This is a genomic window from Flavobacterium sp. CBA20B-1 (genome assembly GCF_028473145.1).
Classification (GTDB): domain Bacteria; phylum Bacteroidota; class Bacteroidia; order Flavobacteriales; family Flavobacteriaceae; genus Flavobacterium.
This window is the reverse complement of the sequence record NZ_CP092370.1, coordinates 2,706,954-2,764,624: the sequence shown is the minus strand read 5'-3', so window position 1 is coordinate 2,764,624 and position 57,671 is coordinate 2,706,954. Positions and strand designations below refer to the sequence as shown.

Here is a 57,671-nt window from a genome sequence, read left to right as displayed (position 1 = left end):
GCTTTTGCGGCATCGGAAGGCGCGCCAATTCCGGCATCAACAACAACGGGCACCTGACTTTGCTCAATGATAATTTCCAGAAAATCAATTGTTTTTAGCCCTTTATTGGTTCCGATAGGTGCGCCAAGCGGCATCACGACTGCTGTTCCGGCATCTTCTAATCGCTTGCACAACACAGGATCGGCATGGATGTAAGGCATCACCACAAAACCTAATTTCGCCAATTCTTCCGTGGCTTTTAAAGTTTCAATCGGATCGGGCAAAAGGTAGCGCGGATCGGGATGAATTTCCAGTTTTAGCCAGTTGGTTTCCAGGGCTTCTCTTGCCAATTGCGCTGCCAAAACTGCCTCTTTAGCGTTTCTCGCTCCGGATGTATTGGGTAATAGATTGATGTTAGGCATTTGTAACATTGAGAGCAAATCGTCTTTTGCTGCTATCACATCTACACGTTTTAATGCCATGGTTACGAGTTCGGATTGTGATACACAAACAGCATCACGCATTTGTTGTAGGTTTCCAAATTTTCCTGTTCCCAAAAATAATCGGGAGTTAAAAGCTTTATCGGCTATCGTTAAATTTTTCATGCTAATTTTTCTTTGATTTTTTGAATGTTTAACGGCTCTTGTGTAATCATTCCCGAAACGGCAATGCCATAAATTCCAGTTGCTTTTACAGCTTCTAGATCTTGTAACTCAATTCCGCCAATGGCATAAATAGGAGGAACTTTAGTTTGATGCTCTTTTAGATACTGGATTATTTTTCCATAACCACTCAGCCCTAAAATTGGACTTAGATTTTCTTTGGTTGTTGTAAACCGGAATGGTCCTAACCCAATATAATCGCAACCTTCTTCTATTCTTTTAAGCACATCTGAAATTGTATTAGCTGTACCACCAATGATTTTTGAATCACCTAAAATGTTTTTTGCTTTTTCAATGCTATCATCATTCAAACCTAAGTGAACACCATCTGCATCGAGCTCTTTGGCTATCTGAATATGGTCGTTGATGACACACACAGCATTATATTTTCTGCAAGAAACTAATGCATTTTTACACAATAAAAATAATTCATCTGGCATGGAATTTTTCCAACGTATCTGTATCCAATCGGCTCCGTTTTCCAATGCTTTTTGAATATTTTTTTGTTGTTCCTGCAGAGTATTTCCCTGCGAAATATATTGTAGTTTACTGTACATAATTGTGGTATCCCAGCAAAGTAGGATGGCTGTTTAAATATTGTTCAACATAGTTTTTTCCTGATCTGCAAGCGTCTTCCAATGGTTCGCCTAAAGCCACCCACGCTGCAATTGCGGATGACAACACACAACCCGAACCGTGTTTGTTATACTTTTTTTCCCGGGTTGGGTGGATGTGTATTTCGTTCCCATTCTCATATAAAATATCTACACCTTTTAAATCATTTCGATGACCGCCTTTTACTAAAATGGTAGTTTTATTGAATTGAATTTGTTCTTTCAACAACAGATATTCATCGTAATTCGGTGTGGTTAAATCAATCTGGTTCAAAACTTCTGAAAGTTTTCCAATATCATTTTTATTAAAAATTGAAAAACCACTCGAACTCTTTATGACTGGGTCCAAAATGATAAAAGTCTTGCTGCTACTGGATTTAATTGTATTAATGATTTCCTTCAAATAATTCATATTAGGCACAATTCCGATTTTTACTGCTTTGAATTCATAGCGTTTTACCAATGTTTTTATGCTTTCTATAATTATTTCTAACGGTTGCCATTCCAATTTAAATATTGCATCTTCGGTTTGAAGGGTATTGGCTGTAATAATCGCCATGCCCTGGACTTGAAGTTGTTCAAAAGTCTTAACGTCAGCTATTACACCTGCTCCTCCACTGGGGTCAAACCCAGCTATACTTAATACGAATGGACGATTTCTCTGCATGATAAAAATGATTTTAAAGGGTTTTCACTTTGCCAGATGCTTCCTAATAATGCGATTCCGTCTGCACCTTTTTGAAATATTTTTGAAGCATTATTTTGATTTATTCCGCCCAATCCAATTAATTTGACATCATGGTTTTTTCGAAACTGAAATTCGTTCAAAACTTTTTTTTCTAATCCATATCTCTGTTTAGAAATACTTAGAAATACAGGCGAGCAAAAGGCATAATCCCATTGACTACCCAAGGAGTTGAACTCCTCAATGGAATGAGTTGAAGTTGAAAGTTTATAATCATCCGAAAAATTCAAGTGCTTTTTCTCTAACCGATTTTTCGTATTAAAATGCAATCTTTTGATACCATAGCTTTTTGCCAAATGGTGATGACTGTGCAATACTAATTGATCACGAAAATTAGGGTCAATTGAAAGTATAAATTGTTCTAAAAGCTCTTCATCCATTCCGAATTTACGAATGTGAATCAAGTCCAAACCGTTTTCCAATAATTGATTTATCCAATTCGCTTCATTTTCAAAATCGAATTCAGATGTCAATACGATAATCATAAATAAATTTCCTTGCCCTGTTCTATGAATTCTTTTGATTTTTCCAACATGCCGTTTTCCGCTGCATCCCTGATTTCCTGTGTGATTTTCATCGAACAAAATTTAGGGCCACACATGGAGCAGAAATGTGCTATTTTCGCACCATCCGCAGGTAAAGTTTCGTCATGAAACTCTCTTGCAGTATCAGGATCCAAAGACAAGTTGAATTGGTCTTCCCAACGGAATTCAAAACGAGCTTTACTCAACGCATTATCCCTGTATTGCGCTCCTGGATGACCTTTTGCCAAATCTGCTGCATGCGCCGCCAATTTATAAGTAATCACGCCATCTTTCACATCTTTTTTATTGGGTAAGCCCAAATGTTCTTTCGGTGTAACATAGCACAACATTGCGCAGCCGTACCAACCAATCATCGCTGCGCCAATCGCCGAAGTAATATGGTCGTAACCTGGTGCAATATCTGTTGTTAAAGGCCCTAAGGTATAAAAAGGTGCTTCATCACAAACTTCCAATTGCTTGTCCATATTTTCCTTAATCATATGCATGGGAACGTGACCAGGACCTTCAATCATAACTTGTACATCATGTTTCCAAGCAATTTTTGTCAACTCCCCCAAGGTTTCCAATTCGGCGAACTGTGCTGCATCATTGGCATCGGCAATTGAACCAGGGCGTAATCCATCTCCAAGTGAAAACGATACGTCGTATTTTTTCATAATCTCACAAATTTCTTCAAAGTGTGTGTACAAGAAATTCTCTTTGTGATGAAACAAACACCATTTTGCCATTATAGAACCGCCCCGGGAAACAATACCTGTTACACGATCGACTGTCAAATGAATGTAGCGCAATAACACGCCGGCATGGATGGTAAAATAGGAAACACCTTGTTCTGCTTGCTCTATCAAAGTATCTCGAAAAATCTCCCAAGTTAAGTCTTCAGGAACACCTTTTACTTTTTCCAAAGCTTGGTAAATAGGAACGGTGCCAATTGGAACGGGTGAGTTTCTTATAATCCATTCCCGAGTTTCATGAATGTTTTTTCCGGTTGATAAATCCATAATCGTATCGGCACCCCAACGACAGGCCCACACCGCTTTTTCCACTTCTTCTTCTATACTTGAAGTAACGGCACTGTTACCAATATTGGCATTGATTTTTACTAAAAAGTTTCGCCCAATAATCATTGGTTCGCATTCCGGATGGTTGATGTTGCTTGGAATGATGGCTCTTCCGGCGGCGACTTCATCTCGCACAAATTCAGGAGTTATTTTTCCTTTTGGCGTATTTGCACCAAAGCTATCGCCTCTGTGTTGTTGCTGCATTGCGTTGGTTGCGCTGCCAAGTTGATCTATTTTCTGATTCTCCCGAATGGCAATGTATTCCATTTCGGGGGTGATGATTCCTTTTTTTGCATAGTGAAGTTGACTTACGGTCATATCTTTCTTCGCCACCATTGGTTTATGGCTATAATCAAAACGCAATTCATCTAGTTTTCTATCGGCAAGTCTTGCTTTTCCATATTCAGAACTGATACTGTCCAAAATAGCTACATCGCCACGGTCAATAATCCATTGCTCTCTAATTCTTGGTAAACCTTTTTGCACATCAATGGTAGCATTTACATCGGTATATGGACCAGAAGTGTCGTAAACCGTAATGGGTGGATTGATTTCTAAGCCACCGTTGCTGAGCTTGGTCGGACTTTGATCAATTTGACGCATCGCGACTTTAATGGGAAATAATTTTCCGTCGATATACACTTTTTTAGAATTAGGAAGCGGAGATTTCGAAATTTTTTGTTCGATCATGATTATTTGTATTTTTGAAATATTTACCCGCCTTGTGTTGCGGTAATGATGAGGATGAAATCGTTTTCTTTTATAGGAGTACTCTGCCAATTGGCAATAGGGATTACCAGGTTGTTAACCGCCACAGCAATGCCTTTGGATTTACCGGGTGCTTCCAAATGCATCAATGCTTCCAGTGAGGAAAGCGGTTGTTCGAATGATTTTTTTTTGTGATTGATAACAAGTTCCATTCCCATTTAAATTTAGTTTATAAAAAAACTTTAGGAATGGCCACAATTTGCGAAACGCAATATGAAGACATCTTACTTTTCCCTACGCTAGTATAATCTAGATCAGGTTCAAAGGGTAAAATCTCAGTTCGCTACAGCGAACACCCCTAAAGCTCGTTGACAAAGGTAATAAATTCAATTAGAAAAATCGCTAAGCTTTTGTTTTTATGATTGGTTTACTTTCTCAAAGAGGTAAAAAATCGGGTTTAAAACCGGCTACTCACCATCTGCAAAAGCTTCTTTGGAAGCCAAACCTAAAATTTTAAACATTTCTTTGTATTCATTAAATTCTGGGTTAGGATTGGTAAGTAATTTGTCGCCTGCAAAGAAAAATCCTACTCCCCAAAAAAACAAAGCCTGTCTTTTTATACTCATTTTTAACAAGATTAAAAATACAGGTTTTATATTCCCGGCGGACGTCTTTTTCTTTTTTTCTTCTTCTTGTAATGAGGGAGTTGTTCTTCCTCATTTTCGTATATCAATGGTTCAGGAGAAAGTAAAATATTCAAAACACTTGTAACAGAAACACCTATTGTGTCAATAAATTGGCCTAATTCTACATTATTATTCTGGTGGAGGTCTTTTGCTGTATCAAGTATATTTAGCTTGTCTGTATCATTTATTCGACTTTCAAGTTGATCCAACAAATAAATAGCTCTTTTTTGCTCTGGATTCCCATAATGGTGTAGTAAACGTAAACAGATACAATCATGAGTTTTATTTTAGTGTAAAAATAAAGACTCACAAACTTGGTTTGAATAACTGATTTATAAGTGATGAAAAAGAGTTAGAATTGGTAAGGAATTAATTGAAAGATGAAGGTAGCTAGAAATTTCTCAACAAATTCAAATTTATACCATACGGATATCAATTCTTCATTCCCTTTCTTTCTCTCACTTTGTAATTATGCAATATAAATTATTAAAGAATGGTACATCGCATCTATTTATTATCATTACTCATCGTTGGGATAAGCATGCAGTCTTGCTCTCAAAAGAAGTATCTCAATTATATGGATTCCAAAAAAGAATATATTTCACATCTGCAATCACTGTCAGATACTGAATTCAAAAAACAAGCACAGGCAGATGCTCAGTTTCTATCAACGGTTATCGATTCTATGTCTGGATTTTCTTTTTACTACGCCATTGGATTCGGCTTTGGCAATGAAAATAATTCAGATCAGGTAGATGCGGCGCAAGCTTTCTTTTTACCCTCGAAAGACAATATCACCAAAGATTTTAATAATCCAAACCGACAATTGTATTTTGAGCAAACTTTCGCTTTACCTTCATCTATATACGGAATTTCGGCAGGGTACAAAACAGAAGGATTTGACCTTATTACAGCAGACGAGTTGAAATATGATATTCAGAAAGTATTTGTAAATGAACAGGAAATTGCCCCCAATCAATTAAAAATGAGGCAAGCCGATAGTTTGTTGGTAAAGGCAACTTATAAATATCCGCTTCGTTTCGATTCATTGGCGATTCCGGCTAATGAAAACGAAATCACTTATGGCAATTACACATTGAACATCAAAGAAAGTCAGAATAATCGAATGGTATTTACTGTCCCCTTAGAGCTTTCGAATCGGGTGCTAGATTATAAAGGCGTTACAGCAAACGGAACCCTCATAAAAAGCAACAGCTTTTCCAAATTTCCCATTACTGAAATTGATGCTGAACTCTTAAACACGCTAAAAAATCTACGACAAAGTTTAGCTTCTGGTGATAAATCAAACATACTTAATACACTCAAAGACCTGCCCGATGAAACGATACAACACATTCATCAATTAGAGTCATTGTATCAGGAGTACCTGGAACACGAACAAATGACTTTTGAAGATGATTTTGAAGAAATAGAGCGTATAAGAAACCTGGCAGAAAAGTATGTAGCGGTTTTGGGCGTGAACAATATGCAATACGAAATTTCGTTTCCGAACACGATTAAGCATATCCAATTCTATGTTGCTCAAGATTATGATTCTATCAGCAGGAATTTTACGGTACGGAATCTTTTGACGGATCGCCCCCAATACAATGTTTTTTTGGATAAGGATAAAAAGAAATACGGCATTGTTGATGATAAGCAAAATATCATTATTCCGGCTACATACAATCAGTTACGTCATCGCTCGGATCTGTTTTTTATGGAACGCAAGGAAAGTGAGTTCTACACGTACTTACTCGACCCGAAGAAAAAAGAATTTCAAGCCTTACCAAAAGGAATGGTATTTAATTCAGAACTGAAAGAAAATGGTACTACTTACTATTTATTTGTGGATAGTAATCGAAATATGGGGGTACTCGACAAAAATATGGATGAGGTCTTGCCTTTTGAATTTGATGACGGCATGCTTTGCGGAAACACTTTTGTGATGTCCAGAAACTATCGTGGGCGGCAATATAAAGAATTCTATACGATGGAAGGAAAGCAGATCGAACTTCCGGAAAAAGTAAAATCGGTGGCTTGTAATAAAGGAGCAATTATCATTACCAATAGATTAGGGAGTTTTGGAGCACTGAACAAAGAAGGTAAACTTACTATACCGATGAAATACCAAACTCCTTATAACCCTTGGGCTTCTGACCGATTAATGAAGTATCAGGAAAAAATAGATGAAGAACAATCTCACTTTTCTGGTGAAACGATGAAAACCGGCCTCATTGATGTACAAACAGGAAAAACAATCGTTCCTGCACAGCAAGGTTTTATAGAAATAGGTTATTTCAATGATGGGCTTGCTGCTGCTGCCATTCGTGATAACGGTGTAACACGTATGGGTTACATCGACGAGCAAGGTGGGTTCGTCATCTCTCCAAATTTCGATTACGGTACCGATTTTTATAACGGTAAAGCCTGCGTACGTACAGAAGACAATAAGATTCACCTCATCAATACAAAAGGTCAGATTATTAAAACATTTCCGAATAGAACATTGGAAGAAGGATATACAGAACCTCGTAATTATGGTTCGCAAAGCGTATATGATGATAAAATTTACTATGAAATCAATGCTCAATACTATGATGAAGACGGAGAACCACTATCTCAGTCATTGATTGAAAAAATACAAAATAACAGTTAATTGACAAATACAAAAAAGATGAGATTTAAAATACATTTATTAATAGCATTCATCCTAATTTTGATGTTGGAAGCCTGCGGACAAAGCAAGATTCAATACGGAAAAGACCCTTTGCCGGTGGATGATTTTCAGTTTGATGCGATCGATTTGGACGTTTACTTTCAAGATGAAAGCATTTTCAAAATAGCGGGAGATAGTGAATATAATCTATCCAGCGAAGAAACTGTACTCAAAAACGACAGCATTATGCCGGGTTACATTACCTATTATACCCGAATGCGGTCTCAAGCCAAACCTTTAGCAAAATACGCTGGAGTGGAATTTGATAACTTGGGGTTGGTTACCGACTGGGAAGACGAACACTTATTGATGGTTTGTGGTACATCTACCCATAAAACAGCAGAGGAGGTGATGACAATTATCCAACAATTAAAAAAAGAATACGGAGCTGAACCTGAATTGCAAAAAAACAGTTTTATGGGGCAAAGTCAATTGATTTTGGTATACCCAAAGCCTGATAAGGAAGTACAGTTTTGCATCAAATTGCCAGATGTTGATTTTATCGATTGGTCAAAACAAGATATTTCCGAATGTGGTAATGAGTACGACGTTTACGAGTATCCTAAAAAAGGATGCATTTTGTTAACTCCGGAAATTGAAAACAAAATCCAACAAAAATTGAAAAAAGAAAACAATGACTGCTCACTCTTTATCACACAGGTAGATTTAGCTAAAGTGTTGAAACAAAAAAATGGTAGCTCAGGCTTTCTTGTCGATTACTGGAAAGGATACTAAAGATAAAATGAAAAAGAATATTTATCATATCACTGAGAATGACTCTCCAAAAACACATTATAAGACTACTGTTTTTAACTATGTTTTTTATGACAGCCTGTTATTCCTCAAGGGATAATTTACCAATTCAATTTGGAAAAATTGTGGTGAAACAGTAGGCTTTACGGCAGATCATATTCCTGTCGCAGTTGTAGATTCTGTTATACTTTATTATAACGAAAGAAGACTTTACATGAAAAATATTTCTAATCAGTAAACCTATCGTTTTTATGAAAGATGAAATATACAATTACCAAGCCTACAGCTACATATATAAATCTGTGATAGGATTTTTTATATTGGCGCTCTATTTTTGAAAAAAAATTATTTGCTATGTTATTTTTTTATGGTTTACGAAACAAAGTTACTAAAGTGATTCCACTACAATCTTCGCATATCCAATGTCAGCATTGTCATACTGCAAATATAAACATGAACATTGTAGGCAGGTATGCGTATTTTTTTTGGATACCAATGTTTAGTGTCGGGAAAACGGGAGCTGCACATTGCCAGCATTGTCAACAAGTTTTAAATAAACACCAGTTTACCTCTCAGCTTCACCAAGCTTATGATCAATTGAAAATGAATGCCAAAAATCCGATATGGTTTAACATCGGTGGGATTATCATCGCCATATTACTCATCATTCCTTGGCTTATATCTTTTATTAATATGGCTTTTAAATAAAAAACTATGCTTCGTTACTTCTATAAAAACATCAATGAATATTGTTCCAGACCATTGCAGAATTTTAATATTTATACGATTCTTGGTGTTCTAGTTATAGGACTGGTGATTTGTAGTTATTTATTTTCCGATAAAAAAATTGAAGATGCAGAATGGTTTGCCATTATTATTGTACCTCTTATCATATTGTTTTTTTACGGAAAGATGGTACATATCAAAGAAAAAGATTCCTTATTATCAGTTTCTATATTAGGTTTTTTTAAGCAACATGTTAAGAGTGATGAGTTTATCAGGTTTGTTATTGTCGATCGGAAAAGTTTACTTTTTATTCAATCAGGTTATAACTTAAAGGTAATTTTCAACCGGAATGGAAGAAGCCAGGAATTAACATTGTTTCGCGATGTAAATAAGAAAAAAATAGATCAGTTAATCAAAGAGATAGAGACGCTGTGGCTAAAAAGATAAGTATTGGTGTACTATGTGATCAAAGATAAATTCAAACTCAAAAAAGTATATCGATTGGTTTTACCTGTGATATCATCTGTGTTGTAGAAACAGTGGAAATTAAGCATTAAATTCAGCTACCACTAAACCCTTGATCATATCGATATCATTACTTTAAATATGGAGATGATGAAAAAATATTTATTTGTATTTAGCGCCCTGCTTTTCTTGCTATTGTTTTCTTGTACCACTTGGAAGCACCTCCCTAACCAATATGATTTTGCGAAGCAACACCACATCAAAGGAAAACCGAAAGAAATCGTTTGGTATCAATACCAGCAAAGTGGGGAATTACTCAGCAAATCCACTTATACATTCAATAAAAAAGGATTATTAGTGCAGAAAAATACGGAAGTTCACAATCCTAAAGAAAAAGTTCGGTACAGCCATTCTTCGTGGATATATGACGATAATGGTTTTTTGATTATGAAGTTGCGGGATTTAAAACGTACAGATTATGTAAACGACCGTCGAGGCCGGGTGAAAAAGTCGAAGTTTTATAGTCATCCCGATAGTGCAGTTCAAATTTCAACATACAAATATTTGCCACGTAAACGCAAAATGTTACGAAAAGGCTATGATTATGAAGGTAAACTATATTACAAAGGTGTTACTGTGTATGACAAACAGAATAATATTGTATACTCTAGCTATAATTTACCCGAATATAAAAGTTTGGAAGAAGTTTGGTATCGATTGGATGAATATGGCAATACCGTGGAATCCAAACTAAAATCAACCAGCCTATCAGATACTTTATACACTTTTATGAAGTATGATGCATACCAGCATAAGGTTTGGGAGCGTTATGTGGATGAGAAAAAACACATCAGCATTCAAACTTACACCTATCATGTGGATAGTTTTGGTAACTGGATTGAACGAACAAAAGAAGAAAACGGCTACCATCGAAAAGAAAAAAGAGAAATTACATATTATATGAATTAAGATTGATATAAGAAAAAACTAGAATCATAGCATTCTCTAAATGAATTTAAGTTTCGTAAATAATTTAATAAATTTGAAGAAATAACGACTTATGATTAAAACAATCATTATAGAAAACGAACCTGCCATTCTCAAAGAAATTGAATGGTTGGTAAACAAGGAAGACGACTTAGAATTGGTCGGAAACGCCGGAACCGTTTTTGGTGCGATGGAACTAATCCGGAAAGAACAGCCTGATCTTGCGCTGATGGACATTCAATTGACTGATGGTACCGTTTTCGATGTGTTGAAAAGCTTAACAGATATCAACTTTCAAATTATTTTCATCACAGCTTATAATCACTTTGCCATCAAAGCGATTAAGTTTGGTGCTATGGATTATTTGCTAAAACCCTTGGATGAAAACGAACTTCAATCGGCACTGGAGAAAGTACGGGATAAGCAATTTGACCAATTAAAACAGCAACAACAACTTTCTATCGCACAGCAGAAAATTGAAAAAGAAGAATTGGGGTTGGATGACCAAATTGTACTTCACACCATAGAATATCTGCAAGTACTGCAATTGAACGAAATCATTTATTTGAAAAGTGAAGGAAGTTATACTAATTTTCTTTTGACAAATAACCGTAAAATAATGGTTTCCAAACCCTTAAAGTATTATCAGGATTTGTTGCCTGAAAAATGGTTTTTACGTCCGCATCAATCCTATTTAGTCAATACTACTTGTATTGACCGCTATATAAAAACTGGATATATTATTTTGAAAGACACAACGCAAATCCCTGTTTCGGTTCGTAAGAAAGAAGCCGTCGTGCAGCATTTAACCCAAGGGCAATAATGATTAAGATAAGAGTATGCTGGCAGTCAAAGAGTATCTGCTCTTTTTTAGGAATCATCCTTTTTCTTTTATTAGGGTGTTCTGAAAAAAACGACTCTACATCAGCATTTGATATTCCTACAACAACAAAAAAAATTGTTTCACTAGAGCAATACGCCAAACAATTATCTAATGATGAACAGTTTGACTTCTGGAACAAACAACTCCAAAATAAAACGTATACACAGATTCCCGAGGTCAAAGCCCGCATTTATTACCGCATTGCAGGAACTTTTTACAACAGAGGAAACTTAGATTCACTCAAGTATTTTATGCGTCAAGCTTGGGACGCTTTAGAGGTGCCTGATTCTACCAGCGAAATAACCGTTCTTCTCAATTATGGTGAAGGGAATATTGCAACTATTGAAGGAAATATTCATCAGGAAAATTATTATTTCAATCTAGCATCGCAACAGATTGTATCTGATTCTTTGATAGAATTGAGCCCGTTACAACGTGCCAGTATTTTTTTAGCTACTGCACAATCCGATGCTCGCCTCAACCAATATGAACAGGCAATGATGTGGAATCGAAAGGCTATTAAAGCCCTAAAAATACCTAATCCACCTGTACAATTGCAATATCGGGCATATCGTCAGCTGGCGACCAATCTAAGATTAACTTCGAATGCAAATCTCGATTCGGTGTATTATTACATTCAAATTATCGATACGCTTTGGAGAAACCATCAAAACACTATCAATCCTCGGTTTTTGTACGATGAAAAAGCACACTACTTTCAAGCGTTAGAAAAGCATGATTCAGCAGTGGTATATTATCAACGTATTTTAGATTTAGATAAAATTGTATTAGAAGAAGCTCCTCAACATCCGCCGAGTCACAGTAATATTTTTAAGGACTATATTAATCTGTCGCAAAATTACCTGCAACTTCAGCAACCCGAAAACGGTAAAAATTATTTAGAAAAAGCAAAAACTTTTATTAAGCAAGACAGTGCTTATTTGAGTGGAGCAGATTATTTGCTTTATCAAGAGGCTTTGGTTAATTATTTTTTTCAAACCCAACAGTTTGATAAAGCTTTCCAAGAATATAATTTGTTTTTGGAAAAAAACAAGGTCTTTTACGAGAATAAATATGCACAATCTATCGCTGAGATGTCTACCATTTATCAATTACAAGCTAATGAAAAACATATATCTGGACTAAATCAACAAGTATTGGTAACCGAAAACAAGCTGGCACAAAACCGATTATGGTTGATCATTGCCGGTTTGCTGACACTTTTGACTATTGCTGTTATGGTAATTTTTTACTTCAACCGAAAACAACAAAAACTAAAAGAAGAAAAAGAAAAAATACAGTTGCAAAAGAAAGCCATGGAATTAAAACAGCAATTGCTTCGCACGCAAATGGAGCCTCATTTTATCTTCAACACATTGGCTTCCTTGCAAAGCTATATCCGTATCGAAGACAAAGAAAAGGCATTGAAATTTTTGAATCAGTTTAGTCGTTTGCTCCGAAATAGTTTAGAGCTATCACGTGAAAACTGGGTTTTGTTGGGAGACGAAGTTCAAACACTGGAATATTATCTTGGGTTGCAACAGATGCGTTATGAAGACAGTTTTGATTATGAGATAAAAAGATTAAACCCACAGGAAATGGAAAACATTTTGATTCCGCCAATGATTATCCAACCTTTTGTAGAAAACGCCATTTTGCATGGTGTAACAAATAACAAAGAAAGAGGTAATATCAAAATTGACTTAACTGTTAAAGAGAGTGCTTTATGGGTCAATATCATCGATAATGGACCTGGAATAAAAATACTGAAACAAAAACCAGATGGTAAGAAAAAATCACTTTCCACCACTATCAGTAGAGAACGATTGGAAATCCTTGCAAAAGAAAAAGGCGTGAATGTACAGGTAAATATTCTGGATCTTCATGAAATTGATAAATCTCTCACAGGTACTAAAGTTGAATTGATTATTCCAGTGGAAATGGATTATTGAACTTACGGATATTAACTTATTCATTACGAATATAAATCTTAACTGAAAGAGAATATTATTGATTTGTTTATTTGCCCATGAAATCATCAGTGTCTTTAATGAACAACCAAAGCACTATTAAACAATATTATATGAAAAAAGTTTTTTTACTTACGGGTCTTTTTTTTTCTATAATCGCCTTTGCACAAGATAATAAAGAGTTGCAAAAAATGGCTGACGCTGACCAGCAACAGCGTATGGGACAAAATATTGATTGGAAAGAATTAAATAAACAAGATAGTTTAAGACGTGTAAAAGCTCACGATATCATTGATGCCGGCAAAGTTAAGACAGCGAAGGATTATTATAATGTAGGAATTATTTTTCAGCATGGAAACGACATGGTTGCCAGCGGAATAGCAGTAGAAAGTTTTAAGAAAGCTATCGAAATGGATAGTACTTTGAACAGATGGTGGTATGCAGCAGCAGTTGATAGAGATTTGATGAGAAAAGGAGAGCCACAGATCTATGGCACACAGATTATTAACGACAGTTCTACCAACGGAAAATGGAAGCGTTACACATTGAATCCGGATGCAGTTACAGATGAAGAAAGAAAATATTACGGTGTGGAAACACTTGCCGAGCAAGAGGAGAAAGAACGTCTGATGAATCTGACACCTATTATCCAATACTATATGGAGTCAAAATCTGTTGAAAAGACTATTGCTTTAATTAGAAGTGAGTTCGAAAAAGGCACACAAGCCACCTATAACGTAAGTGAACAGATGATCAATGGTTTAGGGTATATGCTACTCAATCAAAATATGGATACAGATGCCCTCGATATCTTCCAATTAAATACAGAATTGTACCCCGATGCTTTTAATACTTACGACAGTTATGGAGAGGTTCTGCTAAAATTGGGCAAAAAAGAAAAAGCCATCAATGCGTACAAAAAATCATTGGAGCTCAATCCACAAAATGATAATGCTGTAAATGTTTTAAAGAAAATTTCGGGAAAGTAGATTTTATATGAATATTAAATAGGACTTTTTGTGTAAGAAAGTTTTGTAGAACTATATATAACTAATCTTGTTGATTAAAAATGAAATGGTGATGAAACATTTACTTTTACCCTTTTTTGTACTTTATGGGACAATCTCATTTTGCCAAACAGACTACTATTCAACCAACGGCAAAAACAGACTCTCAAAGACAGAATTAGATAACTTGCTTTTGCAGCAACAAGAAAAATTAGGTGATAAACTAAAAGGTATGGCCTTGGTAGCGAATACAATAAAAACCGAAATTAAACAGGATTCTGTTATTCACTATGTGACTTTTGGAGCTAAAGGTCTTCAATCAAATTTTAATCGTTTCTCTAATTATATTGATAAACCATTCCCTGACTTTCTACTCAAGGACTTAAAAGGTGAAGAAATCACTTTAGATGACCTGAAAGGAAAGCCTACGATTGTGAATTTTTGGTTTACCAGTTGCGCACCGTGTATTGCTGAAATGCCTGTATTAAATAAAATTAAAAACGAATATAGTACTGACTTTAATTTTATTGCACTAACATATGAGACAAAAGAAAAGGTCAATAGTTTTTTAGAAAAACACAAATTTAATTTTAACCATATTGCTGAAGCAAAGAGTTTTATAGAGGAAATGGAGGTAAATGTCTATCCTCTAAATTTTTTCTTGGATAAAAATGGAATTGTGAAAGAAGTACGATACGGTATTCCTAAAATTAAAGATGAAGCAGATGGTAAAATAAAAATGGGAGACGGAAAAAAATTCATTGAGATCTTGGAAGGGCTAAAATAAAAAACCGTTTCAAGGTCTTTTTTAAGGAATTCCGATAGTTAACAATAGCTTCTAACATTCGGGTTTATAAGTAATATACACGGTACAAAACTTTTAGGATTTAATGAAAGGCGAAGGTTTTAAGTATTAAAAATATAGATGAAGAGACGTTTTATTTTATTCATTTGTAGCATAGCTGGGGGGCTTTTAATGATGGCTTGTTATCCAGAACGAGGTTCAAAACCCCAAGTTCAACCTTTACAAGGGCTAGTCGAAGATAAGTTGATTCAGTTTATGGTTTATGGTGAACTACCTCCATCTGACTATCTCGATGAAAATGATAAGCTATTGACCCGTTCTTTGGGTTTTGAATTGATACGTGTGGCAGATTGCGAAGTCAGTGATTCGTTAGTAAAATTTGTAGACCAGCATAATGCAACCATGCGTGAGCAAATGTCAAAAAAATATGGCACATATTGGATTGATTCTATCGAAATGAAAACTAGTAAACGTTTTCACTTGCCTTGACAAAACCAACTTTAAATAAAAGACAAATTTCGGATTTTTAGCATTATTTCGATAAATCCCAAAATTGAATGCCTCCTAGAAGATCAACAGTGACTAATTGATTTTTGCGTTTATTAATATGTACCCCGCTTATTGTTCCTTTATGTTTACTATTGGTTTCAATTAATTTTCCTGTTAATTTATCCCATTTGCGTATAGATTTATCTAATCCGTAGGTATAAGCAAATTTATTAGCCATGGCTCCTGAAATAACCTCTAAACTTAATGGAACATAGACAATGCTATCTTTCTCAGGAATATGAATGGGCCAGTCTGGATGTTTTTTTTTATAAAAAACACTATCTGTTTCATAATTATACAAGAAAAAATCTTTTTCTCCGCTACCTATCATCAGCATATTCTTATCATGGTCAACATCAACGATTTTACCTCTAACTTTTTGTAGCTCTATATTGTTTGTTGCATAATTCCAAACTATAATTTTGCCTTTCCCTTCAAAATAAATATCCCCATTATCTGCAATATACTTTGGGCGCATTTGATTTAACTCTGGTGGTGTTTCTATTTTTCTAAAATTGTTTTTTGTTTCCCAAATATAATTTTTTCCTTTAAAATCAAATGTGGCGAGTAGGGTGTTTTTATCATTAAAACAAAGTTGATAAGCCCATGATTCTTGAATTGGCAATTTATTAATAATAGTTCCATTAAGTATGTTGATGACAATAATCCCTGAATTCAGAGTTGCTGCGTAAAGCTCTTTTTCTGAATCATTATATATCAAGTTATATATTTCATCATCTATAGACGCAATTTGTTTTTTATTTTCACTTCCATTTGTTAGTTGATATATTTTTCCATTAAAAGTAGATACCAGAACTGTATCCAGGCTTGCATTGTAAACTACATCCGTGTAGGCTACAGGGTTTATACCTGTGAGCCTGTGTTCTTTGATTTTAACCTCTTGTTTACAACTGATAAAAAATAGAGCAACTAAAGACAGTAAAGTGATTTTATAAAAATTCATGTTACATTATTTTTTTTCGATTAAATTTTGTTTTTCTCCATTATCTAAAATATCCATCCACGTTCCGTCATCAGAAGTTCCTAAATTTATTTGATTTCCATTTTTCCCCCACATTTTTAACACAGAAGCACCTTGAGGCTCTGCCATAAACAAGACACGTTGAGAAACTTTTGAATCCAATGTTAGAAAAATGTTTCCATACGAATCATCTGTCACATAACCTCCTCTTTCTTGTCCTTCATGATCATATAGCATCACACCTGAAACCGCAGAATTATCCCCTCTGTAGAATCTATAGCCAAAAGATTGTGCTGGAGGCAGATTTGTTCCTATAATTATTCGTTCAACACCTGTTGAATCCGTAACAACTAATCCTCGAACTTTTAAAACTTCATTTGATAAATCTATTTCTAGATTATTGTTTTTTATAATATAAATGACAAGACCGGCTGTAATAAGTAAATTTAAAAGTAATAAGTATTTTAAGATACTGTTCTTCATTGTTTTGTTTTTTTTAATTTTATGAATATCCATATTGCTAACGTGAACAATACAAGTGATGTAAAAAGAGGAATCAACCAAAGAGTATTAGAATCAGTGAATAAAGCAATAAATAACGCTCCCACAGAAATTAAAATTGCAGATAATGCATACCCATTTTCATTATAAAACCAAGCGTATGGGAACAAGTGTGCACCAGTGATTATTGAATATGTCATGATAAAATCATTAGGATATTTGATGAATACAAATATCAAAATTGAAAAATAAATGATTTGTGCAAAGTTTAACCATAACCCTAAAGGCTGCAAAGGATTATCTTTGATTTTCCAATTTGTTTTTAAAATCTTAGACAAACCGAAAGCTATTGGGAGCATAAGCGCTGCAATTATAAAAGTAAAAACACTTTTGTTATGCAAAGTAAAATCTTGTAACCAGATTATAAAAATTGCTAACCAGAGAAGACCTCCAGAAAGAATAAAATCAATTCCTTTTTTTGCTTGTGTTTGAATTTCAATTTTTAGTTTTTCTAAGCTACGCTTTTCCATAATATTATTAAACTTGTTTTTTAGGGATTTATTCTTAAAAGGTTTGTAGTAGTATCTGTAATGGAAAAAATGGGTGTATTTTTTCTATGCTGCTAAGATAGCTAAATGAGTTGAATTTTCTACAGAAAACGCCTAATATCGTAGTATTTATATTACTCACCCAACGTAGTTTGATTTTTTTAATTTTACAACAATTTTTCTGTGGGGAATGAATTCACAAAGTAATTTTTATTTCTAATTTGGAATAATTACGTATAACATCAAACCAGAAACGTATGTGGATTTTTGATTGACGAATATGGATTGGTGATCGCTTGAAAGTAGAAGTAAGACTACCTTTAAAGTCTAAATTAGTAAGACATGAATGAAAATCTGATTCTTTATAGTTTATATTTTATATTTTTTTTCACAGGGATAATAATATGTATTTGGCCGTTTTTCAAAAAATCAAAACAATTTATGTGGGGAAAGATTCTGAGGGGGAGCATTGTCTTGTGCCATATTCTTTTTTTGTCATTTTTAATTCTTGCTAAAAACCAACCTCAGAAAGACCCACAAGATATGAGCGTTGCGTTACTCTGGATTTATGGTTTCTTTGTGCATATACTTTTGTTTTTGATAGCTGTGGCTGTGAGGTTGGTGGAGCGCTTTGTAGAAAAAAAATAGAAGAAAATGACTTAAACCATTATGGGCTAGGCTATATAAAAATAATTTGTGAATGATAAATACTTGTGAAGATTTGCGTAAGCAATTTTAAAGTTTATTCAATAAATCCTCCATATTCGTTGTTTTTACGTTTTGCTGTTTTCCGATTTTTACGGCTAATTCCGCTATTTCACGTGCTTTTTGCCTATCACCAGATTTTACGCACAAATAGGCATACGTGTCTAAATACGCATAGTCTGTGTCTTTTTGAGTCACTTCGCCCATCCAGTCTATGCATCGACGTATCACTTCTTGATCATCGCACTTCTCATACACTTCCCAGCAAAATTGATTGATGGCACCATTATTGAGTTTCCCTTTTTCTTTCAGGTTTTCGTAATAATTGTACACTTCATCCCATTTGTTCTGTGCTTTCAGAAACTTAACTTCAAAATTGGGAATGATGTCATCCGTCCATTCTTTGGTCAAGGTCTGATAAGCATAAGTTTTTGCATCTTCGAATTCACTTTGGCTTTTTGCTGAAATAGCTTTATTTAATTTTCCGGCGGAAAGAAAATAAAATAGGATTTCAGTGTCCAGCTTTCCATAAAGTTCAAAATAGTCATCTTTATAGTTTAGAGCCAGATTCGCCACTGCATCTGGAACATCACTGGCAAAATACAATAATGTAGAAAAAAACTCTTCGGAAATAGGGTTTTCTACAGCATTCCAATAACTATTGAAAGATTTTGTATCGACTACTTTTATATTATCTCGGTTGATGTAATCAACGTAAAATTTTGGATAATTAGGCATGTCTATCTGGTTAGAATAGCCTTTGATGATTTTATTCTCTGAGTCTAATAATATTGACTCCTCTGCAAAATTTATAACACTTGCGCTCAGATTGTGAAAATTTTCTCCAGGAAATCCATATTTACGATTGACGACGTATCCTTCTTGGTTAAGTACTACGGCTGTAGGATAGCTTGAAACGTGATGTTTTTTAGAAAGATGATACACCTTGTCATCTTCGGCATTATACCGAAGCAAAACAAAATCTTCTGATAGGATGCTTTGAATCGAGTCATTTTGAAAAATCAATTTGTCTAACTTTTTACAAGGAGAACACCAGGTCGTGTAAAAGTCAATAAAAATCATCTTATCTTCGTTCTTAGCTACTTTTAGTGCTTTTGTATAATCTTGTTCTATTATTTGTAGATGTTGTGCTTTAGCAAAGCAAACCATAAGTAATGCTGTGATTGTTAAAAGTATTCTCATAATATTTTTTACTTTAAAGACGAGTGTCATAGGATATTGTTACTTTTTTTAAAAGTATAGATCATAAAATTCGTTGATTTCTGAAAGCTTGATCAATTCTTTATCTTTAATTTCTGACCAAAACTCTTTAAATTCTTCTTCGCCACTGTCTTCTATGTTACTTTTCATATTCAACAATTCTTTTTTCTTTTTAGTAAGGAAATTGATGCTTATTTCACTATTGATTATCGGACCAGAACGATCGGTATGGTCGTAACCTATCAACACAAAATCGTTATTTTGATATCGAAAAGTATAATACCAAGAACCATATCGACCATGATTATAGTTTATAAATAGTTTGTTGTGATCTATGGAGACATCCAGTTCCGGAGGATAGTAAGCTCCACCATCTTCATTTTCGGATTCAAAACATCTTTTATTAAGAATCATCTGTTTAAACCCGTTTTCTGTCTGAAATAAAATAACTATTCCACGACGATTTCTATCCACCATTTCACCGAAACGGTTTTTCGTTACACTCCCTTCCTGAGTGTCTTTGATAATTAATACTATATCTTCTAAACCATCCTGATTTAAATCTCCAGAAATATTATCGTACAACACAAATCTTGACGGAATGAAGTCTTTAAAATCTATTGATTTTTGTGCCCAAACAGGGTTCAATGAAAGAAAATATAAAAATATAGCTATGTGCTTCATGGCGTTAAAGATTGATTTTGTTTAATTTACAGTCAAAAAACACGACTTCTTTTTCATTTGCACCGTTCATCTTCGGTTGGAGTTTTTCTAAAACTCTCCATTCCAACTCATCTATGCTTTCCAATACTTTTTTTCGTTGTAATTCGTCCACAAATCCCCAACTGATAGGACGGGGTTCAAAATGCCTTCGATAACCTTTTACCACCATCCCAAACAGAGATACACAGGGTACTCTTTCGTCTACTTGCAATTGATGGAATGGTAATTTCTTAATCGTCAACTTTTGACATCCCCAAACCATTTTTTTACTGTCATTACTACGCATATCTGCTAAAGCCAGTATCGTCAACGGACGTATTTTTATGAGTATTGCCGGAATCAATAAGCAGTTTTGGTAAATTATGCGTTTTCTCAATTTTTCTCTTCTTAAAGACTGGACAAGCATTCCTAGAACAAAGGTAGTAATCAAAAAAATACTTCCCAAAATCCAGTGCCGGAAGCTAAATAACATAAAGGTTGCTACTGCACTCGCCGAAGCTAAAACAATGGCTACATAGAAAAACGGGGTTAGTTTGGCAGGATATTCGTCATATCGATTGATGTGATCGGAATCCGGTTCTATGTTCATGGAACGACTCACACTCGTCAGGTTTATCATTTTTTCCTTTTGGCCGATTTTTTTATCTTGATTCATCTATTTCTTATGGTTTGTGGTAAGTTAAATCCATTTTGAATTGAATTTCGAATTCTACTTGACTAAAATACAGGAATTATTCTACCTGAAATCACTCTGTTTTAAAGATGTGTACATCAAATAAAAATTCGTTTATATAACATTAGCATTTGTTCTTATCATGATAGTAGATCAAATAGAAGATCACTATTTACGCATTTGAAACAAAGCTAAGCTTAAATAAATTATAGTTTACCTAGAAATAAATGAATAGGTACATTTGATAACTGAAATAATTGGTTATGAAACACTTTATACTCATAATAGTAGGTGTTTTTTGTAGTTGAAAAGCTCATACCAACTTTGATTAATAGAAATAAAGATGAAAAATCAACTGAAAATATACTATTTTCCGCAATGGAGATGGATGTTATTAGGAACAGGTTTTGTATGTTTCGCTTTCACACCACTTTTAGTCAATTTGATCGTTTATCAGTCTTTGGTCAACGCTTTTATGGAAATTGTTAATGATTTTAGAAGAACACCTATCCATACACTTTTATACACCGCTGTATTTTGGCTTTTGGGTTGGATAGGAGTGGTAATTATTCTTAAATCTTCTGATCGGATTATTTTAAAACTCAACGAAAACGATATGGAGTTTGTTGCACTTTCAAAACAATATAGAAAATATGCATTAGTTCAAACTTTTGTCAATAAAAATTTTAAACAAATCAAGTATCAAGAGATTGAAAACGTTCAGTTTATAGAATCCTATTGGTGGGGTAATAAATTAATTTTAAAGACCAAGAGCGAGAAAATTTCCGTCCCGCATGCACAACTTTTTACTGTTCAGGAAGGAATAGAAATCGTTAAGTTTATTAATCGAAAAATTGGAAAAGAATGACGAAAAACCTTCTTTATAATCTATCATTAAACCTTACACTTGTAAGGTGAGTTTCTAAACCTACACCATAGGGGCGCACTGTACATATTCTGATTCATTGTAATTTTCAGATGTTATTTATACAAGTTTTTTTAAGTTAAGACATGAGTTGATAATATCGATTTTAAATCAAGATGAGTGTTTTTTACCTTTTTTCTTCTTGTAATGAGGGAGTTGTTCTTCCTCATTTTCGTATATCAATGGCCCAGGAAAAAGTAAAGTACTCAAAACACTTGTAACAGAACCACCTATTGGGTCAATGAATTGGCCTAATTCTACATTATTATTCTGGTGGATGTCTTTTGCTGTATCAAGTATATTTAGCTTGTCTGTATCATTTATTCGACTTTCAAGCTGATCCAACAAATAGACAGTTCTTTTTTGCTCTGGATTCCCATTTTTCATTGTGAATGCATAGTTCATGGAATCTTTTAACAAGCGGTCATAATTGAACATTTGATCAAAAAGTAATTCGCCTGATTCCTTTAAGGCTACACGGTCAAACTGTCCAAGTTTGGCAGAATGTTGTTTATTACGACCTCGTGAATTATTCATCGGACTGAGCTTGATTTTATTTGTAATATCCTTTCGACTGACAATAATTTGTATGTGCATTTGTGCTCCGGTTTTGGGTTGCCCTGCTTTGGCAATTCCTTGTTTTACTTCTTCATCGGTATGATGATAATAACGATTGTGTTCAAGTTTTCCATACCACAATAAATCGTTGCTACTTTCAATTCTAGTTCGCTTAAAGTTTTGAGCATAGACATCCATTACGCCAATTGCATACCTTTTTAATTGTTCTTCTGCTTCTTTCTCTCCAAACTTTTCTTTGAGATAAATAATTTCTTTTTGACTGGGGTTAATATTTATCAGAAAGAACTTTGCATCGCTCCTACTTAGTTTAGCTATGTTGTTGTCGATTTTTACACGTACTTCCTGAGGAGTGATATTTTTGTTCAAGCTATTGAACCATAGCTCATACCCTCTGCCTTCTTTGAGTGCGATACGGTTTTCTTTTTCCAGATAATTGACCAATTGCCCTGAACCTCCTTTATTGTTGCCCGTTTCAGAATCCGTTATATTGATGTACATAATTTCACAGGTTTTTGAGAGATTCCTTTACATGAGCGATGAGTTCTTCTTTCTTAGTTCCAGAGGTTGTCCAGCCCATTTCCTCTCGTTGATTTATATAATAGTCCAGTAATTGAATAAATTGTTCTTTCAAAATTTCTTTCTCTTTTTGCTTTGAAATAAGATGTTTCAACCCGTTTATAGTTTGCTCACTTCTTTTGGTAAGTACGGCTGTTTGTTCACTTTCGGCTAAAAGATGCCTACCTATTCCTTCTAAAAGTTCTTTTTGTTTTAAAGAAGCTGTCTTCAAAGCACCGGAATCCGTAAACAATGGCAGAAGAAAGTCTTTTTCCTGTTGGCGGATGAAAGATAAAATACGGTTAATACCTGAAGAAAGTTCTCGTTTCAGGATTTCATCGTCGGGGTCAGTCGGGTCTTTTTTACTACGGTAAAAATAATCCACCATCAGGCAAAAAAGTTCCTTTTTGCTACGTCTAAAACTTTTAGCCAGCTTCTCTATCTTTTCGTCCGTTTCTTTGGGATAACGGATGCTGTTGGTATCTCTCTGCTTCATCATCATTTTCTAAATCTACATTTATTAACTACCGATATACCTTGAAGTATACCATTTTCCTTGTAAAATATGGGCTGGAAGCCTTAAAATATACCTCTGGTATATTAAAACCCTCTGCAACGCCAGTAAAGAGGCAAGCGAGTAGGGCTCTGCCCAACTCCCGCTTGCTTTTTTCAAAACATTTGTATATTCCTTAAATACTCTCATTGCTGTTGTATTTTATTTCAAAAAAATTATGGGGTAATCTACTTTTTATAGTGGTGTGCTTTGAACAGAGAGCTAAAATCCGTTTCTGGAACAGATCAGGAGTTGCCAAGAACAGTTTCAAACGGATCTTTATTCTACATGTAAACACTTTGTTTTTATTACGTTAATATTTCTTTGCAAAGTAAAGGAATATTCAACATTTTTAACTTGGACAAATAGTGCCCCTGAACGCCAAATGAAGTCATATGTGAATAGAAGGGCTGGAAAGACCCAAAACGAGAAAATGAGAAATAGAAAAACGAAAGTATTGGTACAAATCCGCATATATGAATAGATATTTACAGATATAAATAAGTGCATAAACCTGCGTGTACGTTTGTATGTAAATATGCTTTTATCTAAAGGCGTATCTATGTATGGGCGTGTGTACGTATATATAGGCACTCGAAACAAAGAAGTTCCTCCCTCTTAAAACTATTTTCCAAAAGAAAAAACAGAAAAAAAGAAAGCCAATCTTACCAAGGCGGACAAAGAAAAGACCAAAAGGAAACGGAATAAGTCCGAAGGGTGGCAGGATAAATACATAGCTTTACCAAGCTATGTATTTATCCTGTCATTATGCCGTAAGCTTTTGGTGGGCGGTGTGGTGGGTGTCCGCCTTACCTTTGCGACCTTTTTGTTGTTTTTTAGACAATTTCTTTCAGTAACTCAAACTTGGAAAGGGTGCAAAAAATATAGGTTGGGAGAAGCAGGGTTTTTTTCACTATTTCTCACTTCAAATCAAAACTCTTTAATCGCCAAGGGAGCAGAAAGGGAAGATTAAAGTGTTTTGAAGGTTATAATGATATTAATATTATAACCATCGGTTTAAAATTTATTATATGCTTGATAGAAACATATTCAAATCTATAAACAATGTTGCTATAAACTTGCCATATAGCTTTTAACAACTCAATTCATAATGTGTGTTTCTTCCTCCCTAATTTGCTTTAATAAAACTCCTTTATTCACTAAATCCGTTATATCTCTCAAAACTGTATCTTGTGATGATAGGTTATTTTTGCCTATTTAGAAGTTGACAGATTGCCTTCAAAGTTATCCATTAACTTATTGAGCATTTTTTGCTGACGTTCACTCATTTTGACTTAATAATTCCTAATTCTATTAAAATATCTTTTTTCATCTTGCTTAATGGTCTTCTATCAAATTTTGCTTCTTGAAAATGAACTCCAAAAGCCAACCGATAAACTTCATCTCTATCCAGTGTAACTCCTCCCAAAATCTTGTTTTCTAACATCTCAATATAATCCTCCGAATAAGCATTCTTTATCTTTCGCAAATCTTCAATTTCGTCCTCGTGGGCTTTGAATATATTTTCTAACTCAAATGCTTTTACAGATCTTTCTGAAAAATCATTTTTCTCATCTGTAATGATCTTAAAGGAAAATTTATCATAGTCTTTATGGTCATAACTAAAAGTGTATTTAAACTCTTTATCAGGGTTTTTATAATAAGGATGGAAATGAGTTGAAAGTTCAAAAGGAGTAGAACCTTTTACTCAGCTATTACATACTGAACAACTCGGAATTAAATTGTAAAACGATAATGCCAATAAAGGATATTTACTTTTAGGAAACCAATGGTCAAATGTAGGTCTTGTAACTTTCTTTCCTGAATCACTAATTACAGTTTTTGTATAAATACGATTGCAATAAACACAGGTTGGTATATCTAATTTTTCAGCTAAATGGTAGGCATTATAATGTCTGTATGTTGTTTTATCATCTGTTTTTATCCAGCTATCATAGTTAATCAACGTTTTTAAAGATTTCTTCAATCCTTTTTTCGTAAACTTATCTTTTATTGTATCCAGTTCGTCAGGAGTACCAATTAATACTATACGTAGGTTGTCCTCGTCATTTAAGAATTTTGAAATTGTGCTTTTTATACCAGTAACTTTATTTATTTTGTTCGTAATAGGAGCCGGAGCAGACTCGGAAAAAGCATTTCCATTCAGTTTTTTCATAATGATGTAACGCATAAAAAGATAATGATTGTCTCTTGCTTCTATGATATTGGGAAGGTTGGTGTCAATGTACTGCATAATTATTTCTTCTTGTTTCTTAACAATTCAATTTCTCTATCAATAACCTGATTATAGTATTCATTATCTGGAACTAAATCTGTTATCATTTCAGCAAGTTTAATTTTAACTACCTTTTCATCAATAAGACTGACTACCTTTTTATAATACTCCAGCTTCTCTGTAAACTCTGGAGTGGATTTTCTGATTTCTGATACCTTCTTATTCTCATTTATCCAATCTATTACTTCTTTTATTTTTGACCTTGAAAAATCTCCAATCAAACCGTTCTCAACAAAAAAAGAATGAGCTAATAAGTCTGTAATATTTGCACCGAATGTTTTTTGAATTTTATTTTGGTCTGTATCTGAAATTACAGAACAATACTTGCCATCTTTTTGAAGAAAGACTACATTATTAATTGGTAAATCAGATAAAGTAAGTGGGTCGTGAGTTGTAATTATTATTTGTAATTTAGGTTTTACTTCAAGTGATTCAAAGAAATAAGGAAGTGTTTTTAAAATTGCATTAACATATCTCTTTTTCCAAATAGGATGAAATCCTAAATCGGCTTCATCTAACAACAAAATATAGTTTTCTTTATCAGGTAAAGATTTACTTTCTTCTATCAGGTTATCCTGAATAAAACTATACAGCTTTGAAAAGAAATTAAGCAAAGCATTTTCTCCTGAACTCATATTTCTGTCAGTTGGTCTGAAAGATATAAAACCATCAGTATAATCTCCTTTATCTATCAATCCTTGACTAGTTGGGTAATAATGAAGAAGATTAAACACAATTTTTTTGTGCAACTGCATAATCTCTTTTACCTCATCTAAATTTAGTCTGATACTTTGTTTATTGATGTCATCGGGATTAGTTTCTTTCTCAAATAATGAATCTAATTTTTCAAAAAACGGTATGATTTCATTATAATCAAAAATTTCCTTTTTAAAATTTCCTTTTTCGATATAGCTCTCTTTTATAAAATAGAAAAGTAAAACCTTTGCAGAAAAATCTTTAAACCTATTCATATCATAAGGATTCTCAATTTTCCCTTCTTGTAACCAAGTATTCTCTTTCTCCATCTGCTCAATCACAATAGATATAAATGCTTTTATAACGAATCGTTCTAACAAATATCTGTTTACTTCTGCTTGATTTACAACGTTATGATTTTCATCAAATTTCCCAATTGAATGCCAATTTCTACTTTCATTTTCTGCTTTTTCTAAAATAAGTTTGATGATAGGTCTTAATGGATTTGGAGTATTATGAAAATCTAAAATTTCTACATCTCTGAAATGTAGTATTCCTGTTTCATATTGTGGTAGGTCAAAAACTTCTCTAAAAATAGAATTTTCCTTAAAAATAGAAGAACTTAAAAATTCTATTTGCCTCATTGAGTTTTTGAAAACTAATTCTTCGTGTAAATCAAATCTCCATCCATTTTCATTAGTTCCTTTCTTATCTCTATCTTCTAAATCTTGCTTAATAAATTGGTCAAGAGAAATATCATATCTATCAACTTCATCAAAATTGTTGTTATACTTCAAATCGAAATGTGGAGAATAATAAATGCTTTGATAATCTTGTGTTTGAATTTTTTCTAATTCTTTATAACTTTCTGGAGATTGGTCGCCATCATCAGTAATCATAAATACTTTGTAATTTGAAAACAGAACTTTCGTTTCTCCACCAATCTCTACCAATATAACTGAAATACTATGTGGCATTGAATATATATGCTCTACAAATGTCTTTCTAACTACATCTAAAACAGAAGATTTTCCCACACCGTTTTGACCGACAACAGCACTTAACAACTCAACTTCACATTCACTATCCGAAATATTAAAGAAATCGGGAATGTATTTTTCGTTGAGTTTTCGTTTCACTATTAAATCTTTTCCTATTGGTAGGAAAGAATACAAATACTTACCTCCAAAATTTAGTGTTTGGGGTTCATTTATTAAATATTCGTGTTCTTTTAAGTAGACGCTTACTATCATAGTTTATTTCTTTTTTACTAAATCAACAAGGGATAAAAATTGTTCAAGTAACTTTATTCTTATTTCTATGTCTAATTTAGAAAAACAATCATAAAAGTTATTTGATAAATACATCTCTTTTTTTAGTAATTGATACGAATCATATTGTTGTATTTCTTTTTCTGAAAGATGATTGTTTTTAATAGCACCAGTACTAATATTCAAACCTTTAAAATCCTCATTATTATATAAACCTCCACTCTCAGCATCTATTACCTGTATATTCCCCTCTAAAAAGGAGTCCAATTTTAGTTTTATTAATGTAGGACTATCACTCTTGAATTGCTTAACAATGTCTTCAAGTAACTTTAATACTTTCTCATCAACCTTTCTACTGTTTTGACTTCCGAATCTTTTGCTTATTAAAGAATTATAGCCTTGTTCAAGATAACTTATATAACTCCCTTTAATACGCCTTTCATTTGAGGGTAAATTATGATTCAGACCGTTTTTAGCTAAATTTACTTGAATGGAAATTTTCTTCCAAAACCCTGTTGCTTTATTTTTCAATAATTTGGATTTAAGAATAGGATTGGTCTGTATCAACTTTATGGAGTTTAAGATACTTGCATTCAAAGTATATTTTTCCTGATAATTTAAAGGTAATTCATCTCCATTGTCAAATCGAAAATTCTTGAAAAAGTATTCGGCTTGCTTATCTATCTCAAATAGCTTGACAATCAAATTCTCATTGCTCATTCCTCTCATATTTTTCCATATTTTCTAAAAGCTGTTATTGTTTGATAAATACCATAGCCAATAAAAATTTTTGCTATAATAAAAATAAGATACAAATACCCATTACTTTGAAATGCTTCACTTCCAAACCCTAAAGAAAAAGTGAATTTCAAATATTCAGACAGAACTGTAGATGTATCGACAAAAGATTCATTTAGGTTAAATTTTAATGGATATTTTGAGGAAACAAAAGAATTAACCATAATCATCATTAAGAAGAAAAAGACACTTACTTTGAATGTGAATTTTACACCCTTGAACCAATTTCTTCCAAAATCATTCGATTTACTGTTAAGCATTAAAATATAGAAATCCGAATCCTTTATTTTAAGTTTTTGAAAATGTTTCCTTTGCTCTAACGCATTATACTTCAAATAGTCTATCTTACTTTCCGACCTTAATAATTGACCTTTGATAGTTCTTATAGTATTCATGTCAATTGAGTTTTTACTACCCAATTTCATTCCCTCAAAGAAACCAACCTTTTCAAAATAAGAGGTTGTAAACTTGATTAAGTATAAACAATTTAATGATTGAAAAGATGTTATTCCTTGAAATACAACTGAACTAAATTCTATTTTTAAAACTGTCGAATTGTCGAAATATGTGTTTTTTTGAAAAGTACAATTCTTAAACTTTAACGTTGTTTTCTCCGATTGTAATTCTGTAAAATCAACTCTTTCTATAAAATCAACATCTCTAAACTCCGTTTCTACTCCAAAATTAGATTGTTTTGCCTTAACTTCTCCTATTGAAGATTTTTTAACTAAAGAAAAATCTCCAAGTGTATTTTTCCAAAATTCAAAGTCTCTTTTAAATGTACATTTTTCAATCTGTAATCTTTCAATATTGTTCGCATTAAGAGTAAATCCTTTGTAAAAATTATTATTATTGATGTAAAGCATTTCAAATTGATTCAGTCGAAAATCAATATAATCTATCTTTTCATTCTGATTTAGGATTAGTGTATTTATTTTATTCAAACTCTCTGGATTTCCAACAATTGAAAAACTATATATATCATTAGATGATACGTGAAAGTGTGATGACGCTATTTCTACATTGTTAAATACCAAATATTGAAGTTTAGAATCTTTTATAAAAAAATCAGAACTAATTTCACAATTTCTGAACTCAATACTATTAGATTTTCCAGAAATTTCATTAATCGTAAAGTCAATTCTTTCTCCAGACAAAGAGCAGTTAAAGAAAAATAATTCCAAGCCCGATTCGATAAGCTGAATCGAATTTTTAAATTGAAAATCAATATCTCTAAATGAAACCTTTAATTCAGATAAATCATTTGTCTTTGAGTATTTTTGTAAAATTTTATTTACTTTACTCAAAAAATAAATATCATCTTTTATTTTTCTTTGCATCCAAAATTGTAGTAATGTGTAACAAATTTACAATAAAACTTTATATTTATATGATACTCTAAATGAAATAGGTACTTAGTAACTCCTCATCTTCTTTTAAAATTGTTTTCAAAAGAAAAAAAGAAAACTATTCCATCAAGATGGACAGGCGGAAAAACCAGAAGAAAACGAAATAAGCCCCGAAGGGTGACAAAATAAATACATAGCTTTACCAAGCTATGTATTTATTTTGTCACTATGCCGTAAGCTTTTGGTCGGGTGGCACGGTGGCTGTCCGCCTTATCTTTGCTGTGTTTTTGTTGTTTTTTTAGATAATTTCTTTCATTAACTAAAACTTAGAAAAGGTGCAAAAATATAGGTTGGGATAAGTGTTTTTTTTGCACTGTTTCTCAATTCCAATCAAAACTCTTTAATGAGTGGAGGGTGAGAGAGGGAAAATTATAGTGTTTTAGGGGGACGTATTGTGCCATTACATATACAACTGAACTTTTATCATTATAGAAAAATATAATAAGATTTTTTTCTATAAATATTTCTGGATTTTAGATATATTTTTTTAGAAAATCTAAAAATAATAAAGTACATTTGAGGCAACTAAATCAAGTTTTGATGACCGAATTAGGCAAATATTTTAAACAGAAGTCAATTAATAAATCTGAGATAGCGAGGAAAACCGGAATTAGTTCCTCTCGGTTAAGTGAGCTGAGTAGAAATGATAAAAGCAAAATAAAAGCAGAAGAATTATATCTGATTTCTTTAGCATTAGATACACCTGCATCAGAGATTTTAGCAAAATTATACGGACATCTTAAGTTGAAAAATTGAATATGGAAAAGATAAATTTCATAGATTTATTTGCGGGGGCATCCGGGATGTCCGAGGGCTTCACTAAAGCCGGATTCAATCCTGTTGCTCACATCGAGATGAATGTAGAAGCCTGTTTTACAATAAAAACAAGAGCTGCATATCATTATCTCAAATCAGAAAAAAAATTAGATGTATATTATAGTTATATAAAAAAGGAAATAGGCAGGGATGAATTTTACAAAAATATACCTGATGAAATTCTGAATTCTGTTATAAATGTTGAGATAGATGATAATTCTATAAAAGACATTTTCAGAAAAATTAATGAACAAAAACAGAATATTGATTTAATAATTGGAGGTCCTCCCTGTCAGGCATATTCTCTTTTAGGTCGATTTCAGGAAAATATAGAAAATGATCCTAGAAATAGACTATATATACAGTATGGCAGGTTTTTAAAGGAATTTAGTCCTAAAGCGTTTGTTTTTGAAAATGTTCCGGGAATTTTAAGTGCAAATAAAGGGCAACACTTTAAAAATTTAAAAGCGTATTTCAGAAAGTTAGGGTACGAAGTATATTACGAAATGCTGAATGCTTCAGATTATGGAGTGGTTCAGGCAAGAAAAAGAATCATTATTGTTGGCTGGAAAAAAGAATCGGATTTTGGTTTTCCGGATTTTGATAAAGTAAAGAAAAAATATACTGTTAATGAAGCTTTTGAGGACTTACCAGAATTAAAACCTGGTGAAGGTTATCAGTATATAAATTACATGAAGTTAAAGAATAATTATCTTGAAAAGTTTGAATTAAGAAACGGAATTGATTTTGTAACACAGCATATTTCACGCCGTCATAATGAGAGGGATCTGGCAATATACAAAACAGCTATTCAAAAATGGAATAATGAAAAGATAAGATTAAAATATCCTGACTTACCAGAAGAACTTAAAACACATAAAAATGAATCTTCATTTATTGATAGATTTAAGGTAGTTAATGGTACAGGGGTTTCACATACTGTGGTGGCACATATTGCAAAAGATGGTCATTATTACATACATCCGGATGAAGAGCAATGTCGCTCTATTTCGGTAAGGGAAGCCGCCAGATTACAGTCATTTCCGGATGATTTTTATTTTGAGGGTTCTCGCTCAGCAGCATTTAAACAAATTGGTAATGCAGTACCACCACTAATGGCTTATGCTATTGCTAAAAAAATGAAAGAATTATTATGAGTGAAGAGTTAAAAATTAAAGACGGTTTATATAAAATAAGACCTGCCGGAAGACACATTATTACAATCGGAAGAGATCTTATAAAAGATAAGTATGCTGCAATTGTTGAGTTAGTTAAAAATTCTTATGATGCGGACTCTCCTTTATGTAAAGTTTCTCTGTTACCTTTTGAAAAAAAGATTATTGAGGAGGATAAAGAAAAAATCATAAAAGGAATTAGAGTAATCATAAAAGACGAAGGACACGGAATGTCCTTTGAAACAGTTACAGATAAATGGATGGTTCCCTCAACTGATGATAAATTACACAGAAAACTAAGTCCGAAAAAAAGAATAATGCAGGGAAAAAAGGGAATCGGAAGATATTCTGCATCTATGATTGGGGACGATCTTGTTTTACAGACTGTTGATGAATCAGGAGATTTGACAACATTATACCTTATCTGGAAACACTTTGAAGATGCTAAATATCTCAATGATGTTGATGTTCTGATCGAAAATTTCAGGACAGACAGACCCAGTGGAACTGAAATTATAATTGTAGGCGATGAAAACCATTTAAATGAGTGGGATGCCAAACAGTTAAGAAACCTAAAATCTGAACTAAAAAAACTTATTCATCCGGTTGATGAAGAACTAGAAAAGGAAGATAAGGATAAATTTAAAATAACTCTTGAATTGGGAGATTTTCCTTTCGAAGGATATTCCAATGTTAAAGAAGACATAGAGCCTTATCCTCTGTTCGAGTTATTTGATTATAGAATTTCAGGAACTGTTTCTGAGGATGGTGTTGCCAGCCTGAAATTTGAGAACAACAGGATTAAAGGGGCTCCTGTTGAAGAATTAAAAGACTTTAAAATATTACTGAACCATGACAGTAACGAAGATAAGCAAAGCTATTGTGGAGAACTAAAGATAGATTTCAGAGTATTTGACAGAGACCCTGCTTCTATAGACGGATTAATAGAAAGAGGATTAAAAGACCCTGTGACGGGTGAGTATGTAGGTAGAAGAGAAGCGCGGATTATCCTGGATACATTTAATGGTGTTGGAGTTTATCGCAATGGATTCAGAATAAGACCTTTAGGAGATGCAGGGTTTGACTGGCTATACCTGGATAATGAAAGGGTTCAGAATCCTTCATTAAGAGTTGGTTGCGATCAGGTAATCGGGTTTATTCATATCCAATCAGAAGATTCATCCGGATTAGTTGAAAAGTCTGCAAGGGATGGGTTAAAGGAAAATGCAGAATACTTTGGCCTGCGTGAAGTTGCAAAACAGGTTTTAAAAGAGCTTGAAAACAGAAGGTTTGCTTACAGACAAAATGTAGGACTTGGAAGAAGTAACAGAGACATCAATGAAAAAATAAAGGCACTCTATAATTTTAAAGATCTTCAGGAGAAGATCGATAAAGAACTTGATGTTTTAGGTATCGAGAAATCCAAAAGGGAAAAAATCAATAAACTTATCTCTGAGAAAGAAGAGAAAAGTAACAAAATTGCAGATGAATTAAAGCAGGTTATTGCCTTGTATCAGGGACAGGCTACTGTCGGGAAAATTGTTAATGTCGTTCTACATGAAGGCAGAAAACCACTTGGATATTTTAAAAACCAGATTCCGCTGATTTATGATTGGTCAAAGGAATTGGAAGAAAATTTCAGTCAGGAACTTTTAGATAAAATTATTCATAGATTGTCTGTTATAGAAGAGCAGGGAGAAATATTTGTCAAACTCTTTGGTAAACTGGATCCGCTATCTGCAAAAAAACGTGACAGGAAAAAAGATTTCAATTTACGTGATGTCATTAATAATGTCATAGATGTTTTTCAGCTGGAATTAGCAAATCAACAGATCGAAGTAAAAATTGACTGTGATATTAATCAGACAGTTTATGGGTGGAAAGAAGACTTTTACATCGTTCTTACCAATCTTGTTGATAACAGTATTTTCTGGTTACAATCCAACACAGATAAGCCAAAACAGATTAGTCTTAAGGTTTATGAAGAAGATGAATTGATTATAATTGAATACCGAGATTCAGGTCCTGGTATAGAAAAACATTTGATTGAGAATGAAGTCATTTTCGAACCCGAATTCAGTAATAAAACAGGAGGCGGAACAGGGCTTGGTCTGGCCATTGCAGGAGAAGCAATTGACAGAAATGATGGCGACCTGAAAGCTATTTATTCAGAAGATGGTGCTTTTTTCAAAATTGAAGTAAAAATACAATAGATTATGAGATTATTGATAGTAGAGGATGAAGCAACACAAATACAGCTTTATATTGATGTAATTGAATCATTCAATAAACAGAATGGCACAGAAATTATCCCTATTCCTTTAAATAGTCTTGATGAAGCTAAAAAGGCTCTATTAAGTTCTGAATATGACGCTGCTATAGTGGATTTAAGGCTTTCCTCCAATACGGTTGATCTGGAAGGACTGGAGTTAATTGATGAAATCATTGACAAACTAAGATTTCCATTATTTATTGTTTCCGGAAGTATCGCTCAGATTGATAAAGAAGAAAATTTCCTTTTTAAGAAGCGTTCAAGAGATGGAAATTTTCAGGATGTCCTTTCTGAGATAATTGAAGTTTATAATACAGGTATCACTCATATTTTAGGAAGAAAAGGCAAAATAGATGAATACCTGAATAAGATTTTCTGGGATCATTTATCTGCTTCAATGGATATCTGGATTAATGACCAGTCAAGAACACCAGAGCAGAAGCAAAAAATTTTAGAAAGATATATTTTACTTCATATTCAGGAATATTTGGAATTGACAACAGAATCTGATTTCGAAGATTACCATCCGGCAGAAATATATATCACCCCACCAATAAAAACGAAACTATTCACCGGAGATATATTGCTTGAAAATGACTCGCAAAAGAGATATATTGTTTTAACTCCTTCCTGTGATTTAGCTCATGAGGGAAAAACTGAAAATGTATTATTGGTCGAAGTAGAAGATAAGAGAAACGGACAGATATCAGAACTAAAGGCGATAATTAATAATAATGAACTTGGAAAAGACAAAAGAAATAATGCATCCGGCAAATTAAAAAACCTGATTAAGAATAATATCCCTAAGTATCATTTTTTACCTGAGTATAAAGATCTCTCTGCCGGTCTGATTGATTTTCAGTTATTAAAATCAGTAAATAAAAATGATATTACTAATCGATTTACCAGACTTACTTCTGTAAATAATAGTTTCACAAAAGATATCGTCTCCCGATTTTCATTTTATTATTCAAGACAAGGCTCTCCTGATTTTAATGTTGATGAAATATATGATACTTTATTAAAATAAATTTATTTATGGATGTCCATACACCTGAACAGCGCTCAAAAAATATGCGGGCTATCAAAGCGACAGGAACTAAGGATGAAATCCGCTTAGCAAAAGCACTATGGCATTCAGGGTACAGGTATCGTAAAAATGACAAAACAGTTTTCGGCAAACCTGATTTAGTCTTCAAAAAACACAAAATTGCAGTTTTTGTCGATAGCGAATTTTTTCACGGCAAAGATTGGGAAACAGAGAAATTCAGAATAAAATCCAATCAGGAATTCTGGCACAAAAAAATAGGAAGAAATATAGAACGGGATAAAGAAGTAAACGAATTTCTTACTTATAATGGTTGGGAAGTATTCAGGTTCTGGAGTAAGGAAGTTAAAAATAATCTTCAGGAATGTGTTGACAGAATAATAAATGAAATTAAAAAATAATGTATTTTGCCTTATGAATTATGTAACTATACTTAAGGTTTCCTAAAAAAAAAAACGTATATTTATCTCCCTTCAATCTAAATATAATGTCTTTTAATAAAGACAAGATATAATGTAATAAATATAAATCAAAAAATCCACCAAAACATAATTGAACAACCAACTAAAATCACTAAATTTGCATCATTCAATCACAAATCGAATGTGAGTGATTAAGTGAACAGTTCTTTATAAAGAAGTATAATAGGTTGACATAAAGATATTTGTGGGTAGGGAGTAAAATCCTGCCACCCCGACAACACTTGCACTAACTGAAGGAATAAACCTGTAAATTCTAAGGATTTGTGGGTTTTTTGTTTTATTTCATATCAAAATATCCCAGCTTATATCAATATATCGGAGAGCGATTGAGTGTGGAAGACTTTTAACTTGTTCTAAAAAGGAAAGTTTACAATTTTTTTAATGTTATTTTAAACAAAAAACCTCAAACTTTTCAGCCTGAGGTTTTTCGCATTTATGAAAAAATCTATTACTTCACTTCTTCGTAATCTACGTCTTGGGTAGCATCGCCACTGTCTTGTGTTGGCTCAGCTTGTTGAGCACCACCTTGCTGAGCGTCTGCTTGTGCTTTGTACATTTCTTCTGAAGCTGCTTTCCAAGCTTCGTTGATTTTGTCTAAAGCCGGTTGAATTGTTTCTACATTACGCGTTTCGTAAGCTTTTTTCAATTCTTCCAATGCTCCTTCGATGTTCGATTTGTTACCATCTGATAATTTATCCCCAAACTCTTTCAATTGTTTTTCGGTTTGGAAAATCATTCCGTCTGCTTCGTTTAATTTATCGGCAGTTTCTTTGGCTTTCTTATCTGCTTCTGCGTTTGCTTCTGCTTCTTTCTTCATTTTCTCGATTTCTTCCGGAGTTAAGCCTGAAGAAGCTTCGATACGGATATCATGCGATTTTCCTGTTCCTTTGTCGGTTGCCGATACTTTAATGATACCGTTGGCATCAATATCAAAAGTAACTTCGATTTGTGGCACACCGCGTTGTGCTGGTGGAATACCATCTAAATGGAAACGACCAATTGTTTTGTTATCGTTTGCCATTGGGCGTTCCCCTTGCAATACGTGGATTTCTACCGATGGTTGGTTATCTACCGCTGTTGAAAACACTTGCGATTTTTTGGTTGGAATGGTTGTGTTCGATTCGATTAATTTCGTGAAAACACCACCCATAGTTTCAATTCCTAATGATAAAGGTGTAACGTCTAACAACAATACATCTTTTACATCACCGGTTAAAACACCCCCTTGAATTGCAGCACCTAAAGCTACAACCTCATCAGGATTTACGCCTTTTGATGGTTTTTTACCGAAGAATTTTTCTACGTGTTCTTGAATTACCGGGATACGGGTTGATCCACCTACCAAAATTACCTCATCGATATCAGAGATTGATAAACCTGCATCTTTCAATGCTTTTTTACATGGTTCCATTGAACGGCGCACCAATTCGTCTGCCAATTGCTCAAATTTTGCACGAGTTAATGTTTGCACCAAGTGTTTTGGTCCTGTAGCTGTAGCAGTTACATAAGGTAAGTTAATTTCTGTTTGAGCTGAAGACGATAATTCGATCTTTGCTTTTTCAGCAGCTTCTTTTAAACGCTGTAATGCCATTGGATCCTGGCGTAAATCAACACCTTCTGCACTATTAAATTCGTTTGCTAACCAGTTAATAATTACTTGGTCAAAATCGTCACCACCTAAATGCGTATCTCCGTTTGTTGACAATACTTCAAAAACACCGTCACCTAATTCTAAAATCGAGATATCAAAAGTACCACCACCTAAATCGTAAACTGCAATCTTTTTGTCTTGGCTGCCTTTATCCAAACCATACGCCAACGCTGCAGCAGTAGGTTCGTTGATAATACGCATTACTTCTAACCCAGCAATTTGTCCAGCTTCTTTAGTAGCTTGGCGTTGTGCATCGTTAAAATATGCAGGAACGGTAATCACCGCTTGTGTAACTGTTTGCCCCAAATAATCTTCGGCAGTTTTCTTCATTTTTTGAAGCGTCATTGCCGATAATTCTTGTGGAGTGTACAAACGTCCGTCCACATCAACGCGCGGGGTATCGTTGTCACCTTTTACTACTTTGTATGCTGTATGCTCTAATTCTTTTTGAACTTCAGAGAATTTTTCACCCATAAAACGTTTAATAGACGCTATGGTTTTTGTAGGGTTTGTTACCGCTTGGCGTTTTGCAGGATCCCCCACTTTAATTTCACCGCCTTCTACAAAAGCAATTACAGACGGTGTTGTTCTTTTACCTTCTGCATTTGGAATAACCACTGCTTCATTACCTTCCATTACAGCAACACAAGAGTTGGTAGTTCCTAAGTCAATTCCAATAATCTTACTCATATCTTTTATATTCTTTATTTTGTACTTTATTTTTTTGTGATTCATTCACGCTTTTCAATTAGTCAATTGTTGTGCCTAACTTAAAAAACATAAAAAAATGTCAGAAATTGGCGTTTTTATATGACACACTGTCACAAAAAAATTGTTTTAACCTTCAAAAAATGCCAAAAATATAGGTTTTATAGAAATGTCATATCTAACAAAATTTTAGAAAACTTCCACTTATTTTTCTTTATCTTCGCTTTATTAATTTGTTAAGATTCAATATGGAATATATTTCAGTTTTCGATATGTTAAAAATTGGCGTTGGCCCATCCAGTTCGCATACTCTAGGTCCGTGGAGAGCTGCGGAACGCTTTATTGCCGAATTGAAACATTTAGATATTTTTGATAAAACAGAACGAATTACCGTTGATTTATATGGATCGCTGTCATTAACCGGTATTGGTCACGCTACCGATTTGGCCGTGATGTTAGGATTGAGTGGTGCCGATCCGGAATATGTTCCTGTTGAAGCTATTTCAGAAATTATTGATACTATTAAAAACACGCATTTTTTAAACTTGGGTGGTACTCAAAAAATTGCTTTTAATCCAGCGAAACAAATTGTTTTCAATAAAGACTTTTTGCCCTTTCACGCCAATGGATTAACATTTACTGCTTTTTATGAAGATCAAAAGCATGAAGCTACTTTTTATTCAATAGGTGGTGGTTTTGTGGTGAAAGAAACAGCCAATACAGACACAACCAATGAGAAATCGAAAATTGATTTTCCGTTTGCTGTGGATAATGCCGATGAACTGCTTGCTTTTTGTATCAAAGAAAATAAATCAATTTCTGAAATTGTTTATGAAAACGAATTGATGTTGCGCAGCCCGGAAGAAATAGACCGAGAACTAATGCGAATTTGGAACACCATGTTAGAGTGCATTTATATTGGTTGCCATACTGAAGGAACACTTCCAGGCGGATTAAACGTGCGTAGAAGAGCGTATGATACTTATCAAAAATTAAAAGGCGATTTACCTTATAATAATCCGCAAGAATGGCTGCAAACCATTCGCAAAACAAAAGTATATTTTCGTCAAATATTAAAATGGGTAAGCTGTTTTGCTTTGTCGGTAAACGAAGTAAATGCATCGTTAGGCCGCGTGGTTACTGCACCCACAAACGGCAGTGCAGGCGTAATACCTGCTGTTTTAATGTATTATTTAACCATTGAAAACCACAAAGCCGGCGAAAAAGAAATAAAACAGTTTTTAATGGTTGCCGGTGAAATTGGCAGTATCTTTAAAAAAGGAGCCACTATTTCTGCTGCAATGGGAGGTTGTCAAGCCGAGATTGGCGTATCGAGTGCAATGGCGGCGGCTGCACTTTGCGAATTAATGGGCGGAACACCTCAACAAGTAACCGTTGCTGCCGAGATTGCTATGGAACATCATTTAGGTTTAACCTGCGATCCAATTGGTGGTTTGGTGCAAATTCCGTGTATTGAACGAAATACTATGGGTGCTATTAAAGCAATTAACGCCGCCGAGTTAGCATTAGATACCGATCCTAAAAACGTAAAAGTTCCATTAGATAAAGTAGTGAATACCATGTGGCGAACCGCGCAAGATATGAATAACAAATACAAGGAAACCAGCGAAGGTGGTTTAGCTGTGGCTGTTAATTTGGCAGATTGTTAGTAAAACCATGAAAAAGCTACTATTTTTTTTACTGATGAATTGTTTGGTTTATGGGCAACAAAGAAAATACATATCAACTCCCACTGTTGCATACAACGACGAAAAACAATCAAAAGCTGTGGGTATTTTTCTGCGTGGTGCATCAATAGATTCGTATGAATTTCTGGAATACAAATACGTTTATAAGGTTTATACACCGCACACCGAAACAATTTATATTACCGATACCTACAATGTAAAAGACCATTTAAACGCGAAAGATGATTACGAAAAACCGCCTGCAATTATTATTGGAAACGACGGTTATTACGGATCGCCCCATTTGTTCACAACGGTTGCAAGCCTTAAAATTCGCGAGTTGCCCAATAGTGTTGCTCCTGTGGTAGGTACACTTTTAAACGGAACGGTGGTTCCTATTTCCTTTTATCCGTATAATCCAGAAGCTTGGATTCCGGTTCAGATTGATAACAAAAAGGGATATATTCCAGTGAAATATGTGGGAAAACGACCAGATCTTTCCGACTTAAAAAATCAATACAAAAAAGCTGAAACTTTAGAAGAGCAAAAAAAATTTGCCGAACGCATTTTAGAACTCGGTTGGAACAGTAATCCCGATGAAAACGAAGACGCTTTACGCTTGTACGCCGAATTTGCATCAAAAAATAATCAAAAAGATGTTGCCGAAATTTGTTTACTGCAAGCCGATGCTTTAAAACACAGACCTCGAGCATCTTTTTCACTTCCATCGCAATTAATCGAAGAAAAAAAGTTTGGCTTTACTATTAACAACCTTTTAGAACCTAAAAATGGTTTTCAAAAAGAATTTTTAGTAGCACAATTAGGTAAACTTACCACTAAAACCGAAGCTTACGATGATTGCACATTGACCGAACATGAATATTTGGTTTATTTCGGCATTTGTGAAACCATTGCACACCGCACGAATAAAACCTTTCATTTGCGAGAAGTAACTGCCCAACAAGGCATTGGCTTTAAAATTAAAAATACTTTTTTAGACAGCACTACTACCGAAGTTGAATTTTTAAAAACCGCTCTCGGCTTGATTTCTTTTATAAACGCTGAAAATCAATCGTATTACATTTCAAACGATGACTATATGGTATATGAATTTCAGTTTAAAAACGGAAAATTGTTTAAGATTGTAGCATCTTCTTATTGCTAATAAAAAACACTTCATTAGCAAAAGACACGCTCTTTTGGCTTGTTTTATTCAGAATAGTATCTTTTTCTTAAACTTTTTATCTAATTTTACCGCTCACAAACAACAATAATTTCAGTATGTCTGTTGCAAAAAAAGATTACAAAATAGTGACTACCAAGTCGCTTTTTGATATGAAAAAAAACGGAGAAAAAATCTCTATGCTTACCGCTTACGATTACACCATGGCTAAAATTGTAGATTCTGCGGGGGTTGACGTGATTTTGGTAGGCGATTCTGCCAGCAATGTTATGGCAGGACACGAAACCACTTTACCCATTACATTGGATCAAATGATTTATCATGCTTCATGTGTGGTTCGCGGTGTGCAACGTGCGTTGGTAGTGGTTGATTTACCTTTTGGATCCTACCAGTCGGACTCTAAAAAAGCTTTGGAATCTGCCATTCGGGTAATGAAAGAAAGCGGTGCGCATGCTTTGAAATTAGAAGGTGGTAAAGAAATTAAAGAAGGCATTAAAAAGATTTTAGGCGCTGGTGTTCCGGTTATGGGACATTTGGGTTTAACGCCTCAGTCTATTTACAAATTTGGAACATATACCGTTCGAGCAAAAGAAGAAGCCGAAGCCGAAAAATTGATAGAAGATGCCAAAATGCTCGAAAAAATTGGTTGTTTTGCAATTGTTTTAGAGAAAATTCCGGCAGCATTGGCAGAGAAAGTTGCCCAAGAAGTTTCGATTCCTATTATCGGAATTGGCGCAGGAAGTGGTGTTGACGGTCAGGTTTTAGTGGTGCATGATATGATTGGTATGACACATGAATTCAGTCCTAAATTTTTAAGACGCTACATGAATTTGTATGAAGACATGACAAAAGCCATCGGACAATATGTTGATGATGTAAAATCGAAAGATTTCCCAAATTCATCGGAGCAATATTAACAAATTAAACCACAGATGCATCAGTTATTTTCTTCAATTTAAAGATAACTTTCAAGGATTAACCTGCAAAAAACTTTGTATCTAATCAAATGAAAATCAACATATCATCTGTGCATCTCTAGAAATAACCTACGTGCTACTCGAATGAAAATCTATTCAAACAAAGACAACTTACAGGTTTTATACGAAGACAACCATATCATTGTGGTGAATAAGCGTGCGGGCGATATTGTTCAAGGCGATACAACCGGCGATAAACCATTGAGCGATGTAGTTAAAGAATATTTAAAAGAAAAATACAACAAACCCGGAGCTGTTTATTTGGGCGTGGTTCACAGGTTAGATCGCCCCACAACAGGCATTGTTTTGTTTGCAAAAACATCTAAAGCTTTAACCCGATTGAACGATTTGTTTAAAAACCGTGAAACCCAGAAAACCTATTGGGCTGTGGTTAAAAAGCAACCGCCAAAAGACAGTGACACGTTGATTCACTATTTAACTAGAAACCCAAAAAACAACACCTCTAAAGCACACACCAAAGAAGTAAAAGACAGCAAAAAAGCAATTTTAGATTACAAAATCATTCAAAAATTAAATGCTTATTTTGCTTTAGAAATTAATCTGCACACAGGTCGTCATCATCAAATTCGCTGTCAATTGAGCGCTATTGGTTGTCCAATTAAAGGCGATTTAAAATATGGTTTTGATAGAAGCAATCCGAACGGTGGTATTCATTTGCACGCACGCCAATTAGTATTGACACATCCGGTAAGCAAAGAAGAATTAAAAATTATTGCCCCCGTTCCAGATGATATTATTTGGAAAAACGTAGAAAAATAGTAATTTAGATAAAAATTTAGAATCTATTAAGATATGAAATGGGAGAAAAAAGGAAATGTAGAAGGTTTTGAAGACCGCAGAGGAATGTCGGGCGGTGGAAAAGCAGTTGTAGGTGGTGGAATCATTGGTATTGTAGCATTGTTGCTTACCATGTTTGGTGGTGAAACTGGTCAAGTGATTGGTACTATTTTAAATCAAACCCAAGGCGCAACACAGCAAACCGAACAAGTACAAACGAGAGAGCTTTCTGCAGAAGAAAAAGAATTAGGCGAGTTTTCTAAAGCCAATTTTGATTATAACAATGAAACATGGCGTCAGATTTTTCAAGAAAATGGTCAAACTTATCAAAGACCTGGAATGGTTTTGTTTGATGACGGTGTGAATACTGCGTGTGGTTCGGCTACATCAGCATCAGGACCTTTTTACTGTCCTGCCGATCAAAAAGTGTATATGGATTTACGTTTTTTTGAAGAATTACGTACTCGTTTTGGTGCCAAAGGCGGCGATTTTGCAATTGCTTATGTTATTGCACACGAAGTGGGACACCACATACAAACCATTGTGGGAACCAGCCAAAAAGTGCGCCAAGCTCAGCAAGGACAAAGCAAAGCTGCAGCCAATAAATTTTCGGTAGCACAAGAATTACAAGCTGATTTTTACGCCGGAATTTGGGCAAGCCGCAATAAAGACAAGCTAGAAGCAGGCGACATTGAAGAAGCAATCAGCGCCGCACAAGCAGTAGGCGACGATGCCATTCAAAGTAAAATGCAGGGTCATGTGCAGCCGGAAACGTTTACACACGGAACATCAGCCGAACGAAAAGCTTGGTTTATGAAAGGATATACCACCGGAGATATCAGCCAAGGCGATATTCAAACAATATATAATAGTATTCGCTATTAAAACAGTAAACAATTCAAAAAATGCTTCGTACTTTTGCGAAGCATTTTTTTTATTATGAACTACGAAATCGATCAATTAAAACTATCCGAACAAATCATTGCGGTTGCGAAAAAAGTAGCTGTAACCTCCGGACTTTATATATTGCTTACCTTTATCATTCTATTTTTTGTATATTTTATTGGAATATTATTTTTGTTCGATTTTCCGCAAGACATCTCTAAATTAGAAAACACTGCATTTGTAGAAGAAATACTTGCCAGTAAATCTATAGAACTGCTGCTTTTAAACGGAATTGTGGGCATCATTGCACATTACCTTCTAAGCGGCGTTTACGGAATGATTCATCAATCAGCAACCCAGCCTTATGTGGGCTTGGGAACCGCTTACCAATCTGTTTTCAGCACCAGCGGTTTAAAAGCATTAAACGTTATTATAGCAGTACAAGTAAGCACCACTGCCCTTTCTTATTTCTTAGAACAAGCAGGTTTTGGTTTGGTAGCACTTGGAATAAGTGTTTTGGTGCAGCTGTTAACTTATTTTTCGGTTGTTGCTATTTATGTGCATGGTCTCGGTGTTGGTAAAAGTATTTCTTTAAGCATTGCTATCATCAATCAAAAACCGGGTTTTTTGTTTTTATTTATTATGATTACGTATTTTTTATCATTAATAGGTATTCTTTTTTTTGGAATAGGAATTATTTTAACCCTACCATTAAATTATATAGTGGCGTATTGTTTGTACCAACATATTAGCGACCAACTTACTGATTAGTCCATAAATCACGGTCTAAACTGCGGTATTGAATGGCTTCGGCAATATGCGCCGGCAGAATTTTATCGCACCTTTCTAAATCGGCTATGGTTCGAGCAACTTTCAAAATTCGGTCGTATGCACGGGCTGATAAATTAAGTTTATCCATAGCAGTTTGCAGCAATTGCAATGAAGTGGCATCTAAATCGCAAAAAACAGCTATTAACTTTGTGGGCATTTGGGCATTGTAATGAATACCCGCATATTCTTTAAAACGTTCCGATTGTATGCTTCGGGCTTGCACCACCCTATCTCGAATCGACGCACTTTTCTCTGCGCTTGATTTTTCAGATAATTTTTCAAAAGGAACAGGGTTTACTTCGATATGAAGATCAATTCGATCCAATAAAGGTCCTGAAATTTTGTTTAAATACCGATTCATTTCCTGTGCCGATGATGAACTTAACCCTTTATCATTCATAAAATATCCGCTGGGACTTGGGTTCATACTTGCAACCAACATAAAAGAAGATGGATAGGAAACGGTAAACTTTGCCCGCGAAATGGTTACTTCGCGATCTTCTAACGGTTGCCGCATAACCTCTAACACTTCGCGTTTAAATTCGGGCAATTCATCTAAAAACAATACGCCGTTGTGTGCCAATGAAATTTCACCAGGTTGCGGATAACTGCCACCACCCACCAGCGATACGCTCGATGCCGTATGATGCGGTGCCCTAAAAGGTCGCTTTTTGATCAAACCAACGTTTTGTGCCTTGCCCACCACACTATGAATTTTTGTGGTTTCTAAAGCTTCGTCCATCGTCATTGGTGGTAAAATACTTGGCAATCGCTTAGCTAACATGGTTTTACCAGATCCGGGCGGACCGATCAGCAAAATATTATGACCACCGGCAGCAGCAATTTCTAGTGCACGCTTAATGTTTTCCTGCCCTTTTACTTCGGCAAAATCAAGCAACGAAAAATCGTTGGCAACATCAAATAAATCTTCTTGTTCAATCTGGGTAATCTTCAAAGGCGTTTTATCTTCAAAATGATCGATTAAATCAGAAATATTTGGCACTGCATACACATTGATTCCTTCAACGATAGCTGCTTCTTGAATATTTTCTTTTGGAAGAAAAATCTCAGTATAACCATCGGCCTTTGCTTGAATGGTTATTGGCAGCGCACCTTTGATGGGTTGCACAGAACCATCTAACGATAATTCACCCATAATCATTACATTGCTAAAATCGGTTTTCTTTAATTGACCTGAAGCGGCTAAAATTCCAATCGCTAAAGGCAAATCATAAGCCGAGCCTTCTTTGCGCAAATCGGCAGGCGCCATGTTTATAGTGATTTTTTTTCCGGGTAAATTGTATCCAATATTTGCCAAAGCAGCAGCAATTCGGTAGCTTGACTCTTTTACTGCATTATCGGGCAACCCCACTAAATGATAGCCAATGCCTTTGTCTATATTTACTTCAATGGTTATTGTGGTAGCGTTTATACCAAAAACAGCGCTTCCAAAAACTTTTACCAACATATACAATTTGTTATTTTCTAAATTCTAATATAGTACTTTTAATTTAAAAAAGAGTGATTGTTTTAGATATAATTTATGTATGAAATATTCAAAAAGCTTTTTAGTTGTATTTTTGTTTGACAAACAAAGCAAAACATGAAAAAAATTATTTTGGTGGGATATATGGGAAGTGGTAAAACAACCGTAGGGAAAAAGTTGGGCGTGGAGCTTGCTATTCCTTTTATTGATCTAGACCATTTTATTGAAGACAAAGAGCAATTAACCATTAACGAAATATTTAAACAAAAAGGAGAGGTTTATTTTAGAAAAGCGGAACAATTTTGGTTTAATGAACTTTTAAATACCAATGAACAATTCGTTTTAAGCTTGGGCGGTGGCACTCCTTGCTATGCGAATAACCATTTAAAACTACAAGATGATAGGGTGCAATCATTCTATTTAAAGACCAATGTTTCTACTTTAGTTGAAAGGTTAAAAAATAGCAATCGCCCTCTATTGCAAAATATCGATGACTTGACAACATACATTGCACAGCATTTATTTGAACGAAATTATTTTTATAATTTTTCAAAACATATTTTACCCACCAACAACAAAGATATTACAGCGATTTGCCATGAAATTTTATCAATCATTAAAAAAAATGATTAATTGTTTATTATTTTCGCTATATTTATTGTTTAAAACAATACTTTATGAAATACACTTTTACGCTTTTAGTATTATTCATAGGTTTTCATTTTAGTTTTAGCCAAAGTATAAATCCATCGCATATTATAAATTTATGCTCTGGTCAAACTGTTCAAGGAACCAGCCCCACAACCAATGTATATAACAATTTATACACTTCGTGTAGTACATTCTTACCACTATCCACTGCTATAACGCTTTACTATGTAGAGATTGAATCAGGTTCTACCTTTACATTTACCATCACCCCAAACGCAAATGTTGATTTTGATTTTGCTTCATGGCTAAACCCTAATTTATCAAATTTGGGTATTAGTGACCGTGGATCGCAAAATACCATTATTGGGGTAAATACAGTAGATATTGGTTTATCTTTATTAGAACCCACCCAATTGTGCGAAACTCCGGGAGCTGCTCCACCAAATACCGGCGTAATTCCGGGAATGGTTCGTTGGTATGATGTGGTGCCTGGCGATGGAATATTAATTGCCGTGGATCATTGGGAAAGTTCTGTTGTTAGTTACGATTTATCGTTTGGAGGAGATGCTGTTTTAAACTGTAGTGTGATTGGTAAAACCTACGAAGTATGCGATTGGGACAGAGATGGAAAAGAAACGTTCGATTTGAATACTATAAAAGATGAAATAAACAATATAAATAAAACATTTACTATCGATTTCTTTGAATTTGAGGCTGATGCAAATACCCTCTTTGCCACAAACACGCTTCAATCGCCGTATGACGTTTCATCAACTGAAAGTCCTAAAACGATTTATGCCCGATTCAAAAGGGCAAACGGATTATTGGCGCGCGTTACCGAAATAACGTTTATTGTGAACGATGTGGCAAAGCTGCCTGAATATGCACTAGAATTAGAAGTTTGTGATTTCGATCAAACAAAAGATGAATATTTCAACCTCACCGATATTGAACCACAAATTAACAGATTAAACAATTCTTCTATAACTTATAAATACTATGAAAATGAACAAGATGCTTTAGAAGAAAACACTAATTACATCTCTAATCCTCAAAATTATCTATCAAGAAGCAAAACAATTTACATTCAAATAACCACCAATGGAAAATGTCCTTTTGTTGTACCATTGCAATTAAAAGTGGATACATTAGGCTTTCCTCCTAAAAACATAGACTATTCTGAATTTTGTGCTGATGAAGCGTCAGACGGATTGGTGTATAATTTAGAAGAAAGTATTGATTATTTTATTGATGGTCAAACAAAAACAGATTTTGAATTTAGCTTTTATAATTCACAAAACAATGCCATTTCTAAAACAAATCCCATACAACAACCTACTAGCTACAAACTGCCTTTTGGTGTGCAAGAAACCATTTATGTAAGGATTGAAAACGAGAAGCAATGTTTTATTTTATCAGAATTGCGTCTTGATTCGAAGGAAAGAATCACCCGAAACGACCAATACAATGTGGGCTGCGAACCTTTTTTATTGCCACCTCTACCTGCAGGTTACAATTATTATACGGAGCCCAACGGTAAAGGAAAGCTGATAAAAACCTATACTGCAGATGCTGTAATTTATGGCAAAAGAACAATCTATATCTATGGAAACAGTTTGTTTATTGACCCCGACTATCCAGAGTTTAACAAATGTACTTATGAAACACAATTCACTGTTTATAACAATGATTGTTTAATTCCGAAAGGAATTTCACCCAACGGCGATGGTTTAAACGATTCTTGGGATTTAACACCTTTTGGAGTCACAAAGCTAAGTATTTACAACCGAATGGGTGCTTTAGTTTACAGCTATGGAATGGGATACACCAATCAATGGCATGGACAGTCAAACGGGGGAGCTATTTTGCCCTCTGGCACTTATTTCTATAGCATAGAATCTATAAACGGACCAAAGACAGGCTGGGTACAAATCATGATGGAAGTACAGTAACAAAAAGCGCAATCTTTTCAGATTGCGCTTTTTAGCTTAAATAGGCATATTCTTCTTGATCGTTAAAAACCACTTGTATGTGTTCTAAACTAGAGGTTGACAATGAAATGCCTTTAAAATCTGCTTTTACCGGAAACTTCTTGTGATTGCGGTCTATCAATACTGCTGTTTTAAATTTCTTTAAAGGTACTTCTAAGAAATACTTTACGCCATAAATCAATGTGGCTCCAGAGTTCATAACATCATCAACCAAAACCAAAGCTTTGTTTTCGTAATCGGTCTGTAATAAATCGGTTTTAATAGCTTCTAACGGATTTTGCTTGTTTACTTCAACCTTTCCTAAAACTATTTTTATGTTTGATATTTTTTGAACCTCATCGCTTATTTTCTTTGCAAAAACATAGCCACTGTTTGCTATTCCGGCAATTACTATCTCGGTTTCATCTACAAATGTTTCATAGATTTGGTAAGCAATTCGCTTGGTTATTTGCTGAATTTGTTGCTGGTTTAATATAATGTTTTGTGCCATTTTATTTCTTTAAAATAATGAATAGTTCGCTGTTTTGTCTTGGTTTTATTGAATTGTAGCAAGGTTGTAGTGTTTCAATTGAAAAATAGTTTGAAAACAATTCTTGATATGCTGCTGCACTTCCACCAAAGGGCGGTCCTTTTTCAGTGAGCGGAAACGAAAACAAAACGCCTGCCAATTTACCGTTGGTTTTTAATAATTGACTCATTTTTTCTGCGTACAAAGGTCTTAATTCTGGTGATAATGCACAAAAAAATGTTTGCTCTATGATTAAATCATAGGTATCGGTATGGTTAAAAAAATCATCAACAATTAATTGGTTGCTGGGAAAATCAGGATTTTTGGCTGCAAAAGCTGCAAAAGGTTCGGCTGAAATATCTAACCCCACCACATTTTTAAAACCATTATTGTATAGATAAGCCAGTTCGTGACCACTGCCTACCCCTGGTATCAAAATCTTTAAGTTTTTATTGGTGAGCTGATCCACGTATTCTTTTATAGGTGTGGTTATTTCGCCGGCATCCCAAGGGATATTGTTTTCGGCATATCGGCTGGTCCAGTATTCTTTATTTAGTTTCATTGTTTAATTGTTCAAAATAATCGTCTTCATCTAAGTACTCATCTATATCGCGGCGGTCTTTCTTGGTTGGTCGGCCTTCGCCTTTTGCACGGTAGTGCTCTTTTGCCAATTTCAAAAGCTCTAAATGTTCAAATGCTTCTGGTGGAGTTTCATCTTTTCGGTACATGTCAACCAACTTTGCACCTACTCTATTAGGCGGAATATCTAAAACAGTGTACTGGTAATTGATTTGATCTTTACGAACCGAAATTTTATCGCCCGAGAAAACATCTCTCGAAGCTTTTGCCTGTTGATTGTTTACTAATATATGACCTTTTTTTACGGCATCAGTAGCTATACTACGTGTTTTATAAACCCTAATACACCACAAATATTTATCTACGCGCATATTGATATTATAATTTTGGGTTAATTTTTAAACAAAAATAAATGAAAATTGTATCTTGCACCATTAATTTATAAGTTAAATGAAAAGATTTTTTACATGGGCAGCATTGTTTAGCGGTTCTTTATTAATTTGGAACTGCACCCCGGAAGACAATGATACCACTATTGCAGAGCGCGACCGCCAAGAAGTATATAACGAAGATATCATAGAGATTGAAACCTTTTTAAAATCAAACAGCATTGAAATTCGGGAAGACGGCGTAAACTTTGAAACCACCGATTTGAATGCATCAAATGCTATTTGGAACCAAAGTGAAAATCCGTTGCAATCTATCACTATAAAAAATCTACCTTATTATACCAATTCACAAGGTTTGCAAAAATTAACCGATAATGTGGAATATAAATTATACTATATTATTGTGAATGAAGGCGGAGGAGAAACCCCAAATATGCATGACAATGCATTTACTTCATACACAGGTTATAAATTCGACAAAACGATTTTTGATACCTATCCATTTGGTTTTTGGAGTGCATATCCCGCTTTTTCAAGCTATACTGAAACCATTGCAGGTTACAGACAAATTCTTCAAAAAATTAAAACAGCTAGTGCCATCATTGAAAATGAAGACGGTACTTATACCTATGAAAACCCAGGACGTGTAATTGTGTTTATGCCATCTGGTTTAGGATATTTTGCATCATCTCCTGCAGGCAGCACTATTGGTACTTACGAACCTTTGATTTTTGATATTTCATTGATTGCGAAGAAAGAAGTAGATCATGACAACGATGGTTTGCTTGATAAATACGAAGATGTTAACAGCAACGGAGATTTGTGGGACGATGATACCGATGGCGATGGAAAACCTAATTTTTTAGATCTTGATGACGATGGCGATGGTTATACCACTCGTCAGGAAATCACTTACACTGTGGAAGAAAATGGCGAAATGGTTCAAAAATTATATGAATTTGAACAAATTCCAAATTGCGAAAATGGTTCAGTAAAAAAACATTTAGATAAAAATTGTCATTAAAAATACACTAAAACCTGTTTAATTGCAGGTTTTTTTTAGCTTAAGAAAAACATGAACACTTCCAATATTGCCCAATTAATACAAAAAGATTTAGAAACCTTACTTTATTACAAAAGCAAGAAAGATAAAATTTCTGTTAACAATGCCATTGAAATTGCATCGTATGTTGCAGCAAACTTTTTAAGGATTATATTTGCAAAAAATAAAGAGATAAAACCCGAAGAATTAAACGGTGTTTTTGGAATCATTAGTAATATTTATAACGATATTTTTCAAAATCAATTGCAGCCTGCAGATTATGAAATGATAAGCACCAAAGCTTTAGAATTGTTAAACGATACTGATTTTGACCAGAACTGCAAAGCCTTCTTCAAAAGTATCATTCCTTAAGTTGCACCCTACTGTTAATGATTAATTTCGATTTCAACGAAGATTATATTTTAGAAAATGAATTTGTTCGATTAGAACCTTTATCGGCAAAACATTATGAAGATTTTTTAGAGTTTACCATACATGAACCCGAAATTTGGGAATATTCTATGGTGAAATGCGATACACCAGAAAATTTGAATAAATATATTGGTATTGCTATTCAAAAACGCATTAATCAAGAAGAATATACTTTTGCTGTTTTTGACAAGAAAAAGCAAAAATTTGTTGGCGCAACACGCTATTGCGATATTTATTTAAACAGCAATCGCTTACAAATGGGTTATACTTGGTACGGAAAAGCATTTCAAGGAACGGGTGTAAACAAAAATTGCAAATGGCTTTTATTGGAATTTGCTTTTGAGAAAATGCAAATGGTTCGGGTGGAATTTAGAGCTTATTCTGAAAACCTGAGAAGTATAAATGCCTTGCTAAGTATTGGTTGTTCCGTTGATGGAGTTTTGCGCAGCAACGCCATTTGTCCTAAAACAGGTGTGCGAAGAGATACTATGGTGTTGAGTATTTTAAACACAGAGTGGAACGAATCGGTGCGCGAAATGCTCTATGCAAAAATCTATCCAATGGATCAGTAAAAAAACTACATTTTAAAACTCTGTATTTTAGTATTATACACCAAATAATCTTCAAGAAGATGTATTTTTTTGGTGTATGCCTTGCATTCATAATTTAGAATAATAATGCCATTTAGTTCGTGTAGTTGCTTTAATTCTATTTGTTTGCAAAACATTTTAATATTTGTTTCAATTTCGGGTTTACTTTTGTAATGTATTTTATCAATCTGAATTTCAATGCGTTTCAAAGAAATCATTGTTAATAAATGTTTGTTTACAAATCCGCCTAAATGAATGATGAAAAAACTGCATGCCAGAAAGGTAAGTGCGGTATAAAACTGACCAAAACCAATACTCATTCCAATGGCTGCTGCAATCCAAATTATACTAGCAGTGGTTAATCCATTGATACTAAAAGCATCTTTAAAAATAACACCTGCGCCCAAAAAACCAATGCCACTAACCACATACGAAGCAATGCGTGTGGCGTCTTCAGAATCGCCCATACCCAATTTATAGGAAAGTAACGTAAACAGCGTACTTCCTAAACATATCAAGGTTATGGTTCGCAAACCGGCAGCTTTGTCTTTCAACTCTCTTTCGGCACCCAAAAGCATTCCCACCAAAAGCGAGAAAGAAGCTTTTAACAGATCCGATAATTGCCAATAATCAGTGATAGTGGTGAAATCCATAGTCTTTTTTTTTTAAAATTAAAAAGGTTAACGAAAACGCTAACCTTTTAGATGTACTATAAATATACTATTTTTTTATTATTTAATGATTAGTTTGTGGGAATATTCCCCTGCATTTGATTTGAATTTAAGCAGGTAGATTCCTGCTTGGTAACCTACAGTTGGAATAATTACTTTGCTTCCTAGAGTTTGTGATGCAATTATTTTTTTTCCAGTAATATCAAACATTTCAAAAGTAGTTTCATTTGTTAATTGCGATTCAATAATAAAATAATCATTTCCAACAGGATTAGGATAAATCGATAATTTTGATTGTATTTCTATGTTTTTGGTAGAAGCAGGTGCGTCACCAATTCCCACAGCGTACCAAGCATTTACAACTTCGTCCCATTCGTTTGAATGAAGTCCATATAATGTTTCAGCAGCTATTTTGGTGGCATTATAAAAATCGATATATGTTGCTGAAGGTGATAAGCTGTTTGTTAACGCTCGGTAAGCAATCTTCTCTGCTTTTTGAATGGTGATAGGGTTTACATAGTACGCGTTTCCTAAATCATTGGTTCCGTTTCCACCCATACTTAGTAAATAAAACCAATGGTTCCCCACACCACTGTTGATATGTACACCGCCATAATCGTTATATGCGTTTGGATTATTGGTAGTTTTCTGCCAATAAGTACCTTTGTAAGTATCGGGTTGATTTGGAGCTCCTGCCGATACAGGTGTGTTATTTGGGTTGTTCATACTTCTAAAATAGTTTGGGGAAATATTGTTTTTAAAAACCCCTTCACCTATTGTCCAATTGGGGTTATCGTTCACATAAAATTCTATAGCTGTTCCAAAAATGTCTGCAAATGATTCATTTATAGCCCCTGATTCGTTTTCATAATCTAAACCTCCATTGCCGTTTCTGCTGATTACCATGTGCGAAAATTCGTGCCCCGCGATATCTAAAGAGACCACCGGATGCATGCTTGAACCTCCTTTGCCGTAAAACATTCCATTGTACACATCATTTTGATAGAATTCATCTACAGCCGCTGCATTTTCATCTGTACCTAAAACAGCACCTGCATCATAATAGTTATGAATGATATGATTATTTCCATCAAAACTAAATCGGTTGTGAATATTTTTATAGTAATCATACGTTTCTCTCATAGCCCAATGCACTTCTACTGCAGGCTTTAACCCATTAACTGTGAAATTTGGAGAAGCATTTGTGTATTCTGAAAATCCGTTGAATGAACCATCGCTGTTTAGTTGCCCGTCTAAATTAGATCCATTTAAGGTTCTAATATTTCTACTGTTATCCATTAAACGATACGTTCCATTGTAAGAATCTACAGTCATACTCTTAGTTCCTCTAAAATAAGTAGCACTAGAACTTGGAGTATCGGCTTTATATACTTTGTTTCTTTCTATCAACAGCTCACCTGTTTGAGCGTCTATAATAAAATCAATACTTTTTAAAGGATATAAGGAGCGAATATTGATTTTCTTTACAAGTTTAATTACAAGGCCTTGCGTTTTATCTTCTTTTTTTAATATATATTTTTCAATAGCGCTTTCTGTTGCACTTTCATTCACACCAAAAGCTTTTCGGGCAATTTCAACAACTTCATTATCAGTTATTTTTTCGGTAACAGCTAGCTCTTTAAAAGATACCAATTGCCCATTTAGATGATTAATTTTCCCTTGCTTTTCATGCAAAAAAACTAAATCTCCATGCACTTTTATTCCTTTAAAAAAATGTTGGTAACTGTAATGAATAGCACCAGTTTCTGTATCCTTGGTCTTTTTAATCAATTCAAATGAATGATTGTTATCTAAATTAAAGTAACTAACAAGATTTTTATCAAATTCATCTGCAGCGATTATAAAGTTGCTAAAATCTGCATAGAACGTCCCTAATTTGTTTTGAAATTTGGGTTTTGGCCATCTTTCAGAAGTCTGATCTGATATATTAATCTGATAACTTTCGGCAAAAATTGTTTGGGTAGGAACTAAAAAAAGAGCCGCTAAAATGGTACGACTCATCATTTTTTTTAATGGGATAAATGGGTGACTCATTACTAAAAATATCTGTTGTTTTGAATCCTCTAAATTAGTTATATTTTTTTAAGTAAAACAATAAAAGCAATGCTTTTAAACATTGCTTCTATTAAATACTTGTATAGTTATATGATTAATAACGTGCTGCTTCTTTTCTTGCGTCTTGAATCATATCTTCATTTGCTACAATTCCAAATTCCACGCGGCGGTTTTTAGCTTGTCCTTCTTTTGTATCGTTTGATGCAATTGGATCAGCCTCTCCCATTCCTTGCGCAGTAATTCTTTTCACGCCAATACCTTTTGATCCTAAGTATGATTTCACGGCATTTGCACGGCTGCGAGATAATTTCATGTTGTATTCGTCTTTACCCACACTGTCTGTGTAGCCATAAATTGTAATTAAAGTTTTTGGGTTGCTTATTAAAACTTTAGCAATTTTATCCAAGTTTGCAGTCGCTGTTGGGGTTAATTCCGCTGAATCGAAGTTAAAGTTAACTGTATTTTCGTTCAATACCACTTTAATTCCTTCTCCAACGCGTTCAACTGTTGCTCCAGGGATAGCTGTTTCAATTTCTTGTGCTTGTTTATCCATGTTTTTACCAATAATCGCACCGGCAGTTCCACCGATAACTCCACCCAAAACTGCACCTAAAGCACTGTTGTTTTTACTTCCTACATTATTTCCTAAAACACCGCCTAAAACCGCACCTGCAGTTGCACCAACTGCTGCACCTTTTTGAGTGTTGTTTGCATTTCTAACCGTGTTACACCCTGTGAATAGTGTTCCTGCCAATAGAGCAGTTGATAATACATATACGCTTACTTTTTTCATAACTTTCTATTTTTATTTATTATTTTTTAAAAATGAATACACAATTGTTGCTTCTGTTGAATTGTCAATCAATTCAAAAGTAGTGTCTGTAATGTTTGCTGCGGTAAGATTATATCCTGTAGTAACATGTTTTGCCTTGTCATCACCAACAAACTTTAAGTTGAATGAGCTGTCTTGTTTAATGTTCCATACAATTTTAGAATTGTACTCCGGACAGCTTGAGGAATTGTTGTTCAAGGTAACAGTTCCTGTGTTATTGTTTGAAACAAATTTCCACTGACTGCCTTCAAAACATTTTGCATCGGCTATTTTGAATGATGTAACTTTAAATCCTGATGGATATTTTACATTGGTCAATGTCCACTCTCCTTTTAATTTAATCTGAGTTGGTACATCATTTTTTGTGTTAGTAGCTGTTTTACATGAGAACATTGCTACTGATAAAATTCCTATTGCTAAGACCTTTTTCATAATTAATATATTTTATAGTTCAAAATTAACAAATTTTGTGCCTTAATATAATTTTTGATGATTTTTTTTATGCCTTTTTGTCATATTTTTCATTATTGGTATTTGTTTTGACTATTTATCAGCAAAAATAACAGTAAAATTAATCTTATAAATATGACTTCAGGTAAAATAAATGTAACGGTTGAAAATATTTTTCCGTTGATTAAAAAGTTTTTATACAGCGATCACGAAATCTTTTTACGTGAATTGATTAGTAATGCTACCGATGCCACTTTAAAACTAAAGCATTTAACAGCGATTGGTGAAGCTACTGTTGAATATGGTCATCCAAAAATTGAAGTGAAGGTTGATAAAGAAAACAAAAAACTACACATTATTGACCAAGGAATTGGAATGACAGCTGAAGAGGTTGAAAAATACATCAACCAAGTCGCTTTTTCTGGCGCTGAAGAATTCCTAGAAAAATATAAAGATTCTGCAAAAGATTCAGGCATTATTGGGCATTTTGGTTTAGGATTTTACTCGGCATTCATGGTTGCAAGTAAGGTTGAAATCATTACCAAATCATATAAAGAAGAACCTGCTGTTCACTGGACATGCGACGGATCGCCTGAGTTTACTTTAGAGCCTTCAAACAAAACCGAGCGCGGTACAGAAATCATTCTTCATATTGCCGATGATTCTACCGAATTTTTAGAAGACCACAAAATTCAACAACTTCTTTCTAAATACAACAAATTCATGCCCGTGCCTATTAAATTTGGAACAAAAACCGAAAAAGAAGGCGATAACGAAGTAGTGGTTGATGCAATCATCAATAACCCAAACCCGGCATGGACAAAGAAACCAAGTGAGTTAAACGATGAAGATTACAAAAATTTTTACCGCGAATTGTATCCTATGCAGTTCGATGATCCTTTGTTTCATATCCATTTGAATGTGGACCATCCGTTTAATTTAACAGGAATTCTATATTTTCCGAAATTATCGGGTGATTTAAGCATTCAAAAAGATAAAATTCAATTGTATCAAAATCAAGTTTTTGTTACCGATAATGTAGAAGGAATTGTTCCTGAATTTTTAACGATGTTGAAAGGTGTAATCGATTCTCCGGATATTCCTTTAAATGTGTCGCGTTCTTACTTGCAGGCCGATGGAAATGTGAAGAAAATATCGAAT

At 34.1% G+C, this 57,671-nt stretch carries 60 protein-coding genes and 1 riboswitch (2 of these 61 cut by a window edge); of the genes, 29 read left to right on the top strand and 31 right to left on the bottom strand.

From position 1 onward, the window contains the following. From MG290_RS13505 to MG290_RS13470, 8 genes are all read right to left on the bottom strand, one after another. Positions 1 to 584 carry the 5' portion of a thiazole synthase gene (locus tag MG290_RS13505; protein ID WP_264561761.1) on the bottom strand. The gene continues 187 nt to the left of window position 1, outside the view, so 584 of the gene's 771 nt are visible here — the first part of the coding sequence; it begins with the start codon at positions 582 to 584; its stop codon lies off the left edge, out of view. After that, on the bottom strand, positions 581 to 1,198 hold the full coding sequence (gene thiE / locus MG290_RS13500) for a thiamine phosphate synthase (protein ID WP_264561760.1): 618 nt from the start codon (positions 1,196 to 1,198) through the stop codon (positions 581 to 583). The genes MG290_RS13505 and thiE overlap by 4 nt, the downstream gene beginning before the upstream one ends. Next, on the bottom strand, positions 1,188 to 1,922 hold the full coding sequence (locus MG290_RS13495) for a hydroxymethylpyrimidine/phosphomethylpyrimidine kinase (protein WP_264561759.1): 735 nt from the start codon (positions 1,920 to 1,922) through the stop codon (positions 1,188 to 1,190). The genes thiE and MG290_RS13495 overlap by 11 nt, the downstream gene beginning before the upstream one ends. Next, positions 1,895 to 2,485, bottom strand: a complete 591-nt coding sequence (locus MG290_RS13490; RefSeq protein WP_264561758.1) for a thiamine phosphate synthase — start codon at positions 2,483 to 2,485, stop codon at positions 1,895 to 1,897. The genes MG290_RS13495 and MG290_RS13490 overlap by 28 nt, the downstream gene beginning before the upstream one ends. Beyond that, positions 2,482 to 4,296 carry a phosphomethylpyrimidine synthase ThiC gene (thiC, locus tag MG290_RS13485; RefSeq protein ID WP_264561757.1) on the bottom strand — a complete coding sequence of 605 codons (1,815 nt, stop codon included), beginning with the start codon at positions 4,294 to 4,296 and terminating at the stop codon, positions 2,482 to 2,484. Before thiC ends, MG290_RS13490 begins: the two co-directional genes overlap by 4 nt. Positions 4,297 to 4,319: 23 nt before the next feature. After that, positions 4,320 to 4,526: a sulfur carrier protein ThiS gene (gene thiS, locus MG290_RS13480; protein ID WP_264561756.1), complete on the bottom strand. Its 207-nt coding sequence runs from the start codon at positions 4,524 to 4,526 to the stop codon at positions 4,320 to 4,322. A 62-nt stretch (positions 4,527 to 4,588) separates the two neighbouring features. Next, positions 4,589 to 4,684, bottom strand: a riboswitch (TPP riboswitch). A 97-nt stretch (positions 4,685 to 4,781) separates the two neighbouring features. Then, on the bottom strand, positions 4,782 to 4,940 hold the full coding sequence (locus MG290_RS13475; protein WP_264561755.1) for a hypothetical protein: 159 nt from the start codon (positions 4,938 to 4,940) through the stop codon (positions 4,782 to 4,784). 26 nt (positions 4,941 to 4,966) lie between these two features. Beyond that, positions 4,967 to 5,209 (bottom strand): hypothetical protein, encoded by a 243-nt coding sequence (locus tag MG290_RS13470; RefSeq protein ID WP_264561754.1) that lies wholly within the window; start codon positions 5,207 to 5,209, stop codon positions 4,967 to 4,969. 368 nt (positions 5,210 to 5,577) lie between these two features. Between MG290_RS13470 and MG290_RS13465 the strand changes: the two genes are divergently transcribed. The 10 genes from MG290_RS13465 (at position 5,578) to MG290_RS13420 (ending at position 15,804) form a co-directional block, all read left to right on the top strand. Next, positions 5,578 to 7,659 carry a WG repeat-containing protein gene (locus tag MG290_RS13465; protein ID WP_264561753.1) on the top strand — a complete coding sequence of 694 codons (2,082 nt, stop codon included), beginning with the start codon at positions 5,578 to 5,580 and terminating at the stop codon, positions 7,657 to 7,659. Positions 7,660 to 7,677: 18 nt separating this feature from the next. After that, a complete protein-coding gene (locus MG290_RS13460; RefSeq protein WP_264561752.1) occupies positions 7,678 to 8,454 on the top strand; it encodes a hypothetical protein in 777 nt (258 codons plus the stop codon). A 471-nt stretch (positions 8,455 to 8,925) separates the two neighbouring features. Beyond that, the gene (locus MG290_RS13455) at positions 8,926 to 9,180 is read left to right on the top strand and encodes a hypothetical protein (protein ID WP_272585698.1); all 255 of its coding nucleotides are present in this window, start codon (positions 8,926 to 8,928) and stop codon (positions 9,178 to 9,180) included. A gap of 6 nt (positions 9,181 to 9,186) precedes the next feature. Then, a complete protein-coding gene (locus tag MG290_RS13450; protein WP_264561750.1) occupies positions 9,187 to 9,645 on the top strand; it encodes a hypothetical protein in 459 nt (152 codons plus the stop codon). A 168-nt stretch (positions 9,646 to 9,813) separates the two neighbouring features. Next, positions 9,814 to 10,632: a hypothetical protein gene (locus tag MG290_RS13445; protein WP_264561749.1), complete on the top strand. Its 819-nt coding sequence runs from the start codon at positions 9,814 to 9,816 to the stop codon at positions 10,630 to 10,632. Positions 10,633 to 10,723: 91 nt separating this feature from the next. Continuing rightward, positions 10,724 to 11,473 (top strand): LytR/AlgR family response regulator transcription factor, encoded by a 750-nt coding sequence (locus tag MG290_RS13440; protein ID WP_264561748.1) that lies wholly within the window; start codon positions 10,724 to 10,726, stop codon positions 11,471 to 11,473. Then, entirely contained in the window at positions 11,473 to 13,485 is a 2,013-nt protein-coding gene (locus MG290_RS13435) for a sensor histidine kinase (protein WP_264561747.1), read from the top strand. Before MG290_RS13440 ends, MG290_RS13435 begins: the two co-directional genes overlap by 1 nt. Before the next feature lie 131 nt (positions 13,486 to 13,616). After that, positions 13,617 to 14,492, top strand: a complete 876-nt coding sequence (locus MG290_RS13430) for a tetratricopeptide repeat protein (RefSeq protein WP_264561746.1) — start codon at positions 13,617 to 13,619, stop codon at positions 14,490 to 14,492. A gap of 91 nt (positions 14,493 to 14,583) precedes the next feature. Then, positions 14,584 to 15,297 (top strand): TlpA family protein disulfide reductase, encoded by a 714-nt coding sequence (locus MG290_RS13425; RefSeq protein WP_264561745.1) that lies wholly within the window; start codon positions 14,584 to 14,586, stop codon positions 15,295 to 15,297. 138 nt (positions 15,298 to 15,435) lie between these two features. Continuing rightward, positions 15,436 to 15,804, top strand: a complete 369-nt coding sequence (locus MG290_RS13420) for a hypothetical protein (protein ID WP_264561744.1) — start codon at positions 15,436 to 15,438, stop codon at positions 15,802 to 15,804. Between the two features lie 43 nt (positions 15,805 to 15,847). Here MG290_RS13420 and MG290_RS13415 read toward each other — a convergent pair whose 3' ends face one another. From MG290_RS13415 to MG290_RS13405, 3 genes are read right to left on the bottom strand one after another with little or no spacing between them, the layout of a single operon-like run. After that, on the bottom strand, positions 15,848 to 16,828 hold the full coding sequence (locus tag MG290_RS13415; protein ID WP_264561743.1) for a WD40 repeat domain-containing protein: 981 nt from the start codon (positions 16,826 to 16,828) through the stop codon (positions 15,848 to 15,850). Positions 16,829 to 16,834: 6 nt separating this feature from the next. Continuing rightward, positions 16,835 to 17,329, bottom strand: coding sequence for a hypothetical protein (locus MG290_RS13410; protein WP_264561742.1), 495 nt, complete (start codon positions 17,327 to 17,329; stop codon positions 16,835 to 16,837). Beyond that, the gene (locus MG290_RS13405; RefSeq protein ID WP_264561741.1) at positions 17,326 to 17,877 is read right to left on the bottom strand and encodes a DUF7010 family protein; all 552 of its coding nucleotides are present in this window, start codon (positions 17,875 to 17,877) and stop codon (positions 17,326 to 17,328) included. Before MG290_RS13405 ends, MG290_RS13410 begins: the two co-directional genes overlap by 4 nt. 360 nt (positions 17,878 to 18,237) lie before the next feature. On the opposite strand from MG290_RS13405, the gene MG290_RS13400 reads away from it, so the two are divergent. Beyond that, positions 18,238 to 18,543 (top strand): hypothetical protein, encoded by a 306-nt coding sequence (locus tag MG290_RS13400; RefSeq protein WP_264561740.1) that lies wholly within the window; start codon positions 18,238 to 18,240, stop codon positions 18,541 to 18,543. 87 nt (positions 18,544 to 18,630) lie between these two features. On the opposite strand, the gene MG290_RS13395 is transcribed toward MG290_RS13400, so the two are convergent. Genes MG290_RS13395 through MG290_RS13385 form a run of 3 tightly spaced genes read right to left on the bottom strand, consistent with a single transcriptional unit; the run spans position 18,631 to position 21,199 of the window. Continuing rightward, positions 18,631 to 19,803 carry a thioredoxin family protein gene (locus MG290_RS13395; RefSeq protein ID WP_264561739.1) on the bottom strand — a complete coding sequence of 391 codons (1,173 nt, stop codon included), beginning with the start codon at positions 19,801 to 19,803 and terminating at the stop codon, positions 18,631 to 18,633. A 48-nt stretch (positions 19,804 to 19,851) separates the two neighbouring features. Continuing rightward, positions 19,852 to 20,505, bottom strand: a complete 654-nt coding sequence (locus MG290_RS13390) for a hypothetical protein (RefSeq protein ID WP_264561738.1) — start codon at positions 20,503 to 20,505, stop codon at positions 19,852 to 19,854. Between the two features lie 4 nt (positions 20,506 to 20,509). Continuing rightward, positions 20,510 to 21,199, bottom strand: a complete 690-nt coding sequence (locus MG290_RS13385; protein WP_264561737.1) for a DUF3239 domain-containing protein — start codon at positions 21,197 to 21,199, stop codon at positions 20,510 to 20,512. A 361-nt stretch (positions 21,200 to 21,560) separates the two neighbouring features. Between MG290_RS13385 and MG290_RS13380 the strand changes: the two genes are divergently transcribed. Next, entirely contained in the window at positions 21,561 to 22,085 is a 525-nt protein-coding gene (locus tag MG290_RS13380; RefSeq protein WP_264561736.1) for a hypothetical protein, read from the top strand. Between the two features lie 168 nt (positions 22,086 to 22,253). On the opposite strand, the gene MG290_RS13375 is transcribed toward MG290_RS13380, so the two are convergent. The 8 genes from MG290_RS13375 to MG290_RS13340 form a co-directional block, all read right to left on the bottom strand. Next, positions 22,254 to 23,219, bottom strand: a complete 966-nt coding sequence (locus MG290_RS13375; protein ID WP_264561735.1) for a DUF5712 family protein — start codon at positions 23,217 to 23,219, stop codon at positions 22,254 to 22,256. Between the two features lie 4 nt (positions 23,220 to 23,223). After that, positions 23,224 to 23,772, bottom strand: coding sequence for a BfmA/BtgA family mobilization protein (locus MG290_RS13370; protein WP_264561734.1), 549 nt, complete (start codon positions 23,770 to 23,772; stop codon positions 23,224 to 23,226). A 24-nt stretch (positions 23,773 to 23,796) separates the two neighbouring features. Next, the gene (locus MG290_RS13365) at positions 23,797 to 23,979 is read right to left on the bottom strand and encodes a hypothetical protein (RefSeq protein ID WP_264561733.1); all 183 of its coding nucleotides are present in this window, start codon (positions 23,977 to 23,979) and stop codon (positions 23,797 to 23,799) included. A gap of 1,135 nt (positions 23,980 to 25,114) precedes the next feature. Next, on the bottom strand, positions 25,115 to 25,258 hold the full coding sequence (locus MG290_RS13360) for a hypothetical protein (RefSeq protein ID WP_264561732.1): 144 nt from the start codon (positions 25,256 to 25,258) through the stop codon (positions 25,115 to 25,117). A 279-nt stretch (positions 25,259 to 25,537) separates the two neighbouring features. Then, positions 25,538 to 26,083: a hypothetical protein gene (locus MG290_RS13355; protein WP_264561731.1), complete on the bottom strand. Its 546-nt coding sequence runs from the start codon at positions 26,081 to 26,083 to the stop codon at positions 25,538 to 25,540. 2 nt (positions 26,084 to 26,085) lie between these two features. Beyond that, positions 26,086 to 28,074 carry an AAA family ATPase gene (locus tag MG290_RS13350; protein WP_264561730.1) on the bottom strand — a complete coding sequence of 663 codons (1,989 nt, stop codon included), beginning with the start codon at positions 28,072 to 28,074 and terminating at the stop codon, positions 26,086 to 26,088. A gap of 3 nt (positions 28,075 to 28,077) precedes the next feature. Then, a complete protein-coding gene (locus MG290_RS13345) occupies positions 28,078 to 28,821 on the bottom strand; it encodes a hypothetical protein (RefSeq protein ID WP_272585686.1) in 744 nt (247 codons plus the stop codon). After that, on the bottom strand, positions 28,818 to 30,230 hold the full coding sequence (locus MG290_RS13340) for a hypothetical protein (protein WP_264561728.1): 1,413 nt from the start codon (positions 30,228 to 30,230) through the stop codon (positions 28,818 to 28,820). Before MG290_RS13340 ends, MG290_RS13345 begins: the two co-directional genes overlap by 4 nt. Positions 30,231 to 30,839: 609 nt before the next feature. Here MG290_RS13340 and MG290_RS13335 point away from each other — a divergent pair. Genes MG290_RS13335 through MG290_RS13315 form a run of 5 tightly spaced genes read left to right on the top strand, consistent with a single transcriptional unit; the run spans position 30,840 to position 36,011 of the window. Then, complete coding sequence (locus tag MG290_RS13335) at positions 30,840 to 31,055, top strand: helix-turn-helix domain-containing protein (protein WP_264561727.1); 216 nt, start codon at positions 30,840 to 30,842, stop codon at positions 31,053 to 31,055. A gap of 2 nt (positions 31,056 to 31,057) precedes the next feature. Continuing rightward, positions 31,058 to 32,272 carry a DNA cytosine methyltransferase gene (locus MG290_RS13330; RefSeq protein ID WP_264561726.1) on the top strand — a complete coding sequence of 405 codons (1,215 nt, stop codon included), beginning with the start codon at positions 31,058 to 31,060 and terminating at the stop codon, positions 32,270 to 32,272. After that, positions 32,269 to 34,503: a sensor histidine kinase gene (locus MG290_RS13325; RefSeq protein WP_264561725.1), complete on the top strand. Its 2,235-nt coding sequence runs from the start codon at positions 32,269 to 32,271 to the stop codon at positions 34,501 to 34,503. Before MG290_RS13330 ends, MG290_RS13325 begins: the two co-directional genes overlap by 4 nt. A gap of 3 nt (positions 34,504 to 34,506) precedes the next feature. Continuing rightward, on the top strand, positions 34,507 to 35,592 hold the full coding sequence (locus MG290_RS13320; RefSeq protein ID WP_264561724.1) for a hypothetical protein: 1,086 nt from the start codon (positions 34,507 to 34,509) through the stop codon (positions 35,590 to 35,592). Between the two features lie 8 nt (positions 35,593 to 35,600). Then, complete coding sequence (locus tag MG290_RS13315; RefSeq protein ID WP_264561723.1) at positions 35,601 to 36,011, top strand: very short patch repair endonuclease; 411 nt, start codon at positions 35,601 to 35,603, stop codon at positions 36,009 to 36,011. A 529-nt stretch (positions 36,012 to 36,540) separates the two neighbouring features. On the opposite strand, the gene dnaK is transcribed toward MG290_RS13315, so the two are convergent. Then, positions 36,541 to 38,433, bottom strand: coding sequence for a molecular chaperone DnaK (dnaK, locus tag MG290_RS13310; RefSeq protein WP_264561722.1), 1,893 nt, complete (start codon positions 38,431 to 38,433; stop codon positions 36,541 to 36,543). A 266-nt stretch (positions 38,434 to 38,699) separates the two neighbouring features. On the opposite strand from dnaK, the gene MG290_RS13305 reads away from it, so the two are divergent. From MG290_RS13305 to MG290_RS13280, 6 genes are all read left to right on the top strand, one after another. Then, complete coding sequence (locus MG290_RS13305) at positions 38,700 to 40,121, top strand: L-serine ammonia-lyase (RefSeq protein ID WP_264561721.1); 1,422 nt, start codon at positions 38,700 to 38,702, stop codon at positions 40,119 to 40,121. 7 nt (positions 40,122 to 40,128) lie between these two features. Beyond that, a complete protein-coding gene (locus MG290_RS13300) occupies positions 40,129 to 41,304 on the top strand; it encodes an SH3 domain-containing protein (protein ID WP_264561720.1) in 1,176 nt (391 codons plus the stop codon). A gap of 116 nt (positions 41,305 to 41,420) precedes the next feature. Continuing rightward, positions 41,421 to 42,239, top strand: a complete 819-nt coding sequence (gene panB, locus MG290_RS13295; protein WP_257499558.1) for a 3-methyl-2-oxobutanoate hydroxymethyltransferase — start codon at positions 41,421 to 41,423, stop codon at positions 42,237 to 42,239. 144 nt (positions 42,240 to 42,383) lie between these two features. Then, positions 42,384 to 43,079, top strand: coding sequence for an RluA family pseudouridine synthase (locus MG290_RS13290; RefSeq protein WP_264561719.1), 696 nt, complete (start codon positions 42,384 to 42,386; stop codon positions 43,077 to 43,079). A 33-nt stretch (positions 43,080 to 43,112) separates the two neighbouring features. Further along, entirely contained in the window at positions 43,113 to 43,982 is an 870-nt protein-coding gene (gene ypfJ / locus MG290_RS13285; RefSeq protein WP_264561718.1) for a KPN_02809 family neutral zinc metallopeptidase, read from the top strand. A gap of 54 nt (positions 43,983 to 44,036) precedes the next feature. Next, the gene (locus MG290_RS13280; RefSeq protein WP_264561717.1) at positions 44,037 to 44,753 is read left to right on the top strand and encodes a hypothetical protein; all 717 of its coding nucleotides are present in this window, start codon (positions 44,037 to 44,039) and stop codon (positions 44,751 to 44,753) included. Here the strand turns inward: MG290_RS13280 and MG290_RS13275 are convergent. After that, complete coding sequence (locus MG290_RS13275) at positions 44,743 to 46,281, bottom strand: YifB family Mg chelatase-like AAA ATPase (RefSeq protein WP_264561716.1); 1,539 nt, start codon at positions 46,279 to 46,281, stop codon at positions 44,743 to 44,745. The genes MG290_RS13280 and MG290_RS13275 overlap by 11 nt on opposite strands. A gap of 135 nt (positions 46,282 to 46,416) precedes the next feature. Between MG290_RS13275 and MG290_RS13270 the strand changes: the two genes are divergently transcribed. Beyond that, the gene (locus tag MG290_RS13270) at positions 46,417 to 46,932 is read left to right on the top strand and encodes a shikimate kinase (RefSeq protein ID WP_264561715.1); all 516 of its coding nucleotides are present in this window, start codon (positions 46,417 to 46,419) and stop codon (positions 46,930 to 46,932) included. A 44-nt stretch (positions 46,933 to 46,976) separates the two neighbouring features. Next, the gene (locus tag MG290_RS13265) at positions 46,977 to 48,902 is read left to right on the top strand and encodes a gliding motility-associated C-terminal domain-containing protein (RefSeq protein WP_264561714.1); all 1,926 of its coding nucleotides are present in this window, start codon (positions 46,977 to 46,979) and stop codon (positions 48,900 to 48,902) included. 31 nt (positions 48,903 to 48,933) lie between these two features. Here MG290_RS13265 and MG290_RS13260 read toward each other — a convergent pair whose 3' ends face one another. The 3 genes from MG290_RS13260 to MG290_RS13250 are packed head-to-tail and all read right to left on the bottom strand — an operon-like array spanning position 48,934 to position 50,399. Next, on the bottom strand, positions 48,934 to 49,431 hold the full coding sequence (locus tag MG290_RS13260; RefSeq protein WP_264561713.1) for a phosphoribosyltransferase family protein: 498 nt from the start codon (positions 49,429 to 49,431) through the stop codon (positions 48,934 to 48,936). A 1-nt stretch (position 49,432) separates the two neighbouring features. Then, positions 49,433 to 50,011 carry a TPMT family class I SAM-dependent methyltransferase gene (locus MG290_RS13255; protein WP_264561712.1) on the bottom strand — a complete coding sequence of 193 codons (579 nt, stop codon included), beginning with the start codon at positions 50,009 to 50,011 and terminating at the stop codon, positions 49,433 to 49,435. Next, positions 49,998 to 50,399 carry an RNA-binding S4 domain-containing protein gene (locus tag MG290_RS13250; protein WP_257499567.1) on the bottom strand — a complete coding sequence of 134 codons (402 nt, stop codon included), beginning with the start codon at positions 50,397 to 50,399 and terminating at the stop codon, positions 49,998 to 50,000. The genes MG290_RS13255 and MG290_RS13250 overlap by 14 nt, the downstream gene beginning before the upstream one ends. A gap of 79 nt (positions 50,400 to 50,478) precedes the next feature. On the opposite strand from MG290_RS13250, the gene MG290_RS13245 reads away from it, so the two are divergent. From MG290_RS13245 to MG290_RS13235, 3 genes are read left to right on the top strand one after another with little or no spacing between them, the layout of a single operon-like run. Then, entirely contained in the window at positions 50,479 to 51,441 is a 963-nt protein-coding gene (locus MG290_RS13245; RefSeq protein ID WP_264561711.1) for an FKBP-type peptidyl-prolyl cis-trans isomerase, read from the top strand. Positions 51,442 to 51,492: 51 nt separating this feature from the next. Then, positions 51,493 to 51,831 (top strand): hypothetical protein, encoded by a 339-nt coding sequence (locus MG290_RS13240; RefSeq protein ID WP_257499569.1) that lies wholly within the window; start codon positions 51,493 to 51,495, stop codon positions 51,829 to 51,831. Between the two features lie 17 nt (positions 51,832 to 51,848). Further along, on the top strand, positions 51,849 to 52,463 hold the full coding sequence (locus tag MG290_RS13235; protein WP_257499570.1) for a GNAT family N-acetyltransferase: 615 nt from the start codon (positions 51,849 to 51,851) through the stop codon (positions 52,461 to 52,463). Positions 52,464 to 52,468: 5 nt separating this feature from the next. Here the strand turns inward: MG290_RS13235 and MG290_RS13230 are convergent, their stop codons facing one another. The 4 genes from MG290_RS13230 to MG290_RS13215 form a co-directional block, all read right to left on the bottom strand. Next, positions 52,469 to 53,134, bottom strand: coding sequence for an MgtC/SapB family protein (locus MG290_RS13230; RefSeq protein ID WP_257499571.1), 666 nt, complete (start codon positions 53,132 to 53,134; stop codon positions 52,469 to 52,471). 78 nt (positions 53,135 to 53,212) lie between these two features. Continuing rightward, positions 53,213 to 55,177, bottom strand: coding sequence for a M4 family metallopeptidase (locus tag MG290_RS13225; RefSeq protein ID WP_264561710.1), 1,965 nt, complete (start codon positions 55,175 to 55,177; stop codon positions 53,213 to 53,215). 145 nt (positions 55,178 to 55,322) lie between these two features. Further along, on the bottom strand, positions 55,323 to 56,021 hold the full coding sequence (locus MG290_RS13220) for an OmpA family protein (protein WP_257499573.1): 699 nt from the start codon (positions 56,019 to 56,021) through the stop codon (positions 55,323 to 55,325). 12 nt (positions 56,022 to 56,033) lie between these two features. After that, a complete protein-coding gene (locus MG290_RS13215; RefSeq protein ID WP_264561709.1) occupies positions 56,034 to 56,492 on the bottom strand; it encodes a lipocalin family protein in 459 nt (152 codons plus the stop codon). Positions 56,493 to 56,645: 153 nt separating this feature from the next. Here MG290_RS13215 and htpG point away from each other — a divergent pair, with 153 nt between their 5' ends. After that, positions 56,646 to 57,671 carry the 5' portion of a molecular chaperone HtpG gene (htpG, locus tag MG290_RS13210; RefSeq protein WP_264561708.1) on the top strand. 825 nt of this gene lie beyond the right edge of the window, so 1,026 of the gene's 1,851 nt are visible here — the first part of the coding sequence; its start codon is at positions 56,646 to 56,648; its stop codon lies off the right edge, out of view.

Bases quoted from the DNA above. Each gene is read 5' to 3' on its own strand.
- MG290_RS13240 (WP_257499569.1), top strand. From the start codon at position 51,493: ATGAACACTTCCAATATTGCCCAATTAATACAAAAAGATTTAGAAACC.
- MG290_RS13330 (WP_264561726.1), top strand. From the start codon at position 31,058: ATGGAAAAGATAAATTTCATAGATTTATTTGCGGGGGCATCCGGGATG.
- MG290_RS13410 (WP_264561742.1), bottom strand. From the start codon at position 17,329: ATGAAGAACAGTATCTTAAAATACTTATTACTTTTAAATTTACTTATT.
- MG290_RS13430 (WP_264561746.1), top strand. From the start codon at position 13,617: ATGAAAAAAGTTTTTTTACTTACGGGTCTTTTTTTTTCTATAATCGCC.
- MG290_RS13450 (WP_264561750.1), top strand. From the start codon at position 9,187: ATGCTTCGTTACTTCTATAAAAACATCAATGAATATTGTTCCAGACCA.
- thiS (WP_264561756.1), bottom strand. From the start codon at position 4,526: ATGGAACTTGTTATCAATCACAAAAAAAAATCATTCGAACAACCGCTT.
- thiC (WP_264561757.1), bottom strand. From the start codon at position 4,296: ATGATCGAACAAAAAATTTCGAAATCTCCGCTTCCTAATTCTAAAAAA.
- MG290_RS13395 (WP_264561739.1), bottom strand. From the start codon at position 19,803: ATGAGAATACTTTTAACAATCACAGCATTACTTATGGTTTGCTTTGCT.
- MG290_RS13325 (WP_264561725.1), top strand. From the start codon at position 32,269: ATGAGTGAAGAGTTAAAAATTAAAGACGGTTTATATAAAATAAGACCT.
- MG290_RS13280 (WP_264561717.1), top strand. From the start codon at position 44,037: ATGAACTACGAAATCGATCAATTAAAACTATCCGAACAAATCATTGCG.
- MG290_RS13250 (WP_257499567.1), bottom strand. From the start codon at position 50,399: ATGCGCGTAGATAAATATTTGTGGTGTATTAGGGTTTATAAAACACGT.
- MG290_RS13460 (WP_264561752.1), top strand. From the start codon at position 7,678: ATGAGATTTAAAATACATTTATTAATAGCATTCATCCTAATTTTGATG.
- MG290_RS13355 (WP_264561731.1), bottom strand. From the start codon at position 26,083: ATGCAGTACATTGACACCAACCTTCCCAATATCATAGAAGCAAGAGAC.
- MG290_RS13415 (WP_264561743.1), bottom strand. From the start codon at position 16,828: ATGAATTTTTATAAAATCACTTTACTGTCTTTAGTTGCTCTATTTTTT.
- ypfJ (WP_264561718.1), top strand. From the start codon at position 43,113: ATGAAATGGGAGAAAAAAGGAAATGTAGAAGGTTTTGAAGACCGCAGA.
- MG290_RS13275 (WP_264561716.1), bottom strand. From the start codon at position 46,281: ATGTTGGTAAAAGTTTTTGGAAGCGCTGTTTTTGGTATAAACGCTACC.
- MG290_RS13420 (WP_264561744.1), top strand. From the start codon at position 15,436: ATGAAGAGACGTTTTATTTTATTCATTTGTAGCATAGCTGGGGGGCTT.
- MG290_RS13465 (WP_264561753.1), top strand. From the start codon at position 5,578: ATGGATTCCAAAAAAGAATATATTTCACATCTGCAATCACTGTCAGAT.
- MG290_RS13230 (WP_257499571.1), bottom strand. From the start codon at position 53,134: ATGGATTTCACCACTATCACTGATTATTGGCAATTATCGGATCTGTTA.
- MG290_RS13305 (WP_264561721.1), top strand. From the start codon at position 38,700: ATGGAATATATTTCAGTTTTCGATATGTTAAAAATTGGCGTTGGCCCA.
- MG290_RS13320 (WP_264561724.1), top strand. From the start codon at position 34,507: ATGAGATTATTGATAGTAGAGGATGAAGCAACACAAATACAGCTTTAT.
- MG290_RS13490 (WP_264561758.1), bottom strand. From the start codon at position 2,485: ATGATTATCGTATTGACATCTGAATTCGATTTTGAAAATGAAGCGAAT.
- MG290_RS13385 (WP_264561737.1), bottom strand. From the start codon at position 21,199: ATGAATCAAGATAAAAAAATCGGCCAAAAGGAAAAAATGATAAACCTG.
- thiE (WP_264561760.1), bottom strand. From the start codon at position 1,198: ATGTACAGTAAACTACAATATATTTCGCAGGGAAATACTCTGCAGGAA.
- MG290_RS13265 (WP_264561714.1), top strand. From the start codon at position 46,977: ATGAAATACACTTTTACGCTTTTAGTATTATTCATAGGTTTTCATTTT.
- MG290_RS13260 (WP_264561713.1), bottom strand. From the start codon at position 49,431: ATGGCACAAAACATTATATTAAACCAGCAACAAATTCAGCAAATAACC.
- MG290_RS13455 (WP_272585698.1), top strand. From the start codon at position 8,926: ATGAACATTGTAGGCAGGTATGCGTATTTTTTTTGGATACCAATGTTT.
- MG290_RS13350 (WP_264561730.1), bottom strand. From the start codon at position 28,074: ATGATAGTAAGCGTCTACTTAAAAGAACACGAATATTTAATAAATGAA.
- MG290_RS13440 (WP_264561748.1), top strand. From the start codon at position 10,724: ATGATTAAAACAATCATTATAGAAAACGAACCTGCCATTCTCAAAGAA.
- MG290_RS13225 (WP_264561710.1), bottom strand. From the start codon at position 55,177: ATGATGAGTCGTACCATTTTAGCGGCTCTTTTTTTAGTTCCTACCCAA.
- MG290_RS13365 (WP_264561733.1), bottom strand. From the start codon at position 23,979: ATGAGAGTATTTAAGGAATATACAAATGTTTTGAAAAAAGCAAGCGGG.
- MG290_RS13345 (WP_272585686.1), bottom strand. From the start codon at position 28,821: ATGAGAGGAATGAGCAATGAGAATTTGATTGTCAAGCTATTTGAGATA.
- MG290_RS13290 (WP_264561719.1), top strand. From the start codon at position 42,384: ATGAAAATCTATTCAAACAAAGACAACTTACAGGTTTTATACGAAGAC.
- MG290_RS13335 (WP_264561727.1), top strand. From the start codon at position 30,840: ATGACCGAATTAGGCAAATATTTTAAACAGAAGTCAATTAATAAATCT.
- MG290_RS13300 (WP_264561720.1), top strand. From the start codon at position 40,129: ATGAAAAAGCTACTATTTTTTTTACTGATGAATTGTTTGGTTTATGGG.
- MG290_RS13245 (WP_264561711.1), top strand. From the start codon at position 50,479: ATGAAAAGATTTTTTACATGGGCAGCATTGTTTAGCGGTTCTTTATTA.
- panB (WP_257499558.1), top strand. From the start codon at position 41,421: ATGTCTGTTGCAAAAAAAGATTACAAAATAGTGACTACCAAGTCGCTT.
- MG290_RS13400 (WP_264561740.1), top strand. From the start codon at position 18,238: ATGAATGAAAATCTGATTCTTTATAGTTTATATTTTATATTTTTTTTC.
- MG290_RS13435 (WP_264561747.1), top strand. From the start codon at position 11,473: ATGATTAAGATAAGAGTATGCTGGCAGTCAAAGAGTATCTGCTCTTTT.
- MG290_RS13425 (WP_264561745.1), top strand. From the start codon at position 14,584: ATGAAACATTTACTTTTACCCTTTTTTGTACTTTATGGGACAATCTCA.
- MG290_RS13445 (WP_264561749.1), top strand. From the start codon at position 9,814: ATGAAAAAATATTTATTTGTATTTAGCGCCCTGCTTTTCTTGCTATTG.
- MG290_RS13215 (WP_264561709.1), bottom strand. From the start codon at position 56,492: ATGAAAAAGGTCTTAGCAATAGGAATTTTATCAGTAGCAATGTTCTCA.
- MG290_RS13315 (WP_264561723.1), top strand. From the start codon at position 35,601: ATGGATGTCCATACACCTGAACAGCGCTCAAAAAATATGCGGGCTATC.
- MG290_RS13370 (WP_264561734.1), bottom strand. From the start codon at position 23,772: ATGAAGCAGAGAGATACCAACAGCATCCGTTATCCCAAAGAAACGGAC.
- MG290_RS13405 (WP_264561741.1), bottom strand. From the start codon at position 17,877: ATGGAAAAGCGTAGCTTAGAAAAACTAAAAATTGAAATTCAAACACAA.
- MG290_RS13255 (WP_264561712.1), bottom strand. From the start codon at position 50,011: ATGAAACTAAATAAAGAATACTGGACCAGCCGATATGCCGAAAACAAT.
- MG290_RS13495 (WP_264561759.1), bottom strand. From the start codon at position 1,922: ATGCAGAGAAATCGTCCATTCGTATTAAGTATAGCTGGGTTTGACCCC.
- MG290_RS13390 (WP_264561738.1), bottom strand. From the start codon at position 20,505: ATGAAGCACATAGCTATATTTTTATATTTTCTTTCATTGAACCCTGTT.
- MG290_RS13235 (WP_257499570.1), top strand. From the start codon at position 51,849: ATGATTAATTTCGATTTCAACGAAGATTATATTTTAGAAAATGAATTT.
- MG290_RS13375 (WP_264561735.1), bottom strand. From the start codon at position 23,219: ATGTACATCAATATAACGGATTCTGAAACGGGCAACAATAAAGGAGGT.
- MG290_RS13270 (WP_264561715.1), top strand. From the start codon at position 46,417: ATGAAAAAAATTATTTTGGTGGGATATATGGGAAGTGGTAAAACAACC.
- MG290_RS13475 (WP_264561755.1), bottom strand. From the start codon at position 4,940: ATGAGTATAAAAAGACAGGCTTTGTTTTTTTGGGGAGTAGGATTTTTC.
- MG290_RS13220 (WP_257499573.1), bottom strand. From the start codon at position 56,021: ATGAAAAAAGTAAGCGTATATGTATTATCAACTGCTCTATTGGCAGGA.
- MG290_RS13340 (WP_264561728.1), bottom strand. From the start codon at position 30,230: ATGCAAAGAAAAATAAAAGATGATATTTATTTTTTGAGTAAAGTAAAT.
- MG290_RS13380 (WP_264561736.1), top strand. From the start codon at position 21,561: ATGAAAAATCAACTGAAAATATACTATTTTCCGCAATGGAGATGGATG.
- dnaK (WP_264561722.1), bottom strand. From the start codon at position 38,433: ATGAGTAAGATTATTGGAATTGACTTAGGAACTACCAACTCTTGTGTT.